General features: G+C 68.7%; 48 protein-coding genes and 1 pseudogene. 36 read left to right on the plus strand and 13 right to left on the minus strand.

Annotated features, from left to right (window positions below; all coding sequences use genetic code 11):
* Positions 1-52: 52 nt before the first annotated feature.
* Complete coding sequence (locus AC3WTE_RS18715; protein WP_492439815.1) at positions 53-1,459, minus strand: acyl-CoA synthetase; 1,407 nt, start codon at positions 1,457-1,459, stop codon at positions 53-55.
* Between the two features lie 108 nt (positions 1,460-1,567).
* On the opposite strand from AC3WTE_RS18715, the gene AC3WTE_RS18720 reads away from it, so the two are divergent.
* Complete coding sequence (locus AC3WTE_RS18720) at positions 1,568-2,302, plus strand: IclR family transcriptional regulator (protein WP_492439817.1); 735 nt, start codon at positions 1,568-1,570, stop codon at positions 2,300-2,302.
* Between the two features lie 28 nt (positions 2,303-2,330).
* On the opposite strand, the gene AC3WTE_RS18725 is transcribed toward AC3WTE_RS18720, so the two are convergent.
* Positions 2,331-3,545, minus strand: a complete 1,215-nt coding sequence (locus AC3WTE_RS18725; RefSeq protein WP_492439819.1) for a serine hydrolase domain-containing protein — start codon at positions 3,543-3,545, stop codon at positions 2,331-2,333.
* Between the two features lie 138 nt (positions 3,546-3,683).
* Here AC3WTE_RS18725 and AC3WTE_RS18730 point away from each other — a divergent pair, with 138 nt between their 5' ends.
* From AC3WTE_RS18730 to pyrF, 8 genes are all read left to right on the plus strand, one after another.
* Positions 3,684-4,988, plus strand: coding sequence for an MFS transporter (locus AC3WTE_RS18730; RefSeq protein ID WP_492439899.1), 1,305 nt, complete (start codon positions 3,684-3,686; stop codon positions 4,986-4,988).
* 98 nt (positions 4,989-5,086) lie between these two features.
* Positions 5,087-5,656, plus strand: coding sequence for a bifunctional pyr operon transcriptional regulator/uracil phosphoribosyltransferase PyrR (gene pyrR / locus AC3WTE_RS18735; RefSeq protein ID WP_492439901.1), 570 nt, complete (start codon positions 5,087-5,089; stop codon positions 5,654-5,656).
* Positions 5,653-6,597, plus strand: a complete 945-nt coding sequence (locus tag AC3WTE_RS18740) for an aspartate carbamoyltransferase catalytic subunit (RefSeq protein ID WP_492439821.1) — start codon at positions 5,653-5,655, stop codon at positions 6,595-6,597. Before pyrR ends, AC3WTE_RS18740 begins: the two co-directional genes overlap by 4 nt.
* Positions 6,594-7,889 carry a dihydroorotase gene (locus AC3WTE_RS18745; RefSeq protein ID WP_492439823.1) on the plus strand — a complete coding sequence of 432 codons (1,296 nt, stop codon included), beginning with the start codon at positions 6,594-6,596 and terminating at the stop codon, positions 7,887-7,889. The genes AC3WTE_RS18740 and AC3WTE_RS18745 overlap by 4 nt, the downstream gene beginning before the upstream one ends.
* Positions 7,886-8,389 carry a PH-like domain-containing protein gene (locus AC3WTE_RS18750; RefSeq protein ID WP_459369958.1) on the plus strand — a complete coding sequence of 168 codons (504 nt, stop codon included), beginning with the start codon at positions 7,886-7,888 and terminating at the stop codon, positions 8,387-8,389. The genes AC3WTE_RS18745 and AC3WTE_RS18750 overlap by 4 nt, the downstream gene beginning before the upstream one ends.
* Positions 8,386-9,519 carry a glutamine-hydrolyzing carbamoyl-phosphate synthase small subunit gene (gene carA, locus AC3WTE_RS18755; RefSeq protein WP_492439825.1) on the plus strand — a complete coding sequence of 378 codons (1,134 nt, stop codon included), beginning with the start codon at positions 8,386-8,388 and terminating at the stop codon, positions 9,517-9,519. Before AC3WTE_RS18750 ends, carA begins: the two co-directional genes overlap by 4 nt.
* Positions 9,519-12,860, plus strand: a complete 3,342-nt coding sequence (gene carB, locus AC3WTE_RS18760; RefSeq protein ID WP_492439827.1) for a carbamoyl-phosphate synthase large subunit — start codon at positions 9,519-9,521, stop codon at positions 12,858-12,860. The genes carA and carB overlap by 1 nt, the downstream gene beginning before the upstream one ends.
* Complete coding sequence (gene pyrF, locus AC3WTE_RS18765) at positions 12,857-13,684, plus strand: orotidine-5'-phosphate decarboxylase (RefSeq protein ID WP_492439829.1); 828 nt, start codon at positions 12,857-12,859, stop codon at positions 13,682-13,684. Before carB ends, pyrF begins: the two co-directional genes overlap by 4 nt.
* A 4-nt stretch (positions 13,685-13,688) precedes the next feature.
* Here the strand turns inward: pyrF and AC3WTE_RS18770 are convergent, their stop codons facing one another.
* Complete coding sequence (locus AC3WTE_RS18770) at positions 13,689-14,069, minus strand: hypothetical protein (RefSeq protein ID WP_492439831.1); 381 nt, start codon at positions 14,067-14,069, stop codon at positions 13,689-13,691.
* 352 nt (positions 14,070-14,421) lie between these two features.
* Positions 14,422-14,775, minus strand: coding sequence for a hypothetical protein (locus AC3WTE_RS18775; protein WP_492439833.1), 354 nt, complete (start codon positions 14,773-14,775; stop codon positions 14,422-14,424).
* An 803-nt stretch (positions 14,776-15,578) separates the two neighbouring features.
* Between AC3WTE_RS18775 and mihF the strand changes: the two genes are divergently transcribed.
* The 7 genes and pseudogenes from mihF to AC3WTE_RS18810 all read left to right on the plus strand — a co-directional run bounded on the left by mihF (position 15,579) and on the right by AC3WTE_RS18810 (position 21,294).
* Positions 15,579-15,896: an integration host factor, actinobacterial type gene (gene mihF, locus AC3WTE_RS18780; protein WP_011894593.1), complete on the plus strand. Its 318-nt coding sequence runs from the start codon at positions 15,579-15,581 to the stop codon at positions 15,894-15,896.
* A gap of 39 nt (positions 15,897-15,935) precedes the next feature.
* On the plus strand, positions 15,936-16,490 hold the full coding sequence (gene gmk, locus AC3WTE_RS18785) for a guanylate kinase (RefSeq protein ID WP_492439837.1): 555 nt from the start codon (positions 15,936-15,938) through the stop codon (positions 16,488-16,490).
* 76 nt (positions 16,491-16,566) lie between these two features.
* Positions 16,567-16,860, plus strand: a complete 294-nt coding sequence (gene rpoZ, locus AC3WTE_RS18790) for a DNA-directed RNA polymerase subunit omega (protein WP_020101623.1) — start codon at positions 16,567-16,569, stop codon at positions 16,858-16,860.
* 19 nt (positions 16,861-16,879) lie between these two features.
* Positions 16,880-18,139, plus strand: a complete 1,260-nt coding sequence (gene coaBC / locus AC3WTE_RS18795) for a bifunctional phosphopantothenoylcysteine decarboxylase/phosphopantothenate--cysteine ligase CoaBC (RefSeq protein ID WP_492439839.1) — start codon at positions 16,880-16,882, stop codon at positions 18,137-18,139.
* A gap of 112 nt (positions 18,140-18,251) precedes the next feature.
* Positions 18,252-19,460 carry a methionine adenosyltransferase gene (metK, locus tag AC3WTE_RS18800; protein ID WP_492439841.1) on the plus strand — a complete coding sequence of 403 codons (1,209 nt, stop codon included), beginning with the start codon at positions 18,252-18,254 and terminating at the stop codon, positions 19,458-19,460.
* 139 nt (positions 19,461-19,599) lie between these two features.
* Positions 19,600-20,196, plus strand: a pseudogene (locus AC3WTE_RS18805) (DAK2 domain-containing protein); the annotation flags it as partial.
* A gap of 48 nt (positions 20,197-20,244) precedes the next feature.
* Positions 20,245-21,294: a dihydroxyacetone kinase subunit DhaK gene (locus AC3WTE_RS18810; protein WP_492439903.1), complete on the plus strand. Its 1,050-nt coding sequence runs from the start codon at positions 20,245-20,247 to the stop codon at positions 21,292-21,294.
* Here AC3WTE_RS18810 and AC3WTE_RS18815 read toward each other — a convergent pair.
* The 6 genes from AC3WTE_RS18815 to AC3WTE_RS18840 form a co-directional block, all read right to left on the minus strand.
* On the minus strand, positions 21,277-22,524 hold the full coding sequence (locus AC3WTE_RS18815) for an MFS transporter (protein ID WP_492439843.1): 1,248 nt from the start codon (positions 22,522-22,524) through the stop codon (positions 21,277-21,279). The genes AC3WTE_RS18810 and AC3WTE_RS18815 overlap by 18 nt on opposite strands.
* Positions 22,525-22,537: 13 nt before the next feature.
* The gene (locus AC3WTE_RS18820; RefSeq protein ID WP_492439845.1) at positions 22,538-23,656 is read right to left on the minus strand and encodes a PLP-dependent cysteine synthase family protein; all 1,119 of its coding nucleotides are present in this window, start codon (positions 23,654-23,656) and stop codon (positions 22,538-22,540) included.
* A 95-nt stretch (positions 23,657-23,751) separates the two neighbouring features.
* Positions 23,752-24,153, minus strand: a complete 402-nt coding sequence (gene lpqS, locus AC3WTE_RS18825; protein WP_492439847.1) for a putative copper homeostasis (lipo)protein LpqS — start codon at positions 24,151-24,153, stop codon at positions 23,752-23,754.
* A 106-nt stretch (positions 24,154-24,259) separates the two neighbouring features.
* The gene (locus tag AC3WTE_RS18830) at positions 24,260-25,750 is read right to left on the minus strand and encodes a flavin-containing monooxygenase (protein WP_492439849.1); all 1,491 of its coding nucleotides are present in this window, start codon (positions 25,748-25,750) and stop codon (positions 24,260-24,262) included.
* A gap of 108 nt (positions 25,751-25,858) precedes the next feature.
* Positions 25,859-26,845, minus strand: coding sequence for an alpha/beta hydrolase (locus AC3WTE_RS18835; RefSeq protein WP_492439851.1), 987 nt, complete (start codon positions 26,843-26,845; stop codon positions 25,859-25,861).
* Between the two features lie 3 nt (positions 26,846-26,848).
* Positions 26,849-27,772: an alpha/beta hydrolase gene (locus AC3WTE_RS18840; RefSeq protein ID WP_492439853.1), complete on the minus strand. Its 924-nt coding sequence runs from the start codon at positions 27,770-27,772 to the stop codon at positions 26,849-26,851.
* Here AC3WTE_RS18840 and AC3WTE_RS18845 point away from each other — a divergent pair.
* The 7 genes from AC3WTE_RS18845 (at position 27,771) to AC3WTE_RS18875 (ending at position 35,367) form a co-directional block, all read left to right on the plus strand.
* Positions 27,771-28,499 carry a lysoplasmalogenase gene (locus AC3WTE_RS18845; RefSeq protein WP_492439855.1) on the plus strand — a complete coding sequence of 243 codons (729 nt, stop codon included), beginning with the start codon at positions 27,771-27,773 and terminating at the stop codon, positions 28,497-28,499. The two genes, AC3WTE_RS18840 and AC3WTE_RS18845, sit on opposite strands and share 2 nt — an antisense overlap.
* A 50-nt stretch (positions 28,500-28,549) precedes the next feature.
* Complete coding sequence (locus AC3WTE_RS18850; RefSeq protein ID WP_492439904.1) at positions 28,550-30,496, plus strand: primosomal protein N'; 1,947 nt, start codon at positions 28,550-28,552, stop codon at positions 30,494-30,496.
* A 68-nt stretch (positions 30,497-30,564) separates the two neighbouring features.
* The gene (gene fmt, locus AC3WTE_RS18855; RefSeq protein WP_492439857.1) at positions 30,565-31,521 is read left to right on the plus strand and encodes a methionyl-tRNA formyltransferase; all 957 of its coding nucleotides are present in this window, start codon (positions 30,565-30,567) and stop codon (positions 31,519-31,521) included.
* On the plus strand, positions 31,518-33,047 hold the full coding sequence (locus AC3WTE_RS18860; RefSeq protein ID WP_492439859.1) for an RsmB/NOP family class I SAM-dependent RNA methyltransferase: 1,530 nt from the start codon (positions 31,518-31,520) through the stop codon (positions 33,045-33,047). The genes fmt and AC3WTE_RS18860 overlap by 4 nt, the downstream gene beginning before the upstream one ends.
* A 5-nt stretch (positions 33,048-33,052) precedes the next feature.
* On the plus strand, positions 33,053-33,760 hold the full coding sequence (rpe, locus tag AC3WTE_RS18865) for a ribulose-phosphate 3-epimerase (protein ID WP_492439861.1): 708 nt from the start codon (positions 33,053-33,055) through the stop codon (positions 33,758-33,760).
* A 50-nt stretch (positions 33,761-33,810) separates the two neighbouring features.
* Entirely contained in the window at positions 33,811-34,794 is a 984-nt protein-coding gene (gene ribD / locus AC3WTE_RS18870) for a bifunctional diaminohydroxyphosphoribosylaminopyrimidine deaminase/5-amino-6-(5-phosphoribosylamino)uracil reductase RibD (protein ID WP_492439906.1), read from the plus strand.
* Between the two features lie 327 nt (positions 34,795-35,121).
* Positions 35,122-35,367 (plus strand): hypothetical protein, encoded by a 246-nt coding sequence (locus AC3WTE_RS18875; protein WP_492439863.1) that lies wholly within the window; start codon positions 35,122-35,124, stop codon positions 35,365-35,367.
* A gap of 105 nt (positions 35,368-35,472) precedes the next feature.
* Here AC3WTE_RS18875 and AC3WTE_RS18880 read toward each other — a convergent pair whose 3' ends face one another.
* Positions 35,473-37,050 carry an MFS transporter gene (locus AC3WTE_RS18880; protein WP_492439865.1) on the minus strand — a complete coding sequence of 526 codons (1,578 nt, stop codon included), beginning with the start codon at positions 37,048-37,050 and terminating at the stop codon, positions 35,473-35,475.
* Complete coding sequence (locus AC3WTE_RS18885) at positions 37,050-37,766, minus strand: LppX_LprAFG lipoprotein (protein WP_492439867.1); 717 nt, start codon at positions 37,764-37,766, stop codon at positions 37,050-37,052. Before AC3WTE_RS18885 ends, AC3WTE_RS18880 begins: the two co-directional genes overlap by 1 nt.
* A 65-nt stretch (positions 37,767-37,831) precedes the next feature.
* Here AC3WTE_RS18885 and AC3WTE_RS18890 point away from each other — a divergent pair, with 65 nt between their 5' ends.
* From AC3WTE_RS18890 to AC3WTE_RS18910, 5 genes are all read left to right on the plus strand, one after another.
* Positions 37,832-38,404, plus strand: coding sequence for a GNAT family N-acetyltransferase (locus tag AC3WTE_RS18890; protein ID WP_492439869.1), 573 nt, complete (start codon positions 37,832-37,834; stop codon positions 38,402-38,404).
* 10 nt (positions 38,405-38,414) lie between these two features.
* Positions 38,415-39,023, plus strand: coding sequence for a riboflavin synthase (locus AC3WTE_RS18895; protein ID WP_492439871.1), 609 nt, complete (start codon positions 38,415-38,417; stop codon positions 39,021-39,023).
* Positions 39,024-39,141: 118 nt separating this feature from the next.
* The gene (locus AC3WTE_RS18900; RefSeq protein ID WP_492439873.1) at positions 39,142-40,401 is read left to right on the plus strand and encodes a bifunctional 3,4-dihydroxy-2-butanone-4-phosphate synthase/GTP cyclohydrolase II; all 1,260 of its coding nucleotides are present in this window, start codon (positions 39,142-39,144) and stop codon (positions 40,399-40,401) included.
* A complete protein-coding gene (gene ribH / locus AC3WTE_RS18905; RefSeq protein WP_492439875.1) occupies positions 40,398-40,871 on the plus strand; it encodes a 6,7-dimethyl-8-ribityllumazine synthase in 474 nt (157 codons plus the stop codon). Before AC3WTE_RS18900 ends, ribH begins: the two co-directional genes overlap by 4 nt.
* Entirely contained in the window at positions 40,868-41,344 is a 477-nt protein-coding gene (locus AC3WTE_RS18910; protein ID WP_492439877.1) for a PH domain-containing protein, read from the plus strand. Before ribH ends, AC3WTE_RS18910 begins: the two co-directional genes overlap by 4 nt.
* Here the strand turns inward: AC3WTE_RS18910 and AC3WTE_RS18915 are convergent.
* A complete protein-coding gene (locus AC3WTE_RS18915; protein ID WP_492439879.1) occupies positions 41,319-41,804 on the minus strand; it encodes a GNAT family N-acetyltransferase in 486 nt (161 codons plus the stop codon). The two genes, AC3WTE_RS18910 and AC3WTE_RS18915, sit on opposite strands and share 26 nt — an antisense overlap.
* Positions 41,805-41,899: 95 nt before the next feature.
* Here AC3WTE_RS18915 and AC3WTE_RS18920 point away from each other — a divergent pair, with 95 nt between their 5' ends.
* From AC3WTE_RS18920 to AC3WTE_RS18955, 8 genes are all read left to right on the plus strand, one after another.
* Positions 41,900-42,643, plus strand: coding sequence for a hypothetical protein (locus AC3WTE_RS18920; protein WP_492439881.1), 744 nt, complete (start codon positions 41,900-41,902; stop codon positions 42,641-42,643).
* Complete coding sequence (locus AC3WTE_RS18925) at positions 42,640-44,001, plus strand: MurL-like N-terminal domain-containing (protein ID WP_492439883.1); 1,362 nt, start codon at positions 42,640-42,642, stop codon at positions 43,999-44,001. The genes AC3WTE_RS18920 and AC3WTE_RS18925 overlap by 4 nt, the downstream gene beginning before the upstream one ends.
* The gene (gene murD / locus AC3WTE_RS18930; protein WP_492439885.1) at positions 43,998-45,347 is read left to right on the plus strand and encodes a UDP-N-acetylmuramoyl-L-alanine--D-glutamate ligase; all 1,350 of its coding nucleotides are present in this window, start codon (positions 43,998-44,000) and stop codon (positions 45,345-45,347) included. The genes AC3WTE_RS18925 and murD overlap by 4 nt, the downstream gene beginning before the upstream one ends.
* 9 nt (positions 45,348-45,356) lie before the next feature.
* Positions 45,357-47,384, plus strand: a complete 2,028-nt coding sequence (uvrC, locus tag AC3WTE_RS18935; protein WP_492439887.1) for an excinuclease ABC subunit UvrC — start codon at positions 45,357-45,359, stop codon at positions 47,382-47,384.
* A gap of 52 nt (positions 47,385-47,436) precedes the next feature.
* Complete coding sequence (gene rapZ / locus AC3WTE_RS18940) at positions 47,437-48,327, plus strand: RNase adapter RapZ (RefSeq protein WP_492439908.1); 891 nt, start codon at positions 47,437-47,439, stop codon at positions 48,325-48,327.
* The gene (locus AC3WTE_RS18945; protein ID WP_492439888.1) at positions 48,324-49,406 is read left to right on the plus strand and encodes a gluconeogenesis factor YvcK family protein; all 1,083 of its coding nucleotides are present in this window, start codon (positions 48,324-48,326) and stop codon (positions 49,404-49,406) included. Before rapZ ends, AC3WTE_RS18945 begins: the two co-directional genes overlap by 4 nt.
* The gene (gene whiA / locus AC3WTE_RS18950) at positions 49,403-50,380 is read left to right on the plus strand and encodes a DNA-binding protein WhiA (RefSeq protein WP_043393046.1); all 978 of its coding nucleotides are present in this window, start codon (positions 49,403-49,405) and stop codon (positions 50,378-50,380) included. The genes AC3WTE_RS18945 and whiA overlap by 4 nt, the downstream gene beginning before the upstream one ends.
* A gap of 147 nt (positions 50,381-50,527) precedes the next feature.
* On the plus strand, positions 50,528-50,985 hold a 458-nt coding region (locus AC3WTE_RS18955; protein ID WP_492439890.1), incomplete at its 3' end, for a glyceraldehyde 3-phosphate dehydrogenase NAD-binding domain-containing protein.

Raw genomic sequence — 50,985 nt, forward strand, 5'->3', positions numbered from 1 at the left:
CTCCCCCCCCCCCCCCCCCCCCCCGAGCCCGAGGCCTGATTCGCGCGCCGGGCTAGCCGTAGTCGGCCAGCAGGGCCTTCTTCTGCACCTTGCCCATCGCGTTGCGTGGCAACGCGTCGACGAAGCGGATCTCGCGCGGGCGCTTGTGGACTGACAGCGACGACGCTACGTGGTCGATGACCGATTGCGGACTCAGGCTATCGCCGACCACGTACCCGACGATGCGCTGGCCGAGATCGGGATCCGGTACGCCGACGACTGCGGCCTCGAGGACCCCTGGGTGGGTGAGCAATGCGTGCTCGACCTCCCCGGCGCCGATCCGATAGCCGCCGGATTTGATCATGTCGACGGACTCCCGGCCCACGATCCGATGAAAACCGCCGGGATCGATGACCGCGATGTCACCGGTGCGGAACCAGCCATCCGGGGTCATGGTCTCAGCAGTCTTGGCTGGGTTGTTCAGGTAACCGTCGAACACCGTCGACCCGGCAATCTCCAACTGCCCCAGCGATTCTCCGTCATGTGGTGCCAGCTCGCCGGATTCGGTGCGGATGCGAGTCCGTACCCCGTCGACAGGCAGGCCCACCCAGCCTGGCCTGCGTTCGCCGCTGTATCGGGTGCTGAGTGTGATGATCGTTTCGGTCATCCCGTACCGCTCGACAGGGGGCGTGCCGGTAAGTGTGGTGAGCGTTTCGAACACCGGTACCGGCAATGGTGCACTGCCGGAGACCAGCAGTCGCGCCCCGGCCAGGGCTCGAGCCGAAACCGGATCGGCGCACACGCGCGACCAGACGGTGGGCACTCCGAAATAGAGCGTGCCACCGGCGGCGGCGTACAAGTCGGGCTTGGGGCGAACTGTGTGGATCAGCGGGGAGCCGATCCGCAGCGCGCCCAGGACCCCGAGCACCAGGCCGTGCACGTGGCACAGTGGAAGTCCTTGCACCAGAACGTCGTCGGCGTTCCACTCCCACGCGGCGGCAACCCCGTCGATGCCCGCGGCGATGGCGCGCCGTGACAGCACCACGCCCTTAGGGGCTCCGGTGGTGCCGGAGGTGTAGACGATCAAGGCTGCCGATGATGGGTCGGGTTCGGTCCAGGTGGTGCTGGAACGCGCGGCGGGATTGATCGCCAGAATCGGCAGCGAGGTATCGGGACGCGGCGCTCCGGCCCAGATCTCGGCGCCCGAATCGGCCAGAATGTGGCCGAGCTCGGCGGAGCCCGAATCCGGCGGCACGGGTATCGCCGGAACGCCCGCGAGCAGGCACCCGACCACCGCGATCACCGATTCGATATCGGGCGTCGCGTTGATCGCGACGGCCCGGGAGTCGCCGACTCTGTCCGCGACCGCGCCGGCTGCCTCCAACAGTTCTGCGGCGTGGAGCGAATGATCGCCAACGGTCACGGCCGGCCGGTGGGCGTCGCGATGGTTGTGGATTGCGTGAAGCAAAGGGACTGTCATTGACCAGCGCCTTCTAGATAACGGTCCATAATATGGACCGATGGACTATATTACGGACCAACGCTAGGGTGTCGATTCGCCAGGCGTCAAGTGTGAAAGGAGGGCGGGGTGAACAGCGTGCTTACCGCTCTGCGGGTATTCGAGGAGGTCGCGACCGCCCAGCCTGTCGGGTTGAGCGAGCTCACCCGTCGGCTGGGGATTCCGAAGACCACTGTGCAGCGCAATCTGAAGACCCTGGCCGAAGCCGGCTGGCTCAGGCCAACCTCCGACGGCAGCCGTTGGGAGATAACAGGTTTGGCCTACCGGCTCGGTAGTGCGGTGGCCACCCGAGACAACCTTCGGGAGGCTGCCTTGCCCGAACTGGCCGCGCTGCAATCGATCACGGGAGAGACGGTCCACCTCGCCGTGCCGGACGGAGATGAACTCGTGCTCGTCGAACGACTCGACAGCTCGCATCAGCTCCGGGCATTCCTGCCACTGGGTACCCGGTTGCCCTTACACGCCGCCGCGACGGGCAAGGCGTATCTGGCGACGCTGGACGACGCCCGGATCGCGGCGTATCTGGCCGGCGCGCCGGCCAAGGTCACCGCCAACACGATCACCGACCCCGAGTGGCTGTGGGAAGAGGTGCGCGCCACCCGGCAGCGTGGCTATGCCGTCACCGTCGAGGGTCTGCACGACGGCATATCCGCGGTCGCGGTCGCGGTACGCGGGCGTGATGGCTTGGCCCGGGCCTGCTTCAGCATCTCGGGGCCGTCGGCGCGGATGACCGCCGATCGGCTCATCGAATACGCCGCGGTCGCACTGAACGCTCAAGCGGCAATTGAGCGTTCGCTGGACTGAGGCGCAGCCGGGCTTCTGCGACCGCAGACTACAGATCCAGCGCCTGATAGGTCCGCTTCACGAATTTCGGTCGCGCCGAACGGAGTTTGGCCTGTGAGGCATTGCCGGCGACCGCTACCGCGGCATCGACGCTGAGCTCAGGCTGATTCTGGATCAGGTAGATCAGGATCAGGTTGGCGCTCGGGTCCGCCTGCCACCAGGTACCGAACGCGCCCGGCCAGCTGAACGTGCCGGGGCCGCCCGGACCGAAGAACGGCGTGGCTTTGGCCTCGTCGGTCACCAGCGACAGGTTCAGTCCGAAGCCGCGGCCGATCCAGAACGGCGCACCGAGGAAGTTCTGCGACTTCTGCTCGGCGGTCAACCGATCGGTGCGCATCGATCGCACCGATTCCTCCGACAGCACCCGCACTCCATCGACCTCGCCGCCGGCCAACAGCATCCGCGCGAAGGTCAGGTAGTCGTCGACGGTCGACCAGAGACCGCCGCCGCCGGCGCAGAACGTCGGAGGCACCACCTGCGGCGGCCCCATCTTCCCGGGCTGCAAGCGCAAGGTGTCTCCGTCGGCTGCCAGCTGATACATGGTCGCGGCACGACGCCGGCCGGAGTGCGTCACGGCGAAGCCGGTGTCGACCATGCTGAGCGGTTTGAAGATGCGCTCCGCCAACACATCCGGCAGCGGCTTGCCCTCGATGCGCGACAGGATGAAGCCCAGCACGTCGGTCGACTGGCTGTAGGTCAGGGCGTCACCGGGCTGGTGGGCGAGCGGCAGCTGCCCCAGCTCGGCCAGCCAGCGGTCCGGGTCCTGCAGCGACTGCAACTTGTTGTACGCCTTGCCCAGCGGCGCCGGCACCGTGAACCCGTAGGCCAGGCCTCCGCGGTGGGTCATGAGGTCCTCGATGGTGATGGGCCGCCGGGCGGGCACGGACCGCTCCAAAGGTCCGTCGAGGCTCGTCATCACCCGCGGGTTGGCCAGCTCGGGCACCCAGTTCGCGATGGGATCGGTCAAGGCCAGCCGGCCCTCGTCCACCAGCGTCATGGCCGCCGCGACGGTGATGGGCTTGGACATCGACGCGATGCGAAACACGGTGTCGCGCTCCATCGGCAGCTTGGCTTCCACGTCGCGGTGGCCGAGCGTGTTGACCTGCCGCACCGCGCCGTCCTGCCACACCAGCGTGACCGCGCCGGCCAGCAGGCCGGTGTCGATCGCCGCGCTGACCGATTCGGTGTTCGCGTCGAGATTCACCCCGGTCACGTTAGCCGGTGATGCGGAGGCGCTCGCGGTGCCGTCCGAGCCGGCGGGAAGGTAAATCGATCGGCAGCGGCCACTCGGTAGGCAATACTGCCTGACGTGGCTGCAGACGCGTCGACCCCGCACACACCGATGAACAAGGTGGCATTCGCCAGTTTCATCGGTACTGCGATCGAGTTCTACGACTTCTACATCTATGGGACGGCTGCGGCGCTGATCTTCCCGCAGGTGTTCTTCCCGAACCTGCCGCCCGCTATGGCGACCATCTCGTCGCTGGCGACCTTCGCGGTCGCGTTCCTGGCCCGCCCGGTCGGCGCGGCGGTTTTCGGGCATTTCGGCGACCGGCTGGGCCGCAAGAAAACTCTGGTCGCGACGCTGCTGATCATGGGTCTGTCCACGGTTGGCGTGGGGTTGGTGCCCAGCTCGGCGTCGATCGGTCTCGCGGCGCCGATCATCCTGTTGACCCTGCGCGTGTGCCAGGGCTTCGCCGTCGGCGGCGAATGGGCGGGCTCGGCACTACTGAGCGCCGAGTACGCCCCAGCCGGAAAACGCGGTACCTACGGCATGTTCACCCAGCTGGGTGCCGGGGCCGGCCTGGCCGTCAGCAACCTGGTGGTGCTGATCGCCAACGTGACGATCGGGGAGAAGAGCCCGGTGTTCCTGGACTGGGGCTGGCGGCTGCCGTTCCTGTTCAGCGCGGTGCTGCTGGCGGTGGCGCTCTACGTGCGGCTGACCATCGACGAGACCCCGGTGTTCCTCGCGGAACAGAAGCGCGGGACGGTGCCGCGGGCGCCGCTGTCGGAACTGGTGCGCCGACAGGGCAAGCAGGTGCTGCTCGGTGCCGGCTGCATGGTCGGCATCTTCACCATGAGCTTTCTCGGTGGCACGTACCTGATGAGCTACGCCAGCACCCGCATGCACCATCCGCGGACCCTGATCCTGTCCGTCGGTGTCCTCGCCGGGGTGGCCCTGATGGTGTTCTCGGCGATCTCGGCGGTGCTGTGCGATCGGTACGGCCGGCGGCCCATCATCCTGCTCGGGTTCGGGCTGGCGCTGCCATGGGCGTTCCTCGTCATGCCGTTGATCGACTCCGGGTCGCCGGTGGCGTTCGCGGTGGCCATCGCCGGCATCTTCTGCATCTTCGGGCTGGCCTACGGCCCCATCGGCGCGTTCCTGCCTGAGACGTTCGCCACGCGCTACCGCTACACCGGCGCCGGTATGGCCTTCAATCTCGCCGGCATCGTCGGCGGCGCGCTGCCGCCGGTGGTCGCCGGGCCGCTGGTCGCCGCCCTCGGGAGCTGGGCCATTGGGCTGATGATCGCCGTCTTCGTGCTGGTCAGCATCGCGTGCACGCTGGTGTTGCCCGAAACCCGGGGCGCTGAACTCGACGATGCGCAGGATGAGATGCGTGATGGTGACGCCGTGGCGGCCTGCTAAGCTACGCGGCTAGTTAGACGTCCTTTAACGACCCGTCCAGAGAGGCGGAGAAGGAGGTCAGGTAGCTCGTGGCTGTCACAGGTAACGATGCAACTGGCGTGCCCGGCGGCTCCGACCGGGAATTGCTGTCCGCCGCCGATGTCGGCCGGACCATCTCGCGCATCGCCCATCAGATCATCGAAAAGACCGCGCTCGACGCGCCGGACGCCCCGCGCGTGGTGCTGCTCGGCATTCCGACCCGCGGCGTCACCCTGGCCGCCCGGATCGCCGAGAAGGTCAAAGAATTCGCCGACGTCGACCTGCCACACGGCGCGCTCGACATCACGCTGTACCGCGACGATCTGAACTTCAAACCGCCGCGGGCGCTGGCGTCGACCTCGATTCCCGAAGGCGGCATCGACAACACGACCGTGATCCTCGTCGACGACGTCCTGTACTCCGGCCGCTCGGTCCGTTCGGCGCTGGACGCGCTGCGCGACATCGGCCGACCGCGCATGGTGCAGCTGGCGGTGCTCGTCGACCGCGGCCACCGCGAACTGCCCATCCGCGCCGACTACGTCGGCAAGAACGTCCCGACGTCGCGCAGCGAGAACGTCAAGGTGCGGCTTTTGGAGACAGATGGAACAGACTGCGTCGCTATCGCACCCTATGGAGGACCCACCAGGTGAAACATCTGCTGTCCGCCTCGGACCTGAGCCGCGATGCGGCGACGGCCATCCTCGATGACGCCGACAGGTTTCGCGAAGCGTTGCTGGGCCGCGACGTCAAGAAGCTCCCGACGTTGCGCGGCCGCACCGTCATCACCATGTTCTACGAGAACTCCACTCGTACCCGGGTGTCGTTCGAGGTGGCCGGCAAGTGGATGAGCGCCGACGTCATCAACGTCAGCGCTTCCGGGTCCTCGGTGGCCAAGGGGGAGTCGCTGCGGGATACCGCGCTGACGCTGCGCGCTGCGGGCGCCGACGCCTTGATCATCCGGCACCCGGCTTCGGGTGCGGCACAACAACTTGCGGAGTGGACGCGCGAAGAGCACGGCGGACCCAGCGTCATCAACGCGGGCGACGGCACCCATGAACACCCGACGCAGGCACTGCTCGATGCGCTGACCATCCGGCAGCGGCTCGGCGGCCTCGAGGGCCGGCGCGTGGTGATCGTCGGTGACATCCTGCACAGCCGGGTGGCCCGCTCCAACGTCTCGCTGCTGTCGACGCTGGGCGCCGAGGTGGTGCTGGTGGCGCCGGCGACACTGCTGCCGGTGGGGGTTTCGGAGTGGCCGGTGACGGTGTCGCATGACCTGGACGCCGAACTCCCGGCCGCCGACGCCGTGCTGATGCTGCGCGTGCAGGCCGAGCGGATGAACGGCGCGTTCTTCCCGTCGGCGCGCGAGTACTCGGTGCGCTACGGGCTTTCGGAGAAGCGCCTGGCCGGGTTGGGCGAGGACACGGTGGTGCTGCACCCCGGTCCGATGCTGCGCGGCATGGAGATCGCATCGTCTGTGGCGGACTCGTCGCAATCAGCTGTACTGCAACAGGTTTCGAATGGGGTGCATGTTCGCATGGCAGTGCTGTTCCAGCTTCTCGTGGGCGCCGGCCGGGAGGTGATCGCATGAGCAAGACCACGGTGATCTCCGGGGTCCGGCTGTACGGTGAGGGTGAGCCGGTCGACGTGCTGATCGCGGACGGCCAGATCGTTGAAATTGGATCGGGGATCGGTTCCGAAGCCGACGAGGTCATCGACGCCACGGGCCAGATCATGCTGCCCGGCTTCGTGGACCTGCACACCCACCTGCGCGAGCCCGGCCGCGAATACGCCGAGGACATCGAAACCGGTTCGGCGGCAGCGGCGCTCGGCGGGTACACCGCAGTCTTCGCCATGGCCAACACCGACCCGGTCGCCGATACCGTCGTGGTCACCGACCACGTCTGGCATCGCGGGCAGCAGGTCGGCCTGGTCGACGTGCACCCGGTCGGCGCGGTCACCGTCGGACTCGACGGCAAGCAACTCACCGAGATGGGCCTCATGGCCGCCGGTGCCGGGCAGGTCCGGATGTTCTCCGACGACGGCATCTGCGTGGACGATCCGCTGGTGATGCGCCGGGCCCTGGAATACGCTGCGGGACTTGGGGTCCTGATCGCTCAGCACGCCGAGGAACCTCGGCTGACCGTCGACGCCGTCGCGCACGAAGGCCCGAACGCTGCCCGGCTGGGATTGGCCGGCTGGCCGCGCTCGGCTGAAGAGTCGATCGTGGCCCGGGACGCGATCCTGGCCCGCGACGCCGGCGCCCGGGTGCACATCTGCCATGCCTCCACGGCGGGCACCGTCGAGCTGATCAAGTGGGCCAAAGCCCAGGGCATCTCGATCACCGCCGAGGTCACCCCGCACCACCTGCTGCTCGACGACAGCCGGCTGGCCGACTACGACGGCCGCAACCGGGTCAACCCGCCGCTGCGTGAGGCCAGTGACGCCGAGGCGCTGCGCCAGGCCCTGGCGGACGGGGTGATCGACTGTGTCGCAACCGATCACGCCCCGCACGCCGAGCACGAGAAGATGTGCGAGTTCGCGCACGCGCGTCCGGGCATGCTCGGCCTACAGACCGCGCTGTCGGTCGTCGTGGAGACCATGGTCGCACCGGGCCTGCTCACCTGGCGCGACGTCGCCCGCGTGATGAGTGAGGCCCCGGCCGCCATCGTCGGCCTGCCCGACCAGGGCCGCCCGCTGGCGGTCGGTGAACCCGCCAACCTGACCGTGGTGAATCCCGACGCCACCTGGACAGTGCAGGGCACCGACCTGGCCAGCCGCTCGGACAACACGCCGTACGAGTCGATGACGCTGCCCGCCACCGTCACGCTGACGATGCTGCGCGGCAAGGTCACCGCGCGGGACGGGCGCAGTCCGGCATGAACACGGGGACTCTGATCACCTACCTGGTGCTGGCCGCCGTCGTGGTGGTACTGCTCGGGTTCGCGATCCGGCAGATGCTCAAGGGCTGGATGCACCGAGTGCAGCGCCAAGCCGGCGCCGTCGGACTGCTGCCCGCACTGCCGGACACCGTAGGACCGGCGACCGTGCCCGCCACCAAGGGCATGTACATCGGCAGCACCTTCGCGCCGAGCTGGCAGGACCGAATTGCCGTGGGCTCCCTCGGATTTCGCAGCAAGGCCGTGCTGACGCGCTATCCCGAGGGGATCATGCTGCAGCTCACCGGAGGTAGTCCGATCTGGATTCCCCAGGAGTCCATCACCGCCATCCGCACCGAGCGGGCCATCGCCGGCAAGGTGCTCACCTACGACGGGATTCTGGCCATCCGGTGGAAGCTGCCGTCGGGCACTGAGATCGATACCGGATTCCGTAGCGACGACCGTCGCGAACTGGCCAAATGGGTTGAGGAGGACAGCAAGTGACCCAGACCGATCAGACTGCCGTACTCGTGCTGGAGGACGGCCGGGTGTTCACCGGAACGCCGTTCGGCGCCGTGGGCGAGACGCTGGGTGAGGCGGTGTTCTCCACCGGCATGTCCGGCTACCAGGAGACGTTGACCGATCCGAGTTACCACCGGCAGATCGTGGTGGCCACCGCCCCGCAAATCGGCAACACCGGCTGGAACGGTGAGGACAACGAGAGCCGCGACGACAAGATCTGGGTCGCCGGCTACGTCGTCCGCGACCCGTCGCCGCGCGCCTCCAACTGGCGCGCCACCGGCACCCTCGACGACGAACTGGTGCGTCAGGGCATCGTCGGTGTCGCGGGCGTCGACACCCGAGCCATCGTGCGGCACCTGCGTAACTTCGGCTCGATGAAGGCTGGCGTCTTCTCCGGTCCGGCTCTGGCCGACGTCGACACGCTGGTCGAGCGCGTGCGCAACCAGCCGTCGATGCTGGGCGCCGACCTGGCCGGCGAGGTCAGCACCGGTGACCGGTACGTCGTCGAGCCCGTTGGTGCGGAGCGCTTCTCGATTGCGGCCGTCGACCTCGGGATCAAGACCAACACCCCGCGCAACTTCGCGGCCCGCGGCATCCGCAGCCACGTGCTGCCGTCGTCGGTCACGTTCGACGAGGTGGCCGCCCTCAAGGTCGACGGCGTGTTCTTGTCCAACGGCCCGGGTGACCCGGCCACCGCCGACCACATGGTCGAGTTCACCAAGCAGGTGCTCTCGGCCGGAATCCCGTTGTTCGGCATCTGCTTCGGCAACCAGATTCTCGGCCGTGCGCTCGGTCGCTCGACCTACAAGATGACCTTCGGCCACCGCGGCATCAACATCCCGGTCGTCGAGCAGGCCACCGGCCGCATCGCGATCACCGCGCAGAACCACGGCTTCGCGCTCGAAGGGGAAGCCGGGGAAGAGTTCGACACTCCGTTCGGCCGCGCAGTGGTCAGCCACACCTGTGCCAATGACGGTGTGGTGGAGGGTGTTTCGCTGCTCGACGGACGCGCGTTCTCGGTGCAGTACCACCCCGAGGCGGCGGCCGGTCCGCACGATGCCGAGTACCTGTTCGACAAGTTCGCCAACCTGATGGCAGGGGAGGGCAAGTAATGCCACGCCGCACAGACCTCAACCACGTCCTGGTGATCGGGTCCGGACCGATCGTCATCGGCCAGGCCTGCGAGTTCGACTACTCGGGCACCCAGGCCTGCCGCGTGCTACGCGCCGAGGGCCTGCAGGTCAGCCTGGTCAACTCGAACCCGGCGACCATCATGACCGACCCGGAGTACGCCGACAACACGTATGTCGAGCCCATCACCCCGGCTTTCGTCGAGAAGGTGATCGCCCAGCAGGCCGAGCGCGGCAACAAGATCGACGCCGTGCTGGCCACCCTCGGCGGGCAGACCGCACTGAACACCGCTGTCGCGCTGCACGAGAACGGCGTACTGGAGAAGTACAACGTCGAGATGATCGGTGCCGATTTCGACGCCATTCAGCGCGGTGAAGACCGGCAGAAGTTCAAGGACATCGTCGCCAAGGTCGGTGGGGAATCGGCCCGCAGCCGGGTCTGCCACACCATGGATGAGGTCCGCGATACCGTCGCCGAGCTGGGCCTGCCCGTGGTGGTCCGGCCGTCCTTCACCATGGGTGGCCTGGGTTCCGGCATGGCCTACACCAAGGAAGACGTCGAGCGGATGGCCTCGGAGGGTCTGGCGGCCTCTCCCAGCGCCAACGTGCTGATCGAGGAATCGATCTACGGCTGGAAGGAATACGAGCTCGAGCTGATGCGCGATCACCGCGACAACGTCGTGGTGGTCTGCTCGATCGAGAACTTCGATCCGATGGGTGTGCACACCGGCGACTCGGTGACCGTCGCGCCCGCCATGACCCTGACCGACCGCGAGTACCAGAAGCTGCGTGACCTGGGCATCGCGATCCTGCGCGAGGTCGGCGTCGACACCGGTGGCTGCAACATCCAGTTCGCCATCAACCCCGCCGATGGCCGCCTGATCGTCATCGAGATGAACCCGCGCGTGTCACGGTCCAGTGCATTGGCTTCCAAGGCAACGGGTTTCCCGATCGCCAAGATCGCCGCCAAGCTGGCCATCGGCTACACGCTGGACGAGATCGTCAACGACATCACCAAGGAAACCCCGGCCTGCTTCGAGCCGACCCTGGACTACGTCGTCGTCAAGGCGCCGCGGTTCGCGTTCGAGAAGTTCCCCGGCGCCGACCAGACGCTGACCACCACCATGAAGTCGGTGGGTGAGGCGATGTCGTTGGGCCGCAACTTCATCGAGGCGCTCGGCAAGGTGATGCGGTCGCTGGAGACCAAGCGGGCCGGGTTCTGGACCGGGGACGATCCCGACAAGACGCTCGACGAGCTGCTCACCGGCCTGCGCACCGCGACCGACGGCCGGCTCTACGACATCGAACAGGCGCTGCGCCTTGGTGGTTCGGTCGAGGTCGTGGCCGAGGCATCTGGCGTGGACCCCTGGTTCGTCGACCAGATCGCCACCCTGGTGGCGCTGCGCGGCGAGCTCGTCGACGCCCCGGTGCTCGACGAGCGTCTGCTGCGCCGGGCCAAGCACAGTGGCCTTTCGGACCGCCAGATCGCCGCGCTGCGGCCGGAATTGGCGGGCGAGGCCGGCGTGCGCGCGCTGCGCGAGCGGCTCGACATCCATCCGGTGTACAAGACCGTCGACACCTGCGCCGCCGAGTTCGACGCCAAGACGCCGTACCACTACAGCAGCTACGAGCTGGACCCCGCGGCCGAGACCGAGGTGGCGCCGCAGACCGAGAAGCCCAAGGTGCTGATCCTGGGCTCGGGCCCGAACCGCATCGGCCAGGGCATCGAGTTCGACTACAGCTGCGTGCACGCGGCAACAACATTGAGCCAGGCCGGTTTCGAAACCGTCATGGTCAACTGCAACCCGGAGACCGTCTCGACGGACTACGACACCGCTGACCGGCTGTACTTCGAACCGCTCACCTTCGAGGACGTGCTCGAGGTATACCGCGCCGAGCAGGCTTCCGGGGCCGGTGGTCCGGGCGTGGTCGGCGTGATCGTGCAGCTCGGTGGCCAGACGCCGCTGGGCCTGGCCGAACGGCTCGAGAAGGCAGGGGTGCCCGTCGTCGGGACCAGCCCCAAGGCCATCGACCTGGCCGAGGACCGCGGCGAGTTCGGTGAGGTGCTGCGCTTGGCGGGGCTGCCCGCGCCGCGCTTCGGCACCGCGACGAGTTTCGAGCAGGCCCGGCGTATCGCCTCCGACATCGGCTACCCCGTGCTGGTGCGCCCGTCGTACGTGCTGGGCGGCCGCGGCATGGAGATCGTCTACGACGAGCAGACCCTGCAGGGCTACATCGAGCGCGCCACCGAGCTCTCGCCCGAGCACCCGGTGCTGGTCGACCGGTTCCTCGAAGACGCCATCGAGATCGACGTCGACGCCCTGTGCGACGGCACCGAGGTGTACATCGGCGGCGTGATGGAGCACATCGAGGAGGCCGGCATCCACTCCGGCGACTCCGCGTGCGCGCTGCCGCCGGTCACGCTGGGCCGCACCGACATTGCCGCCGTGCGCAAGGCCACCGAGGCCATCGCCCACGGCATCGGCGTGGTCGGCCTGCTCAACGTGCAGTACGCGCTCAAGGACGACGTGCTGTACGTGCTCGAGGCGAACCCGCGCGCCAGCCGCACGGTGCCCTTCGTCTCGAAGGCGACCGCGGTACCGCTGGCCAAGGCGTGTGCCCGGATCATGCTGGGCGCCACCATCTCGGAGCTGCGTGCCGAAGGCATTCTGGCCGCCGAGGGCGACGGCGCCACCGTCGCGCCCAACGCGCCGATCGCGGTCAAGGAAGCCGTGCTGCCGTTCCACCGGTTCCGCAAAGCCGATGGCTCGCAGGTGGATTCGCTGCTCGGGCCGGAGATGAAGTCCACCGGCGAGGTCATGGGTATCGACAGCGATTTCGGTACCGCCTTCGCCAAGAGCCAGACCGCGGCCTACGGCTCGCTGCCCTCGGGCGGCACCGTGTTCGTGTCGGTGGCCAACCGGGACAAGCGCTCGCTGGTGTTCCCGGTCAAGCGCCTGGCCGACCTCGGCTTCCGGGTGCTGGCCACCGAGGGCACTGCGGAAATGCTGCGCCGCAACGGCATTCCGTGCGAGGTCGTCCGGAAGAACTTCGAGGAGCCCAGCCCGGATCGGCCGGCGATGTCGGCGGTCGACGCCATCAAGGCCGGCGAGGTCGACATGGTGATCAACACGCCGTACGGCAACTCGGGTCCGCGCATCGACGGGTACGAGATTCGCTCGGCTGCCGTGTCGGCCAGCATTCCGTGCGTGACGACGGTGCAGGGCGCCTCGGCAGCGGTGCAGGGCATCGAAGCCGGCATTCGCGGTGACATCGGGGTGCGGTCGCTGCAGGAGCTGCACAGCCAGCTGGCCGAGAAGTGACCTTCGGCTCGCGGCTTCGGGCCGCCATGGCTCGGCGGGGTCCGTTGTGCCTTGGCATCGACCCGCACCCGGAGCTGTTGGCGGCGTGGGGCCTGCCGGTGTCGGCGGACGGCGTGGCGAAGTTCAGTGAGATCTGCGTCGAGGCATTCGCGGGCTTCGCGATCGTCAAGCCGCAGGTCGCGTTCTTCGAGGCCTACGGATCGGCGGGCTTCGCGGTGCTGGAGCGGACCATCGCCGGATTGCGGGACGCCGGGGTGCTGGTGCTGGCCGACGCCAAACGCGGCGACATCGGTTCCACCATGGCCGCCTATGCCCAGGCGTGGGCCGGCGACTCACCGCTGGCCGCCGATGCGGTGACAGCGTCGCCGTACCTCGGCTTCGGCTCGCTGCAGCCGCTGCTGGACGTCGCGGCCGCGGGCGGCCGCGGGGTGTTCGTGCTGGCCGCCACGTCCAACCCGGAGGGTGCTTCGGTGCAGCGCGCGGTGACCGGTGGGCGCACCGTGGCGCAGTCGATGGTCGATTCCGTCGCGTCGGTGAACAACGCTGCGGCGGTCAATGCCGCCGGCGACGGTTCGGTCGGCGTCGTCGTCGGTGCGACGCTGACGAAGGTGCCCGATCTGTCCCAGCTGGGCGGACCGGTGCTGCTGCCCGGCGTCGGCGCCCAGGGCGGACGCCCGGACGCGCTCGCCGGACTCGGAGGGGCCCGGCCCGGCACGCTGTTGCCTGCGGTGTCCCGCGAGGTGCTCCGTGCCGGACCGGACGTCGCCGCCGTGCGCGCAGCGGGGGAACGGCTGCGCGACGCGGTGGCCTATCTGGCCGGATAACCCGTCACAGCGGGATCCAGATCGGGCCCAGCCAGAAGCCCCAGGCGTTGAAGCCCTGGTCGAACACGGGGTTCACCCACTGGCCGTTGTACGCGAACGGCTGGTGGTCCCAGCGGGCGTCATCGATACCGCGGTGGTACCAGTCGCGGCCGCGGTCATCACGCCAGCCGTCGCGGTCGTGGTGCCAGTCGACGCCGCGCTGCCAGTCGCCGTCGCCACGCCCCCAGCCGCCGTCGCCGCGGTGGTCGTTGTGCGGACCCCAGCACGGTGCGCCCGGCCCGCACCACGGATCGGCACTGGCTGTCGCCAGGCCGATGCCCAGCAGCCCGGCGGCCCCGATCCCGGCTGCGAGCGTGGATGCGGTTAGCGCCCTCTTCACCTTCATAGCTGACTCCATTTCTGAGCAAAGTGGCCTTCTGCATTAGTCGCGGGCGGTGTTGTCGCCACACGCTGGTGACCATATGGCGGTCCGATGGGCACACACTTAGCTGAACTTAGGTGTGTGCTGTGTGCGCGATGACGGCGCGCAGATCGTGATGCCCGGCATCGCCTGCTCGGAGGGTCACCGGTTGTGAATATGTGTGGTGAAAGGTGGTTTCGTGGTCGTGATCAGGGCGGCGTCGCTGCTTCACCGACCACCGCGCGCCACTGACGGGCGGTTTGCCCGAGGCAACAGAACGGCCCATCACTTGACGTGATGGCCCGTTCTGTTGCCTGGCGCGGTTATCCGTTGTCGATCACAGCGGGATCCAGATGGGGCCGAGCCAGAAGCCCCAGGCGTTGTGCCCGTTGTCCCACACCGGGTTCACCCACTGGCCGTTGTAGTCGAACGGCTGGTGGTCGAAGCGGGCATCGTCGATGCCGCGGTGCTGCCAGTCGCGGCCCTGGTTGTCATGCCAGTTGTCGTCACGGCCGACGGGCGCGGCCGGTCCACGGTTGTCGCCGCGGTGGTCGTCATGCTGGCCGCACGGCGCGTTCGGCGGGCACTGGCCCGGATCGGCGTTGGCGCCGGCCAGGCCGACGCCGAACAGCCCGGCGACACCGATGCCGGCGGCCAGGGTGGATGCGGTCAACGCTCGCTTGAAGTTCATCGCTGCACTCGGTCCTCTACTTCTCGTGGGTCCTCTTCATGTCGTGGGCGTGATGCCGCCGCACTGGAGCCAAAGTTAGGACTGCCTAATGTGTGCGCACTTTGGTGTCGATAGGTGTGTGCTGTGCGTGCCGCAACAGTTTGGCCACGGTGCGCTGGCTACTGACTGTGGAACGAGTGCCTCTACGGGAAAACGTTGGGCCAGAAACGTTTTGGTAACAATCATCACCGCGGCTGATGGCAGACGTGTTCGGGGGTGCCGGTGATCGCGGCGCGGATGAGTTTGCCGGGTCCGCTCGAGGGTGCGGATCTGAGCCGGGTGGACGCGTCGGCGCAGTGCCTGCCAGGTCGTCGAACCGGCCGCAACCTGTGGATTTGGGCGGTCGAACCGCCCAAATAGGTGTCGCTGGGCCGCGAGTGCGCCACCGGTGTGCACCGACCCGCTCGCACTCGGCACCGACACGCCCGACACGCCGTGACCTGCGAAAATTTTCCTGAATGACCCCGGATGGCGGTCCGAAAATCGGGCGGGCCGACTCCCGGCAGAGCTGTCGTCGACCCGCTGAGTGCTCAAAACCGTTGATACGCAGGCATATTTGTGTCGGATGCGACGGATATTCGAGTGCGCAGAGCTTGCACTCGGCGGTCGCCGGGAGCCGCCGTTCGCACTACACGCTGGGCTTTTAGCTTCGTTACCCGGGGGGTGGGGTTAGCGCTTGTCGGGAAGCGTGGGTACGGTCGTCGTCGCTGGCTGGTTAACCCAGCCGTGAGAAGAAATTATTGACGGAGATACGGAGGAACCCCGTGGCCCTTCCCCAGTTGACCGACGAACAGCGCGCGGCAGCGTTGGAGAAGGCTGCTGCCGCACGTCGAGCACGTGCCGAGTTGAAAGACCGGCTCAAGCGCGGCGGCACCAACCTCAAGCAGGTCCTGACGGACGCCGAGACCGATGAGGTCCTCGGCAAGATGAAGGTTTCCGCTCTGCTGGAAGCCCTGCCCAAGGTCGGCAAGGTCAAGGCGCAGGAGATCATGACCGAGCTGGAGATCGCTCCGACCCGCCGTCTGCGCGGCTTGGGCGACCGTCAGCGCAAGGCCCTGCTGGAAAAGTTCGACTTTTCCTGATCTGACGCACGACTGACGAGCAGTAGGGGCCGGACGGCGATGAACCGTGTTGTTGTGTTGTCCGGCCCCTCTGCCGTGGGTAAATCCACGGTCGTGCGTTGCCTGCGCGAGCGGGTGCCCGACCTGCATTTCAGTGTTTCCGCCACGACGCGCGCAGCGCGTCCGGGTGAGGTCGACGGTGTCGACTACACGTTTGTCTCGGCCGAAGAGTTCCAGCGCCTCATCGATGAGGGCGAGCTGCTCGAATGGGCCGAAATCCATGGCGGGCTGCAGCGCTCCGGCACCCCGGCCCGACCCGTCCGGGAAGCCATCGCCGCTGGTCACCCGGTGCTTATCGAGGTCGATCTGGCCGGCGCCCGCGCCATCAAAGAATCCATGCCCGAGGTGTTGACAGTGTTCCTCGCGCCGCCCAGCTGGGCAGCGCTGGAGAGCCGGCTCGTCGGCCGCGGCACCGAGAGTGCCGAGGTGCAGGCCCGCCGCCTGGATACCGCGCGGGCCGAACTTGCCGCTCAGGACAGTTTCGATGTGACTGTTGTGAACAGTCAGTTGGAATCCGCCTGTGCAGAATTGGTATCCTTGCTGGTGGGCCGCTGAGCGGTCTGCGCAACACCCGCACAGATATCGCTGATAGCGACGCCAATCTTTACACCGAACGCCGGGAGAATCCTTCGTGAGCACCACTGTCGAGAGCATCGACTCCGACGCCGCCATCGCCTACGACACGCCGCTGGGTATCACCAACCCGCCCATCGACGAGCTGCTGGACCGGGTGTCGAGCAAGTACGCGCTGGTGATCTACGCCGCGAAGCGTGCGCGCCAGATCAACGACTACTACAACCAGCTCGGCGACGGCATCCTCGAGTACGTCGGCCCCCTGGTCGAGCCGGGCCTGCAGGAGAAGCCGCTGTCGATCGCCATGCGCGAGATCCACGGCGACCTGCTCGAGCACACCGAGGGCGAGTAAGGCCGCGTAGGCGCCGGACATGGCCGACCGCAAACGCATCGTCGTCGGAGTCGCCGGAGGTATCGCCGCCTACAAGGCGTGCACCCTGGTTCGTCAGCTGAGCGAGGCCGGTCATTCGGTCCGCGTGGTGCCGACCGAGTCGGCGCTGAAGTTCGTCGGCGCCGCCACCTTTGAAGCCCTGTCCGGCAATCCCGTGCACACGGGAGTGTTCGAGGACGTCTCCGAGGTGCCCCACGTCCGGTTCGGTCAGCAGGCCGACCTCGTCGTGGTCGCGCCGGCCACCGCCGATCTGATGGCGCGCGCGGTGGCGGGACGCGGCGATGATCTGCTGACCGCCACCCTGCTCACAGCGCGCTGTCCGGTGCTGTTCGCTCCGGCGATGCACACCGAGATGTGGATGCACCCGGCCACCGTCGACAACGTCGCCACCTTGCGGCGCCGCGGCGTCGTGGTCCTGGAACCCGCGTCCGGGCGTCTCACCGGCGCCGACAGCGGTGCCGGACGGCTGCCCGAGGCCGAAGAGATCACCACGTTCGCCCAGCTGCTCCTGGAGCGCGGTGACGCGCTGCCCCGAGACCTGGCCGGAGTCAAGGTCGTCGTCACGGCCGGAGGCACCCGCGAGGCCATCGACCCCGTCCGCTACATCGGCAACCGCAGTTCGGGCAAGCAGGGCTACGCCGTGGCCCGCGTCATGGCCCAGCGCGGTGCCGAGGTCACCCTGATCGCGGGCAATACCGCCGGCCTGGTGGACCCAGCCGGCGTCGACGTCGTGCACATCAGCTCGGCGGCGCAGCTGCGGGACGCGGTCTTCAAGTACACGCCCGACGCGCAGGTCCTCGTGATGGCCGCCGCGGTGGCCGACTTCCGTCCTACCGAGGTAGCGACCACGAAGATCAAAAAGACGCACGGTCCCGGCGAAACGAACGACGCGCCCGTCATCGAACTGACGCGGACCGACGATATCCTGGCCGGCGCGGTGCGGGCGCGCACCGACGGTCAGTTACCGAACCTGCGGGCCATCGTCGGATTCGCCGCCGAGACCGGCGATGCGAACGGCGACGTGCTGTTCCATGCGCGGGCGAAACTGCAGCGCAAAGGCTGTGACCTGCTGGTTGTCAACGCGGTGGGCGATGGCAGGGCCTTCGAGGTCGACGTCAACGACGGCTGGCTGTTGGCTGCGGACGGGGCGGAATCCGCCCTGGAGCACGGGTCCAAGACCTTGATGGCGAGTCGCATCGCCGATGCGATCACGGCCTTCCTGCACGGCAAGGACGAATGAACATCGCCTGGACCGCGGCGCGGAACGGGTTTGCTGCGCAGGGGTAGACGACAGTGGATAGCCGGGCGCGGATATTATGCGCCGGACCAAAGTTTTGGAAGGGATTTGCGACGTGAGTGAAGGTCGGCTGTTTACCAGCGAGTCAGTGACCGAAGGACATCCGGACAAGATCTGCGACGCCATCAGCGATTCGGTGCTCGACGCGCTGCTCGAGCAGGATCCCAAGTCGCGGGTCGCGGTGGAGACCCTGGTGACCACGGGTCAGGTGCACGTCGTCGGCGAGGTGACCACCAGCGCCAAGGAAGCGTTTGCCGACATCCCGCTGATCGTCCGTGACCGCATCCGTCAGATCGGCTACGACCACTCCGACAAGGGGTTCGATTACGCCACCTGTGGCGTGAACATCGGCATCGGTGCGCAGTCCCCGGACATCGCCGCCGGCGTCGACACCGCCCACGAGGCGCGCGTCGAGGGCGCCGGTGACCCGCTGGACGCCCAGGGCGCCGGCGACCAGGGCCTCATGTTCGGCTACGCCATCAACGACACTCCCGAGCTGATGCCGCTGCCCATCGCGCTGGCGCACCGGCTGTCGCGGCGCCTCACCGAGGTCCGCAAGACGGGCACCGTCGACTACCTGCGTCCCGACGGCAAGACCCAGGTCACCATCGAGTACCGCGACAACGTCCCGGTCCGCCTGGACACCGTGGTGCTGTCCACGCAGCACGCCGAGGGCGTCGACCTGGACGGCACGCTGGCCCCGGACATCCGCCGCCATGTCGTCGAGACCGTGCTGGCCGACCTGGCGCACGACACCATGGACACCTCCGACTTCCGGCTGCTGGTCAACCCGACCGGCAACTTCGTCGTCGGTGGCCCGATGGGTGACGCCGGCCTGACCGGCCGCAAGATCATCGTCGACACCTACGGCGGCTGGGCCCGCCACGGTGGCGGCGCCTTCTCGGGCAAGGACCCGTCAAAGGTCGACCGCTCGGCGGCGTACGCGATGCGCTGGGTGGCCAAGAACGTCGTCGCTGCGGGCCTGGCGGACCGCGTGGAGGTCCAGGTGGCCTACGCCATCGGCAAGGCCGCCCCGGTGGGTCTGTTCGTCGAGACCTTCGGCACCGAGCACTTCGACGTGGCCCGCATCGAGAAGGCCATCACCTCGGTCTTCGACCTGCGTCCCGGCGCCATCATCCGCGACCTGGACCTGCTGCGCCCGATCTACGCGCCGACCGCCGCGTACGGCCACTTCGGCCGCACCGACATCGAACTGCCGTGGGAGCAGCTCGACAAGGTCGACGACCTGAAGGCCTCGGTCTAAGCCTCTTCTGCACAAGCGAATGTCCCCGTACGCCATGGCGTACGGGGACATTCGCTTGTGGTCGGCAGTATCAGCCGACCGGAGATGCCAGACTCGGGGTGCGGCACACCGCTGCCGCGTCGGCGACCGGGAGGGCACGATGAGCCGAAACACCTTGGGACAGTTGGTCCGTACCTGCGTTGACACCGCGTTGACGCGCCGCGCCGAGTGGGATCGGCTTGACGCCGCCGTCGGCGACGGGGATTTCGGTAGCAGCGTGGCCCGCGGTGCCCAGGCCCTCGCCGCCCACTGGGACGCGCTGGAGCGCGGCACGGCCGAGAAGTTTCTGGGTGCGGTCGGTGCGCTGCTCCGTCGCGAAATGGGTGGCAGTTCGGGACCGTTACTTGCGGTGGCATGTGAACGCGCCGGTGCTGCGGCGGGTGACGTCGAGACGATCGACATTGCGACTGCCGCGGCGATGCTGCAGGCCGCGGCGGCGGGCGTCGCCGAGTACGGCCAGAGCGCGGTCGGTGACAAGACGCTTCTCGACGCCCTCGTCCCGGCTGCTGATGCCGTCGCGCAGGTCGCTGCGCAGGGCGGCGACACCGCAGCGGCATACCGTGCGGCGGCTGCGGCCGCCGCGAGCGGTGCCCGCGCCACCCGGGGCTACGTGGCACGGCGCGGGCGTGCGGTGTACTCGGCCGAACGCAACGTCGGCGCGCCCGATCCGGGCGCGGTGGCGGTCGCGGAGATCGCCGCCGCGGTGGCGGCCGGGGCCGGGGTCGAGGTGCCGGATCTGAGCGACCTGCAGCCCCAGCCGACCGAGCCGGTCGACACTGCCGATGCGGTCTCCTCGACGAAGAAGTTCCTCAACGATCCCGTCCACGCCGCCCTCGACAGCCTGGCAGGCCTCGCTCGCTCGGTGCCGGAACTCGTTCGGTGGGATGACGTCGAGCAGATCATCGTCCGCGCGACACCGTTACCCGCTGGACAGGTCGGATTGGTATCCGGCGGCGGTTCGGGTCACGAGCCGCTCCATGCCGGATTCGTCGGGCCGGGGATGCTGACGGCCGCGGCACCGGGTGCGGTGTTCGCGTCGCCGAGCGTCGACCAGATTCTGGCTGCCACCCGGGCCGCTGCCGCGGGCGGGGGCGTCCTGCACATCGTGAAGAACTACACCGGTGATGTGCTGAACTTCCGGCTTGCGGCCGAAGCCGCTCAGGCCGAGGGAATCGACGTGGCGAGCGTGCTGGTCGACGACGACGTCGCGGTCAGTGACTCCGCGCACACCGTCGGAAAACGTGGCACCGGGGCAACACTGTTCGTCCACAAGATCGCCGGCGCGGTCGCCGAGGCCGGCGGCACGCTGGAACAAGTACGCTCAGCGGCTGACGATGTCGTGCGGCGCAGTGCCAGTTTCGGGTTCGCACTGACGTCGTGTTCGCCGCCGGGGGCGGGTCCGATCCTGATTCTCGGCCCCGACGAAATCGAGGTGGGTGTCGGCATTCACGGCGAGCAGGGCAGGCGGAGCGATGTGGTGCGCCCCGCCGCGGACCTGGTTGCCGAGGCTGCTGACATCCTGGTCGCCAGTCTGGAACTCGGTGCCGGCAGTCGCGTGGCTGCGTTGGTCAACGGGATGGGCGGAACTCCTCTGATGGAGCTGTACATCCTGTTCAACGATCTTGCCGACGAGCTCGCGCGCCGGCACATCAGCATCGAACGAAATCTGGTCGGCAATTACGTCACCAGCCTCGACATGGCCGGTGCGTCGTTCACTCTCATGGCCTTCGATGAGCAGCTGGCCACGCTCTGGGACGCGCCCGCGCACACCGCCGCATTACGTTGGGGCTGTTAGTACCGGCTCCAGCCGGTTCGTCCGGTGTAACCGGTGCAGGGCCAGTGCCACCAGCAGGCTGATGGCCGTCAGCGACACCCAGATGAGTGCGGGCCGCCCGGCCTCACGAGCGGTCTGCATCAGCGCACCGGTGGCCAGGTTTCCCACCAGGATGCCGATACCGACGATGGTGTTGTAGAAGCCGTAGTACGTCGCGACCAGCCGGTCGCCGGCGAGCGACACCACGGTGTCCATCTCGAACGGGTAGACCGCCGCCGACCCGACCGCCAGCAGCGCCGCCGTCAGCAGCAGCGCGGCGACCGCGGCGGGAACGCCCCATCGGTCGTCGGGCACGACGATCAGCGGGACGAACGCCGCGGCCAGCACCAGCACCCCGATGGTCAGCGACTGGGCGCGGCCGTAGCGTGCGGTGAACCAGGCCGTGATGCGCAGCTGCCCACCGATGGCGACCAGGCCCGACACCGCGAACACCGCTGCCACGATAGCTGATTCGTGGTGCGGCGCGAGTACCCCGGCGTGCAGCGGCAGTGCCAGGTACACCTGGAACGTCACCACGTAGGTGCCGACCATCGCGGCGGCGAACAGCAGGAACGGCCGGTTGGACAGCACCGTACGCCAGTCGTGCAGGACCGGGGCGCGTTCGGCGACAGCATGACCGGCATGGTCCTTCGGCAGCGCGAACAACTGCGCGATGGTCAGCACCGCGAACACCGCCGCTGCCATGCCTGCGGTGACCCGGAAGTCGAGCGCCAGCAACGCCAGTCCGACGAGCGGCCCGGCCAGGATGCCGCCCTGATAGAAGACGTTGAACACCGTAAACGCCGCCACCCGGCGCTCGCCGGAGTCCTCGGCGAGGTAGGCCCGCACCGCGGGGTTGAACAGCGCGCCCGCGAAACCCGTTGCCGCCGAGGCGATGAGCAGAGTCGGTAAGGACTGCGCGACCGCCAGCAGGCCGAAGGCCGCCGTGCGTAACAGGCAACCCGCCACGATGAGCGGTTTGTAGCCGAGCCGGTCCGCCAATGTCCCACCGACGATGAACATGCCCTGCTGCGAGAAGTTCCGCACCCCGAGCACCAACCCGACGGCCCAGCCGGCCAGGCCGAGTGGACCGGCCAGATACCCGGCCAGATACGGCATCAACATGTAAAAGCCGAGGTTGATGCCGAACTGGTTGAGCATCAGCATCCGGCTGGGCCAGCCGAAGCTGCGGAACTGGGTGAGTACTGCCATCAGAGTTCCTTCCTCACCGTGACGCCGCAGCGGGCTTGCGCACCGTGCCGCAGCGGGTCCACGAATCGACCACGTGCTCAGCGGGATCGGCGATCACCGCGGGTTCGGCCGGCGGGTCGATCCCGAGCAGGTTGTGCTCTCGGCAGTAGTCGTCGTTGTAGACCGTGTCGAAATACCGTTGCGGGCCGTCGGGAAAGATCGCGGCAATGGTCGTGTCCGGCCCGTGGTGGCGGGCCGCCCACCCGGCGACCAGCGCCACCGCACCACCACTCCAACCGCTGCTGGCGTAACTGGTCGCGGCGAGCGCCCGGCATGCCCACACCGCTTCGGCGGGCGCCACCCAGTGCACTTCGGCGAACGCGCCGTAATCGACGTTCTCCGGATAGATGCTCGACCCCAGCCCGCGCATGAGCCGGCTCTGCGCGGGCTGCCCGAAGATCGTCGAACCGATGGTGTCGACGCCGATCAGCTCGAGGTGAGGGTTGAACTCACGCAACACTTTTGCCACTCCGGCCGAATGCCCGCCGGTGCCCACCGAGCACACCAGGATGTCGATGGTGCCGAGCTGTGACTGCAACTCGAGGGCGAGATCACGGTAAGCGTCGACGTTGTCGGGGTTGTTGTACTGGTCGGGGTACCAGGCGGTGGGGTCACCTGCCAGGATCTGGGTCACCCGGTCCCGGCGGGCCTGCTGCCAGCCGCCCGTCGGGTGCGGCTCGGTGACCAGGTCGATGTCGGCGCCGTAGGCCGCGAGCATCCGCAGCATCATCGGTTCCATGCCCGGATCGGTCACCAGTGTGACCGGATGGCTGTACACGGTGCCGACCAGAGCAAGTCCGAGTCCCAGTGTGCCGCTGGTGGATTCGACGATCCGTGCCCCGGGCAGCAGGTCGCCGCGGGCCCGGCCGCGCTCGACCATGTACATGGCGGGCCGGTCCTTCATGCCGCCGGGGTTGACGCCTTCGAGCTTGGCCCAGAACCCCCGGTCCCCGGTGGTGAACGGCGCAGAGATCCGCAGCACCGGAGTGCCGCCGACCATGGTGCCCGGCCGGTCGTAGCGGGCCAGCCGGCACGGCCCGGCCGCCGGGCGAGGCGATTTTCTGGGCAGGGTGAGGTTGGACGAATTGTTCATGAGTGCATCACTTTTCGCTGGAGCCGCGGTGCGGCAGCGGAATCGGACAGCGAACACCGATCGACCACGGAGCGTGGCCGATCTGCGCTGACCGATCAGCGTCGGGAGATGCAGAGCCGGGTCAGGACCACCCGCCCGGTGTGAATCGCAGCCGCGCGCCGGGGCGGACCCCGGCCGGTCTCGAGCGCCATCGCGGGCCAGCGCACCACCAGGACGCCGAGCGTCACCACCAGACCGAGAGCCAGGAGAGTGGAGCCGGAGCGGGGGAGTCCGGCGGCGGTCACCAGTTCTGGGGCCGATGGCGCCGAGCCGTCCCGCACGTGCGGGTGTTCGGGGGTCACCGACGGCAGCGTGTGTCCGGGGGCGACGATTTCGGGGGCGGCGTGCGCATGCGATGCGTCAACGGGCTTGGCGTTCAACTGGATTCCCAACCCGACACCGAGCACGGTGACGAGCAGCACGGCCGCTGCCCGCCATCGGATCGGCCGGGAAGTCACGTCCGCGACTGTACCGACGTTTCGGCGGCTATAGCCGGGGTGATGGCAACGCGTGCGGAAAAGTTACCGGGTTCAAAGAACATTCATATCGGGCCGCCGCGAACACTCAAGCGCTGAACTCGTAGTCGTCGAGGTCGAACCGGCGGCTGCGGACGTAGGCCTCCACAGTGGTGGCCGGCCGCAGGGGCACGTCGCCGTTCTTGTCGAAGTAGTAGCTGTTGGCGCTCTGGCAGCTGTCCTGCCAGAACACCTGCCGGTGGCGTTTGCGGAGCATCTCGGCGAAGTAGCGGTCGTTGGCCTCCCGCGACACTTCGATCCGGTGGGCGCCAACTCTTTCCGCGCGCTGCAGACACCGCACGATGTGGTGCACCTGGGCTTCGATCAGGGCGAAGTAGGACGAGCCCACATAGCCGTACGGGCCCATGACGGTGAAGAAGTTCGGGAAGCCGGGGATACTGACGCCTTCGTACGCCTGCAGTCGCTGCGTCTCCCAGAACTCGCCGAGGGCGTGGCCACCGGCCCCGGTGACGGGAAACGTCGGCACGCTGTCGACGTCCATCACCTTGAACCCGGTGGCCAGAATCAGCACGTCGACCTCGTGCTCCTGCCCGTCGGCGGTGCGTACCCCGGACGGTGTGATCCGCTCGATGGCTTCGGTTACCAGACTGACGTTTTCGCGGTTGTACGTCGCGAGGTAAGTGTTGTGGAAGCCGGGGCGTTTGCAACCCACTGCGTAGCGTGGGGTGAGCTTGTCGCGGATGACAGGATCGTGCACCTCGCGGCGCAGGAACGACCGGCCCATCCGGGCCGCGCCGTCGGCCAACGGGAACACGCTGTAGTACTGCGCGGACAGCGGGAACGTGAGCTCGACGTAGGCCTGGCTGGCCAGCCGCTGCAGTGCCTTGCCGCCGGGGATGCGCATGGCCCAGCGGGCCGCGGCCGGCAGGGGCACGTCCAGTTTGGGGAAGCACCAGATGGGCGTGCGCTGAAACACCGTGAGGTGGTCCACGATCGGCGCGATCTCCGGGATGACCTGCACCGCCGAGGCGCCGGTGCCGATGATCGCGACCCGCTTGCCACTCAGGTCGATGCTGCTGTCCCAGCGCGCGGTGTGCATCGTGATGCCCGCGAAATCGGCGACGCCCTCGATGTCCGGCGGCTTGGGCACCGTCAGCACGCCGCTGCCGTTGATCAGGAACCGTGCCGTGATGGTGCCGGAATCGGTCTGCACGCGCCACAGGTCGGCGTCGTCGTCGTACTCGGCGCCGGTGACGTGGGTGCCGAAGCGGATCCGGTCCCGCAACCCGTACTTGTCGACGCAATGCTCGGCGTAGGCCTTGAGTTCGTGGCCCTTGGCATAGGTCCGGGACCAGTCCGCGCTCTGCTCGAAGGAGAACTGGTAGGAGAACGACGGGATATCCACGGCGACACCGGGATAGGTGTTCCAGAACCAGGTCCCGCCGGGCCCGGAGCCGGCTTCGAGGATTTGGTAGTCACCGAGCCCGGCCCGGTCCAGCAGGATGCCGGCCCCGATCCCGGAGAAGCCAGCACCGACGATCACGGTTTGGACATCAGGCTCGACATCAGGCGTTGTCATGTGTCGTCATCTTTCCGCGAGCAGACGCAAAACTGTCGCTTTTGCGGCAAAATGACAGTTTTGCTGGGGGTACCACCCGCTTGCGGGGAGTGCTCGCGAAGAAAACCGTCAGGCGTAGAGGGCAGCCTTCAGGGCCGCCAGGCCGCGGTCGGTAGCCTCGGTCGCCACCGGCGACGCCAGCGCGAGGCTGACGAAGCCGTGCACCATGGTCGGTTCGTTGCTCAACTCGACCGGAACCCCGGCTGCGGCGAGCAGTTTCGCGTAATGCGCGCCGTCGTCGCGCAGCGGGTCGTGCTCGGCCGTGCCGATGTACGCCGGCGGCAGACCCTCCAGCGAGTCGGCATTCGCCGGGGCCAGGTCGGTCGGCAGCGTCGAGGCGTCGCTGAGGTCCATGCCGGGCAGGTACCACGACATGAAGGCCGCGGTCACGTTGCTGTTCAGCATGGGGGCGTCGGCGTTCTCGGTGAACGACGGCAGCGTGACGTCGCCTGTGGTCGCCGGGTACCAGAGCAGCTGGAACGCCAGGTCCGGGCCCGCGGCGTCGCGCGCCCGCTGCGCCATCACGGCCGAGATGTTGCCGCCGGCCGAATCGCCGGCCACCGCGAGGCGCGTCGGGTCACCACCGAGTTCAGTGGCGTTCGCGCCGACCCACTGCAGTGCGGCCCACGAATCCTCGATGCCGGCCGGGAACGGATGCTCGGGCGCCAACCGGTAGTCGACCGACACCACGATCGCGCGGGCGCCGACGGCGTGGGCGCGGGCCACATGGTCGTGGGAATCCAGATCGCCGATGGCCCAGCCGCCGCCGTGGTAGAAGACCACGACCGGCAGCGGACGCGTCTCACCGTCGATGGGCGGCCAGTAGACCCGCGCCGGAATCCGGCCCGCATCACCGCAATCGAGCACGCGGTCCTCGATCCGCAGGTTCGGCAGCATCGCGGCGGGCGGCCGCACCGCGGCGAGCTTGGCCCGGGCCACCTCGACGCCGTCGTCGATGGTGAACTCCAGCGGCACGGCGTCCAGCAGAGCTTTGAGGATCGGGTCAATGCCGGGGCGGCCTGAGGACGTCACAGCGTCGGGCTCATCCAGAGTCATGCCTCAGGCTAACGCGACTCGGAGTGCGGCGATGGCGCGGTCGGCCGCCTCCGTCGTCGCCGGCACCACACCGTGGTAGCCCAGGTAGCCGTGCACCAAGGTCTCGGCATTGTGGACCTCGACGGAAACCCCTGCCGCGGTGAGCATCTCGCCGTACCGGATGCCGTCGTCGCGCAGCGGGTCGTGGCCGGCGACGGCGATGTACGCCGGTGCCAGCCCGGCCAGGGACTCGGCGCGCGCCGGCACCAGGGCGGCCGGTGGGTTCCGTAGGTCGACACCCGTGGCATAGAGCAGCGAGAAACCGCCGACGTCGTCGCGGCCGAGCACCGGCGCGTCTGCGTTCTCGGTGAACGACGGCAGCGTCGTGTCCCAGGTCGTCGCCGGGTACCACAGCAGCTGGGCGCGCAGCGGGATACCGGCGTCACGAGCCAGTTGGGCGACCACGGCGGCGAGGTTGCCGCCGGCCGAATCACCGGCAACCGCAAGACGATTCGGGTCACCACCGATCTCGCCGGCGTTTGCGGCCACCCACTGGGTGACGGCCCAGACATCGTCGACCGCGGCGGGAAAGGGGTGCTCGGGGGCCAGGCGGTAATCCACCGACACCACCACGGCGCCGGTCCCGGCGGCATGCAACCGGGCGGTGCCGTCGTAGGTGTCGAGATCGCCGACCACCCAGCCGCCGCCGTGGAAGAACAGCACCACGGGTGCCGATGGTTCGACGTCCGCGGGCCAGTAGATCCGGACCGGCACGCGTTCGATGGCGCGGTCCTCGGCGCGGACCTCGGGGAACACGGCCTTGCGGGGCAGCTCACGGAACCGCGCCCGGGCGGCTTCGACGCCGCCGTCCATGGTCAATTGGAACGGAACCGCTTCCAGTACCTTTTCCAGAATGGGATCGAGCGGGGGACGCACAGTGTCCGACATGAGTTCACCGTACGCACCGCGCTGGCGGGTGTGGGTGGCGGCCGCTGTCGTCGCCGCCGGCTACGGCGTCTTTCTCATCGTGACGGCGCTGCGGTTGCCGCCCGGTGCGGACCTGACCGGCCAGTTCGCCCTGCAGCCCGAGATCAAGGCGCTGCCTGCGCTGCTGCTGGCGGTGGCCGCGGCCGGACACGCGATCGTGCGCGAACGCCGCTGGCTGATCGCCGCACTGGTGTTCTCGGCAGGCGGCGACTTCCTGCTGGCCATCCCCGGATGGCCGCTGGGATTCGTGTTCGGGCTGGGCTCGTTCCTGATCGCGCATCTGTGTTTCCTGGCGGCCCTGCTGCCTCTCGCCCGGCGGACCCCGGCCGCCACCGCCGGCGCCGGGGCCTTGGTGGTCATCTGTGTCGGGCTGATCGTCTGGTTCTGGCCGAGCTTGGTCGCGCAGAAGATGACCATCCCCGTCACCGTGTACATGGCGGTCCTGGTGGCCATGGTGTGCACCGCGCTGTTCGCCGACCTGCCGACCCGTTGGACCGCGCTCGGTGCACTGTGTTTCGCGGTGAGTGACGGCATGATCGGGATCAGCAAGTTCGTCCTCGGTGACGAGACGCTGGCAATACCCATCTGGTGGGCCTATGCCGCGTCGTTGCTCCTGATCACCGCCGGATTCTTCGCGGGCCGGACGGTGGCGGCCGTGTCGGCCATGTCTGGTACACCGGCTGCGTGACCGTCACCAGGGCGCAGGCCGAACACGAGCCCGTGGCCCGGGTGCTGCCGATGCTGTCGGTGCCGCACCTGGACCGCGAGTTCGACTACCTGGTGCCCGCCGACCTGTCCGACGACGCCCAGCCGGGCGTGCGTGCCAAGGTCCGGTTCAACGGCCGGCTGGTCGACGCCTTCATTCTCGAAAGACGTTCGGACACCGACCATTCCGGCAAGCTCGGCTGGCTGGATCGCGTGGTCTCGGCCGAGCGGGTACTGACCCCGGCGGTGCAGCGCCTTGCCGAAGCGGTGGCCGCCCGGTACGCGGGCAGCCGTCCCGACGTGCTGCGGCTGGCCATTCCGCCCCGGCACGCCACCGTCGAGAAGCAGGCGCCGCCGGAACTCCCGCCGCTCACCCCGCATCGGGTCGACGCCGGTGCCTGGGCGAACTACGGCCGCGGTGAGCAGTTCCTCGAGGCGCTCGGCGAGGGCCGGGCGGCCCGCGCCGTGTGGCAGGCGCTGCCAGGCGAGGACTGGGCCAGGCGGCTGTGTGAGGCCGCGGCGGTCGTCGTCAACGCCGGGCGGGGTGCGCTGCTGATCGTCCCCGACCAGCGCGACGTCGACGCCGTCCACGCCGCGGCGCTGACACTCGTCGACGAGTCCCGGGTGGTCGCACTGTCCGCGGGCCTCGGCCCGTCGCAGCGGTACCGGCGGTGGCTGTCGGTGCTGCGTGGCCAAGCCCGGCTGGTGATCGGCACGCGCAGTGCGGTGTTCGCCCCGGTCTCCGACCTCGGGCTGATCGTTGTCTGGGACGACGGTGACGACTCGCTCGCCGAACCCCGCGCACCGTACCCGCACGCCCGGGAGGTCGCGATGCTGCGGGCGCACCAATTGCGTTGCGGTGCAGTGATCGGCGGCTTCTCCCGTACCGCGGAGGCGCAGGCGCTGGTGCGGAGTAACTGGGCGCATGACCTGGTGGCCGGCCGCTCCGTCGTGCGCGCGCGGGCCCCGCGGGTCGTCGCGCTCGACGACGACGCGCACACCCACGAGCGCGACGCCGCCGCGCGCACCGCGCGGCTGCCGTCGATGGCGTTGGGGGCCGCGCGGGCGGCCCTGAGCGCCGGGCGGCCGGTACTGGTGCAGGTGCCGCGCCGCGGCTACGTTCCCGCGCTGGCGTGTGGCAAATGCCGGACCATTGCCCGGTGCCGGCACTGCACCGGCCCGCTGTCGCTGCCCGACCGGGACACCGTCGGCGCCGTCTGCCGCTGGTGCGGCCGCCAGGACATCGCGCTGCGCTGTGGCCGGTGCGGCTCGGATGCCGTGCGCGCCGTGGTGGTCGGTGCCCGGCGCACCGCGGAGGAGCTGGGCCGCGCCTTTCCCGGCGTCCCGGTGGTCACCTCCGGTGGCGACGCCGTGGTGACCGAGGTACCCGCCCGCCCGGCGGTCGTGGTGGCGACCCCGGGCGCCGAACCACGCGCCGACGGCGGCTACGGCGCGGCGCTGCTCCTGGACGGGTGGGCCCTGCTGGGCCGCCAGGATCTGCGGGCCGCCGAGGACACGCTGCGCCGGTGGATGTCAGTGTCGGCCATGGTGGTCGATCGGGCTGCCGGCGGCACGGTGGCGGTGGTCGCGGAGTCGTCGATCCCGACGGTGCAGGCGCTGGTGCGCTGGGACCCGGTCGGGCATGCCGAGTCCGAGCTCGACGGCCGAACCGAGGTCGGGCTGCCACCTGCGGTGCACCTCGCGGCCGTCGACGGCATTCCGGAGGGGGTCGACGCGCTGCTGGAGGCCGCGGCGTTGCCACCCGATGCCGAGGTGCTCGGTCCGGTCGACCTGCCGTTCGGCGCCCGCCGTCCGCCCGGTGTGGACTCAGGCTCTCCGGTACACCGGATGCTGGTGCGGGTCCCGCGCGACCGTGGGCTGGTGCTGGCGGCGGCCCTACGGCGGGCGACGGGTGTGCTCAGCGCCCGCCATGATCAGGAGCCGGTGCGCGTGCAGATCGATCCGCTGCACATCGGATGAGTGGGTTCGGTCCGATCACAAAGCCGGGCGAGCGGAGCGACGGGAAATAGGCAGTAGCCTGGTGGATCGTGCGTATCGTCTTCGCCGGAACTCCGGAACCCGCGCTGCCGTCCCTGCGCCGGCTCATCGCGTCGCCCCGCCACGAGGTGGTCGCGGTGCTGACCCGACCCGACGCGGCCTCCGGTCGGCGGGGCAAGCCGGCGCCGTCCCCGGTGGCCGAACTTGCTCTGGCAGAAGGTATTCCGGTGCTGCGGCCGGCCAAACCCAACGAGCCGGAGTTCGTCGCCGAACTCGCCGAGCTGGCACCGGACTGCTGCGCCGTCGTCGCCTACGGTGCCCTGCTGCGTGACGAACTGCTGGCCGTGCCGCGGCGGGGCTGGATCAACCTGCACTTCTCGGTGCTGCCGGCCTGGCGCGGCGCCGCCCCGGTGCAGGCTGCCATCGCCGCGGGCGACGAGGTGACGGGCGCCACGACGTTCCAGATCGAACGTGCCCTGGACTCCGGCCCGGTGTACGGCGTGCTGACCGAGGCAATACGGCCCATTGACACCGCGGGTGACCTGCTGGCCCGCTTGGCCGACGCCGGTGCCGGTCTGCTCGAGACGACGCTCGACGGTGTCGAGGACGGTGCACTGACCCCGGTGCCGCAGCCCGCCGACGGCGTGACGATCGCCCCCAAGGTCACCGTCGAAGACGCGCGCGTGCGTTGGGACCTGCCCGCACACGTGGTCGACCGCCGCATTCGCGCGGTGACGCCCAACCCGGGTGCCTGGACCGAGATCGGCGACTTGCGGGTGAAACTCGGCCCGGTGGTTCGGGTCGAGGCAGAACCGTTGGCGCCCGGCGTAATTCGCGTGGAGAAGGCAGCCGGGCGAGCGGAGCGACGGGGGACGGAGGAGGTGCTGATCGGCACCGGGAGCTCTCCGGTGCGGCTGGGCATGGTGCAACCGCCGGGGAAGAAACTGATGAATGCGGCGGACTGGGCGCGCGGCGCCCGGCTGGATGAAGGTGTGGTGGCCCGGTGAGCGAACGGAGCAGCGAGGGGCGCGGCGGACGCGACCGCGGTAAGAGTGGCGCTGATCGGGGACGGCAGGGCCGCCCGAACAACCAGGGCCGCTCGGGTGGCCGGGATCGTCAGGCCCGCCAGCCGGGCCAGTCGCAGTCCCGACCGGCCGATGCCGAACGGCGCGCCCCCCGCGGCCCGCGCCGCAAGCCGCTCGATCCGGCGCGCCAAGCCGCTTTCGACGTGCTGCGTGCCGTGTCGGAGCGCGACGCCTACGCCAACCTGGCGCTGCCGGCGATCCTGCGCGAGCGTGACATCACGGGCCGTGACGCGGCCTTCGCCACCGAGCTGACCTACGGCACCTGCCGCTGCGTCGGACTGCTCGACGCGGTGATCGAGAGTGCCGCCGGCCGGCCCACCGACCGGATCGACCCGGTGCTGCTGGACCTGCTGCGGCTCGGCGCCTACCAGTTGCTCCGCACCCGGGTCGACGCCCATGCGGCCGTCGACACCACCGTCGAGCAGGCCGGCATCGAATTCGATTCGGTGCGTGCGGGTTTCGTCAACGGCGTGCTGCGCACCATCGCGGGCAAGGATGAGGCCACCTGGGTGGCCGAGCTCGCGCCGTCGGCCGCCGCCGACCCGATCGGCCACACCGCCTTCACCCACGCCCATCCGCGCTGGGTGGCCCAGGCCTTCGCCGACGCACTCGGCGCCGACGCGGGGGAGCTGGACGCGATGCTCACCAGCGACGACGAACGCCCCGTCGTGCACCTGGCGGCCCGCCCCGGTGAGATCAGCGCCGACGAGCTGGCCGCGGCGGTCGGCGGCGAAGTCGGCCGGTACTCGCCGTACGCGGTATACCTGCCCGGCGGCGACCCCGGCCAGCTGGACCCGATCCGGGACGGCCTCGCCCAGGTGCAGGACGAGGGCAGCCAGCTGGTGGCCCGGGCGCTGACCGAGGCGCCGCTGGAGGGCAACGACACCCGGTGGCTGGACCTGTGTTCGGGTCCCGGCGGTAAGACCGCGATGCTGGCCGCCATCGCCGCGCAGTGCGGCGCCGACGTGACCGCTGTCGAACCGGCAGCGCACCGGGCGGATCTGGTCGAACGCAACACCAGCGGTATGGGTGTCGAGGTGCTGCGGGTCGACGGCCGCGAGTCGGGTCTGGAGCCCGGCTCGTTCGACCGGGTTCTGGTCGATGCGCCTTGTACCGGTCTGGGTGCACTGCGCCGTCGTCCCGAGGCGCGGTGGCGCCGGCAGCCCTCTGACGTGCCGGGTCTGGCCCGGCTACAGCGTGAATTGCTCGCTGCGGCAATCAAACTCACCAGGCCCGGCGGGGTTGTGCTGTACGCGACCTGCTCGCCACACCTGGCCGAGACGGTCGGCGTGATCGCCGACGCCCTGCGCCGTCAGCCCGTCGAGGTGATCGACACCCGGCCCTTGTTCGCACCGGCGGACCGGCTCGGGCCCGGACCATACGTGCAGTTATGGCCACATCGGCATGGCACCGATGCAATGTTCGCGGCCGCGCTCAAAGTAGTCTGACCGCCATGGCAGGTCCATCTCCCGTCGCTCCGCTCGCCCATGCCCCACTGATCGCCCCGTCCATCCTTTCGGCCGACTTCGCCCGGCTCGCCGACGAGACCGCGGCGGTGGCAGGCGCCGACTGGCTGCACGTCGACGTCATGGACAACCATTTCGTCCCGAACCTGACACTGGGTCTGCCGGTGGTCGAGAGCCTCCTGAAGGTCACCGACATCCCGATGGACTGCCATCTGATGATCGAGGACCCGAAGCGCTGGGCTCCGTCATATGCCGAGGCCGGTGCCTACAACGTCACGTTCCACGCGGAGGCGACCGACGACCCGATCGCCGTCGCCCGCGACATCCGCGCGGCCGGGGCGAAGGCGGGCCTGTCCGTCAAGCCCGGCACCCCGATCGAGCCGTACCTGGAAATCCTGCGGGAATTCGACACACTGCTGGTGATGTCGGTGGAACCCGGCTTCGGCGGCCAAAAATTCATCGCCGAGGTGCTGCCCAAGGTCACCGCGGCGCGCCGCCTGGTCGACTCCGGTGAGCTGACCCTGATCGTCGAGATCGATGGCGGCATCAACGACGAAACCATCGAGGCGGCCGCCGCGGCCGGTGTCGACTGCTTCGTCGCGGGTTCTGCGGTCTACAACACGGCCGATCCGGGTGCCGCGGTGGAGGCCTTGCGGCGTCAGGCCGCGGCTGCCTCACCGCACCTGGTGCTGTGACGCCGAAGGCGCTCGACGCCGCGGTGCTCGACGCCGCGGTGCTCGACGCGATGCGGCTGGCCATCGGCCAGGCCGATGCGGTCAAAGGCACCACCTACCCGAACCCGCCGGTCGGCGCGGTGATCCTGGACCGCCACGGCGACGTGGCCGGCGTCGGCGGGACCCAACCGGCGGGGGAGGCGCACGCCGAGGTGGTGGCACTGCGGCGGGCCGGTACCCGTGCTGCGGGCGGCACTGCCGTGGTGACGCTCGAGCCCTGCAATCACCAGGGCCGCACCGGCCCCTGCGTCGATGCGTTGCTGGACGCCGGGGTGGCGGGCGTGGTGTTCGCCGTGGCCGACCCGAATCCGGTGGCCGCGGGCGGCGCTCAGCGACTGACCGATGCCGGGGTGACGGTGTCCTCGGGCGTCCTCGCCGACGAGGTGTCCGGCGGGCCGTTGCGGGAGTGGCTGCACCGCCAGCGCACCGGCCGGCCCCATGTGACGTGGAAGTTCGCGGCCAGCGTCGACGGCCGCAGTGCCGCGGCCGACGGTACGAGCCAGTGGATCACCGGCCCCGCCGCCCGGGCCGACGTGCACCGGCACCGCGGGGTGGCCGACGCCATCGTCGTCGGGACCGGCACGGTGCTGGCCGACGACCCGTCGCTGACCGCCCGCCTGCCCGACGGCACCCTGGCGGCGCGTCAGCCGCTCCGAGTGGTGGTCGGGGCACGCGAAATCTCGTCCGAATCGAACGTCCTCAACGACGATTCCCGCACCATGGTGATCCGGACGCACGACCCGTCGGAGGTGCTCCAGGCGCTGTCGGACCGGACCGACGTGATCCTCGAGGGTGGCCCGACGCTGGCCGGGGCGTTCGTCCGGGCGGGGTTGGTGGACCGGATTCTGGCCTATCTGGCGCCGACGCTGCTGGGTGGACCGATCACGGCGATCGACGATGTCGGTGTGCCGACCATCTCGCAGGCCCGCCGCTGGCGTTTCGACGGGGTTGCCACCGTCGGTGCCGACGTGCGCCTCAGCCTGGTGCCGAACTGATTGCTCGGGGGCGTCCCAGCGAACTTTTTAGGCCGCCCGCGGCGCTCTGAACGGTGGCGAGCCGATGCTGAATCACCCGAATTGATTCCCGCAGCGTATGAGACGTGCGATTCACCGTGGCGCGCAATGTGATTGGCCTCACCGCGACCCATCTTTAGTTCTGCTAATCGTTACCAGTTCGAGATCAACGCCTCGGCATCTGCGCAGGAGGCCGGGGTTGCGCGGTCGTAAAATTAGAAGCACGGACCGGGTCACGTGGATCCGGCCGAAATATCGCGCTCACCGATGTCGTTAGAGCGAAGGTGAACACGAGCAAAGGATACGAGCATGACTGCACTGCAGGACTGGCTCAGCTTCCGTCCGGTTGAAGACGGCATCAAAGACATGATGTTCCGACGGCCCCTGCGGGCGGTCCTGAGCGTGGTCGAGGACTTCGACGACGCCGTGGATGTGGCGCTGGAACGCCTGGCGGCACACACGAACGGGTTCCACCAGGGGCCCGCGCCGGCGCCGACCCCGGCATACATCCCGGACAACGTGGTGCTGATGCGCCCGGGCCTGGAGCGGTGCTGAGCCGGGACACCTGAGCCTGCGTCGAGTGCGCGGGGCCTGCTGACTGAAATAACGGAGCCGCAGAGTCGATTGACTCTGCGGCTCCGTTGTCGTTGGGCTGATGGCCTAGGCCACCGGCGCCGGATCCACCTCCGGAGCGGTCTCCGGTTCGTCGGCCAGTTCGTGGCGGCCGGCGATCAGCAGACCCGCCAGCGCACCCACCACGCAGACGATGGCGGTGATCAGGAAGATCGAGCTGTACTGCATGGTGTAGGCAATTCTGACGTTCTTCGTGATCTGTTCCGCCGCGTCGGCAAGGCTGCCACCCTTCGCCGGCGGCAAGGCCGCCAGGTTCTGGTTGAACTTGTACAGACCCCACGCCGACAGCGCCGCCATCCCGATCAGCATGCCGATCATGCGGGAGACGACGACCGCGGCCGAGGCGATGCCGTGCTGTGCTGTCGGCACCACCCGCAGTGTCGCCGAGGTCAGCGGACCGATGACCAGACCCAGCCCCAGGCCGGCGATGATCAGGTCGGTCGGCAGCTTCGGCAACGTGATGATCGCGAGGTCATGACTGGCCTCCAGCACGTTCATGTCCCAGTGCGACACCAGCAGGTATGCGGCGGCCGCGATGACCAGGCCGGCGAACGCCACGATGCGGTCGCCCACGCGAGTGGCGATCCACCCACCGACCAGGGCGCCGACCGGCAGCGCACCCAGGAACCACGCCAGTTTGAAGACCGCGTGGGCCTGGTCGATACCGAGGACACCGCGGCTGAACAGCTCGACGTTGACCAGCGTGACCATCAGTGCCGCGCCCGCGCACAGCGACGATGCCAGACCGGCCAGGAACGGCCGGAAGTGCACGCCCACCGGATCGATGAGCTTCGTGCGGGCGATCTTCTCCCAGACGAAGAACGCGACGGCGACCACCGCGGCGGCAATCAGCAACGGCGGACCGTTTTCCGGCAACACCTGCTTGCCGTCCGGGCTGGGGTTGTACAGACCCCAGGTCGCGAGCCCGAGCGCGACGGCGAGCAGGACGCCACCGAGCACGTCGATCTTCTCCGGCGTCTCGGTCTCGGCGCGCGAGGGCAGGCTGAAGTGGATCATCACCATGGCCGCAATGGTCAGCGGCACGTTGATCCAGAAGACATCGCGCCAGTCGTTCAGCAGCCACACCACGCCGACGCCGTACAGCGGGCCGAGCACGCTGCCCAGCTCCTGCGCGGCACCGATACCGCCGAGCACCCCGGCGCGGTTGCGGGCCGCCCACAGGTCGGCGGCCAGTGCCAGCGTCACCGGCAGGAGCGCGCCACTGGCGACACCCTGGATGGTCCGGCCGATGATCAACTGGATCAGCGGTTCGATCATGTCGTTCGCCGGGGCGAACATGCCGGCCATTGCCGTGACGATCGAACCCACCGCGAACAGCGCCAGGCTGGCCTGCAGCACCAGTTTGCGGCCGAACCGGTCCGAGGCCCGGCCCAGCAGCGGCATGGCCGCGATGTAGCCCAGCAGGTACCAGGTGACCACCGGCGTGACCTGCTGGATCTTGTTGATCGGGATGCCGATGCCGTCCGGCGGGTCCTTCATCATGTCGGTCATGATCGTCACGACGACATAGGTGTCGAGCGCGCCGAGCAGGACCGCGAGGCTGCCCGCGGCGATGGCGACGTGGCGGTTGTTGCCCCCGGCCATTACTGAACGTCGGGCTTGTTGACGGTGACCGGCTTACCCCAGTCGGTCAGCGTCATCTGCAGGCTGTTGCCCGGGCTGGTCTCCAGCTGCGCCTGTGCCAACTGGTGGTTGCCGCTCTCATCGATCCAGGCGGTGCCCGGCAGCGGGTTGGTGACCTTCAGCTGCGGAGCGATCTTGTTGACCGCGTCGGCGCTGACGGTACCGGTGACCTTCACGGTCTTCACGCCGTTGATGTCCTCGCGACCGACGGCTTTGGCGTCGGTGAAGTTGTCCAGGATGTTGGCAAGACCGGTATCCGGGCGCAGGATCGCCGAGATGTCGTAGATGGCGTCGGCGGGGCCGAAGTCGGACAGGGGACCACCGGCCGACAACGAGGCGTACAGGTGGTTGTCGTAGACCACGAACGGGGCGTCCTGGACCCCCATGCCGCCCACCGACAGGTTGGCCTTGCCCTGGCCGGCGACGGCCGGGGTCAGCGTCATGTCACCGGTGAGCTTGGTCACCGTCATCTTGGCGATCTTGCCGTTGACGGTCAGGACCAGGTGCACGCTCTGCTGGCCGCGGGTGGTGTCGGCGGACTGCTTGAGCAGCGTCGCCGCGTCGGGCAGCGGGGTAGAGGGTGCCTCGGACTTCGAGCAGCCGGAGACCAGGAGCACCCCGGCCATCATGGTGGAGAGTAGGGAAACAAGCATGGCGGAGCGTTTGCGCGTCTGCATGTCCTGCATCGTAATAGGTGCGCCTGACTAACAAGTTGTCTCGATGGCCCGGTAGAACCACAGGCATGGTTGCTGAAGTCGAATTCCGGGCGGTTCCGATCGATGCCGGAGACGGCGCGGCGCTGGTCGGCGCCATGGAGGCCGAGATGGCCGAACTGTATGCCGACGTCCGCGGCGGGCTCGATCTGAACGCACCGGACATGCCCAAGGCCGGGCCTGCCGAACTCGGCCCGCCGCACGGCGTCTACCTGGCCGGATACCGCGACGGGCGGCCGGTCTGCGGAGGCGGGCTCAAGCGGCTGCCCGACGGGGCGTGCGAGATCAAGCGGATGTACGTGGCGCCGGAGGCACGCGGGCAGGGCCTGGCCCGAATCCTGTTGCGGGCTTTGGAGGACGCCGCCCGCGGGCTCGGTTACACCGTTGCCCGGCTCGATACGGGGTCACGGCAGCCATATGCCCAGCGGTTGTACGAATCGGAGGGGTACCGGCCGATCCCGAATTTCAACGGCAACCCGGTGGCGCACTACTTCGGCGAGAAGCAGCTTGGCAGGGCGAGCGAAGCGACGGGGGATGTTTCAGGGGCGAGCGAAGCGACGGGGGATGTTTCAGGGGCGAGCGAAGCGACGGGGACTGTCTAAGCTTGGCCCCATGTTCACCGGCATTGTCGAAGAGCTCGGCGAGATCGTCAGCAAGGATCAACTGGCCGACGCGGCCCGGTTCGTCATCCGTGGTCCGCTGGTCACCACCGATGCCGGCCACGGTGATTCGATCGCGGTGAACGGTGTCTGCCTGACCGTCGTCGAGGTGCTGCCCGACGGTGCGTTCTCCGCCGACGTGATGGCCGAGACCCTCAACCGGTCCAGCCTGGCCGGCGTCGAGGTCGGCGGCCGGGTGAACCTCGAGCGCGCCGCGGCGATCAACAGCCGCCTCGGCGGGCACATCGTGCAGGGCCATGTGGACGGGGTTGGCACGGTCCTCGCGCGCACACCCTCGGAGCACTGGGAGGTCGTGCGCATCGCGATGCCACCGCAGCTGGCCCGGTACGTGGTCGAGAAGGGCTCGATCACCGTCGACGGGGTATCGCTGACGGTGTCCGGCCTGGGCCGCGACGAGCAGGGCGACTGGTTCGAGATTTCTCTCATCCCAACGACGTTGCAGCTGACGACTTTGGGCCGTGCGCCGGTGGGCACCACGGTGAACCTGGAAGTCGACGTCATCGCGAAATACGTCGAGCGGCTGCTCACCCCGGCGCAGTAGCGCCCGGTCATGCCGTGTCCGCTGAGCGGACCGGCGGGAGTAAGTCGGCCTGTACCAGTGGTTCATACTGGTAGGTGATCAACATGGCCCTGATGTGGCCACGGCAAGGGTGGTGGAGATGACGAGGCTTGATTCCGTCGAGCGGGCGATTGCCGATATCGCGGCGGGCAAGGCTGTCGTCGTCATTGACGACGAAGATCGCGAGAACGAAGGCGATCTGATCTTCGCCGCGGAGAAGGCGACGCCGGAGCTGGTGGCCTTCATGGTCCGCTACACCTCGGGCTACCTGTGTGTGCCGCTCGACGGTGCCATCTGCGACCGCCTCGGCCTGCTGCCGATGTACGCGGTGAACCAGGACAAGCACGGCACCGCCTACACCGTCACCGTCGACGTGAAAAAGGGTGTGGGAACCGGCATTTCGGCTTCGGACCGGGCCAAGACCATGCAGGCGCTGTCCGATCCGGACGCCGTCGCGGATGACTTCACCAAGCCGGGACACGTAGTTCCGTTGCGCGCCAAGGACGGTGGCGTGCTGCGCCGTCCCGGTCACACCGAAGCCGCGGTCGATCTGGCCCGCCTGGCCGGTTTGCAGCCCGCCGGCGCGATCTGCGAGATCGTCAGCCAGAAGGACGAGGGCGCCATGGCCCAGACCGACGAGCTGCGCGTCTTCGCCGACGATCACGACCTGGCGCTGATCTCCATCGCCGACCTCATCGAGTGGCGCCGCAAGCACGAGAAGCACATCGAGCGGGTGGCCGAGGCCCGGATTCCGACCCGGCACGGCGAGTTCCGGGCCGTCGGCTACACGAGCATGTACGAGGACGTCGAACACGTGGCCCTGGTGCGCGGCGATGTCTCCCCGGAGAACGGTGACGACGTCCTCGTGCGCGTGCACTCCGAGTGCCTGACCGGTGACGTGTTCGGTTCGCGGCGCTGCGACTGCGGCCCCCAGCTGGATGCCGCCATGGAGATGGTGGCCAATGAGGGCCGTGGCGTGGTGCTGTACATGCGTGGGCATGAAGGCCGCGGCATCGGCCTGTTGCACAAGCTGCAGGCTTATCAGTTGCAGGATGCCGGCGCCGACACCGTCGACGCCAATCTGGAACTCGGCCTGCCCGCCGATGCCCGGGACTACGGCATCGGTGCCCAGATCCTGGTCGACCTCGGTATCCGGTCCATGCGGCTGTTGACCAACAACCCGGCCAAGCGCGTCGGTCTGGACGGCTACGGCCTGCACATCATCGAGCGGGTGCCGCTGCCCATAGGCCCCAATGCCGACAACATCCGGTATCTCATGACCAAGCGGGACCGGATGGGACACGACCTCATCGGACTCGACGATTTCGCCGGTGACGCGACAGACGGAGAAGGTAAATGAGTGGTGCCGGCGTTCCGGAAATGCCGGCGCTCGACGCGTCCGGAATCAAGCTGGCCATTGTGGCCAGCACCTGGCACACCGTCATCTGTGACGCACTGCTGGACGGCGCGCGCCGCGTGGCCACGGCCTCGGGCATTGCCGAACCGACTGTGATCCGGGTGCTCGGTGCCATCGAAATCCCGGTGGTGGCACAGGAATTGGCCAAGACGCACGACGCGGTGATCGCGCTCGGCGTGGTGATCCGGGGTGGCACACCGCATTTCGACTACGTGTGTGACGCCGTCACGCAGGGCCTGACCCGGGTGTCGCTCGACGAGTCGACCCCGGTCGCCAACGGCGTGCTGACGGTCAACACCGAAGAGCAGGCCATCGACCGCGCCGGCTTGCCCGGTTCGGCGGAAGACAAGGGCGAGCAGGCCGCATCGGCGGCGCTGGCCACCGCGCTCACCCTGCGCGACCTGCGCCGATGACCAAGGATGCCGGCAGCTGGGATCTGGAGGTCCGGCCGCAGCGGGTGAAGTACGTCGCGTACGCGGCGGCCGCCGTCATCATCGTCGTGCACATCACTGTGGGTGCGCTACTGAAACTCGGCGCCACCGGGGTGATCTTCCAGACCTCCGACCAGGTCTCCATGGCACTGCTCGGGCTCATCCTGGCCGGTGCGGTACTGCTGCCGACACGGTCCCGGCTACGGGTGGGTCCGGCCGGCATCGTCGTCCGTAACGTCCTGAGCGACAAGCTCATTGCCTGGCCCGACGTAGCCGGGGTCTCGTTCCCGCTGGGTGCGCGGTGGGCCCGGGTGGACCTGCCCGACGACGAGTACGTCCCGATCATGGCCATCCAGACCGTCGACAAGGTGCGGGCAGTCGACGCGATGGACCAGCTACGGGAACTGGTCGCGAAATACCGCCCGGATCTCAGCTCAGAGTCAAAGACATCGTGAGTTCGTCTGCCGGACCGGGGTTTTGGGAACCCTCGGCCGGTTCGGCCGTGGCGACGAACCCGAAGTCCTGGTAGACCCCGAGCGCTGCCGCATTGTCGCGGTGCACCCGCAGTGTCACGGTGTGCGCTCCCAGCTCACGTCCCCAGTCGATCGCCGCGGTCAGCAGGGTGCGCGCCACGCCACGCCCGCGCGCGACCGGATCGGTCCACAGCGAGTAGAGGTACACCGACCCGGGGCTGGCCCGATGCGCGGCGATCAGGCCCACGAGGCGGTTGTCCTGGGCGAGGGCGAACTGGGCGTGGGCCCGCAGCCGCCGGCGCCACTGCGTCCCGGTGAAGCTCAGCTCGGTGCGGTATTCGGCGTCGTCGGTCCCCGCGGAATCGGCCAGCGCGCGCAGCCGTAGCGCGGCGAACATCCGCCAGTCGGCCTCGGTGAGCCGGATCACCCCTGTCGGTGTCACGTGCGATCCGCCTTCGGCTTCTCGCCGGTCGTCATATCCGTCCCATCACGAGGCCCACCTGTCCGCGCCCTCCCATGGGATAGAATTTGCTGATAGTGACCGATTTTCGCATGCCTTCGCCGCCGCTGGACGTCGTGGCGATCGCGCCCGCCGAACTGGTCGACCGCCTTGGTGCCTACCCGACGGTGACCGTGCCGATCTACCAGGGCCGGACCGTCGACATGGCGTGGTTGTGGCAGTACCTCGCCGAAGCCGCGGACTACTTCGGGCTCGCCATGCCGTCCGAAGCTGACCTCGGCGCCGCGGTGGCTCACTTCTCGGGGCAGTTGGTGGCCGCGACCGTCACGATCGTGGACGGCGGTCGGTGCGCGGTGACGGGCACGCCTTCCCAGGTCTACGCACCCGGTCCGGTGCGCATCGGCTGGCGCGACAGTGACTGGACCGCACCGGCGGAGACGGACGAGCGGTGGCTGCGGATGGCGGCCCGGACGACCAGCCTGGGCACCGTGGACCTGCTGCAGCGCCAGCTGGCCGAACAAGGCTGCGTCGACGGCATCGAGGCCGGTACCGGCGTCACGCCGCCCGTGGCCGGCGCTCTGGTGCTCGACGTCGGTGCCGAACCGGTCGGTGTCGAGAATCCCGAGCCCGTCTCGATCCTCGATCAACTACAGACCTGCGGTGTTCTGCGTCCTGCTGTGCGCCGAGATGAAGTCCCCGTCGACGCGGTGCGTCACGCGTGGTGGATCTCGCCGCAGTACCGCACCCAGCCCGTCGCCCGGCTCGGCGACCGCGCCGTCCCCGTTGATTCCGCCTACCCGCCGTTCCTGGAGCAGCTGTGACCAAACCTTTTGTCCCACAGTCCTACAAGTCGTTTCGCATCGACGGCTTCGACGTCGAGGGCGGCGTGTTCCGCGGGCGCTACACCATGTGCGGGGCCGATTCCGCGGACGACGTCAGCTTCGCCGAGACCGTCGATTTCGGGGACAGCCTGGGCGGTGGCCGGCCCGACGACCGGCTGCTGCGCCTGCTGACGCTGACCTGCTCGCTGAGTTACTACAAGGCCGCCGCACCGCCGCAGATCGAAATCGCTTTCCCCACTTACGATTTCGAAGTGGACTATCTGCGCCAGGTGCTGGCCGGCGGCCTCGGTGAATACGCCTACCGCAACAACCTGCCCGGCGCGCTGAGCCCGGAGATCACCGGCGACCGCGCCGATGCTTCTCCCGTCGCTTCGCTCGCCCCGGAAATCTCCGAACCGCAGCCCGACACCTGGAATCCCGACGCGGCACCGCTGGTGCCGGTCGGCGGCGGCAAGGACTCGGTGGTGACCATCGAAGCCCTCACCCCGCTGCAGCCGGTGCTGTTCAACGTGAACAAATTCGACCCCATCGACCGGTGCATCGAGATCAGCGGGCTGCCGCACGTGCGCGTCATGCGGACCATCGACCGGACCCTCATCGAGGTCAACGCTGCCGGCGCCTACAACGGACACATCCCGGTCACCGCGATCAACAGCATCATCGGTTTGATCGTGGCGGACGCCAACGGCCTGGGACCTGTGGTGCTGTCCAACGAGCGTTCGTCCAACGTCGGCAACGTCGAATGGATGGGCCAGGACATCAACCATCAGTGGTCCAAGAGTGTCACCTACGAGACGTTGCTGCGCGACACCCTCGCCGCGTACGGGCTGAACCCGGACCGCTACTTCTCGCTGCTGCGCGGCCTGTCGGAGTCGCAGATCGCCGATCGGTTCGCCGCCAGCCCCCAGTATTTCCGCGCCTTCATCAGCTGTAACCGGCCCTTCGCCCTCGATGCCGGCCGGCGCGGTGCCACCTGGTGCGGCCACTGCCCGAAGTGCCAGTTCGTGTTCGTGCTGATGGCGCCGCGCCTGGGCCGCGCCGAGGTGGAGGCGATATTCGGGCGAAACCTGTTCGAGGACACCGACAGTCGCGCCGAGTTCGAGGACATCCTCGGCATCGGTGCGCACAAGCCGTTCGAATGCGTCGGGGAGTACTACGAGGCTGCCGAGGCGATGCTGACCGTTCTCGACGACGAATCGTGGGCCGGCCTGCCGCTGGTCGAGGAGTTCCGCAGCGCGCGGGCCGATTTGGAGCGCGTCGCCGGCGACCACGACGACAGTTCCGCCGTGCAGTACGTGCCCGAGCGCTATCGCGCCGCCCTGGACGACCGGCGATGACGTCCCAGCGTCCAGACCTCGCCGGTGCCGCGGTCGGGATCTGGGGTTTCGGCAAGGAGGGCCAGTCGCTGGCCCGCACCGCGGCCGCCGCGGATGCCGCGCGCATCGACGCCGTCGACGACGCGGGGCGGGGGACCCTGGATGCGCCCGGTGATATCGCCAATCTGAATCTGTGGCGCGGTGCCGAGCACCTGGCCCGCCTCGCGGAGTGCGACGTGGTGTTCCTCAGCCCTGGGATACCTTGGCATCAGCCATTTTTCGCCCAGCTGCGCGCCGCCGGTGGCACGTTGTCCAGCGCCGCCGACTGGTACCTGCGCCGGTACGCTGCCCAGACCGTCGGCGTCACCGGGACCAAGGGCAAGAGCACGACAGCGTCGTTCCTGACGCACCTGCTGCGGCGGCTCGGCGCGGACGCCGTCGTCGCGGGAAACATCGGCACCCCGCTGTCGGACCTGGAGCCGGGGCCGGGCGCCGTCGTGGTTGCCGAGCTGTCCAGCCAACAGTGCGCCCTGGTGACCGCGTCACCGCGAATCTCGGTGATCACCAATCTCTTCGAGGATCACCTGGACTGGCACGGCGACATCGACGCCTACCACAGCGCGAAAGCCAACATCTTCGCCTGCGGCGGCGAGATTCTGGTCACCACACCGCAGGTGCTCGGCGTCCTCGATCGCCTGGGTATCGCCCTGCCGCCGGTGGTGCGCACCGTCGACGCGGAAGAGGCGGCGCGCACCCAGGCTGGACTCGGAACGGGCGATTATGTGATGGCCTACGAGCACAACGTCGTCAACGGCGCCCTGGCGGCTGTTGCTGCCGCCGAGGTGATGGGCCGGCCGGTGACCGACGACGAATTTCTGGGCGCGGTAACGACATTCGAGTCCTTGCCGCACCGGCTTCAGGTGGTGCGGCGCACTCCGGGAGTGCGCTGGATCGACGACACCCTGGCCACCACGGGCGAGAGCGTGGTCGCAGCGTTGCGCTCGATGCGCCCCGATGACCGGGTGGCGCTCATCGTCGGCGGCATGGACCGTCAGCTCGACTACGACCAGATCGACGACTATCTGCTCTCCGGCGCGCGTGACGTTCACCTCATCCAGGGGCCGACCAACGGGACCTCGATCGGGCGCCGCTTCGCCGCGGCACACCCGGAGTCCGTGCACCCGGTCGACAGCCTGGGGGCGGCGGTACGGGCAGCGGCCGCGGTACCAGGCGTGACGGCCGTGCTGCTGTCGCCGGGCGCGGCCAGCTATGACCTGTTCGCCAACTACGTGGCAAAGGCCGCGGCGTTCTGCGAGTTCATCGATGCCGAGACCGGCGTCTCCGATGCTGTCAGCCAGCCGAACTAACCTGTAACAGTGCCTGATCCATCGACGTACCGGCCTGCGCCGGGAACCATCCCGCCCGAACCGGGGGTGTACCGGTTCCGGGATCCTCATGGTCGGGTCATTTACGTCGGCAAAGCCAAGAGCCTGCGCAACCGGCTGAACTCGTACTTCGCCGACCTGTCGGCGCTCGCGCCCCGCACCCGCCAGATGGTGACCACGGCCGGCAGTGTGGAGTGGACGGTCGTCACGACCGAAGTCGAAGCGCTGCAACTGGAATACAACTGGATCAAGGAATTCGATCCCCGGTTCAACATCCGGTACCGCGACGACAAGTCGTATCCGGTCCTGGCGGTGACCCTCGACGAGGAGTACCCGCGGTTGTTCGTGTACCGCGGGCCGCGACGTAAGGGCGTCCGGTACTTCGGCCCCTACTCGCACGCCTGGGCCATCCGCGAGACGCTCGATCTGCTCACCCGCGTCTTCCCGGCGCGCACCTGCTCGAACGGAGTGTTCAAGCGGCACAACCAGATCGGCCGGCCCTGCCTGCTGGGCTACATCGACAAGTGCTCGGCGCCCTGCGTCGGCCGGGTGACCGCAGCCGAGCACCGTAAGATCGTCGACGACTTCTGCGACTTCCTGGCGGGCAAGACCGACCGGCTGGCCCGGGACATGGAACAGCAGATGGCCGAGGCGGCAGCGGAATTGGAGTTCGAGCGGGCGGCGCGGCTGCGGGACAACATCTCGGCGCTAAAACGGGCGCTGGAGAAGCAGGCGGTCGTGCTCGGCGACGGCACCGACGCCGATGTGGTGGCGTTCGCCGACGACGATCTCGAAGCCGCTGTCCAGGTGTTCCACGTCCGCGGCGGCCGGGTCCGTGGCCAGCGCGGCTGGGTCATCGAGAAATCCGGTGAGCCGGGTGAATCGGGCGTGGACTACCTGGTGAGTCAGTTCCTCACGCAGTTCTACGGCGATCAGGCCGAACTGCGCGGCGCGGCGCCGACCGACGAGATCACCAACCCGGTGCCCAAAGAGGTTCTGGTTCCGGTACTTCCGGACAATGCGGATGAACTCGCCGACTGGTTGTCCGGTCTGCGTGGCTCCCGGGTGCAGCTGCGGGTGGCGCAGCGCGGCGACAAGCGTGCCCTGGCCGACACCGTGCAGCGCAACGCGCAGGATGCGCTGGCGCAGCACAAGCTCAAGCGGGCCGGCGACTTCAACGCCAGATCCGAAGCACTGCAAAGCATTCAGGATTCGCTGGAGCTCGATGACGCGCCGCTGCGCATCGAGTGCGTCGACATCAGCCACGTGCAGGGCACCGATGTGGTGGCCTCGCTGGTGGTGTTCGAGGACGGACTGCCTCGCAAATCCGACTACCGGCACTACGCCATTCGCGAGGCCGCGGGCGACGGCCGGTCCGACGACGTCGCGTCCATTGCCGAGGTGACCCGACGGCGCTTCGCGCGCCACGTGGCCGACACTCAGGTCCGCACGGACACCGATGGTGCCGACACCACCGAAACCCCGGCGCGGCCAAAGCGATTCGCGTACCCGCCCAACCTGTTCGTGGTCGACGGCGGCGGGCCCCAGGTGAATGCGGCGGCCACTGTGCTCGACGAGTTGGGCGTCACCGATGTGGCGGTCATCGGCTTGGCGAAGCGTCTGGAAGAGGTGTGGGTGCCTGAACAACCGGACCCGCTGATCATGCCGCGCAACAGCGAAGGCCTCTATCTGCTTCAGCGGGTACGTGACGAAGCCCACCGGTTCGCCATCACCTATCACCGCAGCAAGCGATCCAAGCGGATGACGGCGTCGGTGCTCGACGCGATCCCGGGCCTCGGTGAGCACCGGCGCAAAGCGTTGGTGACCCACTTCGGTTCGGTGGCGCGGCTCAAGGAGGCCGGCGTCGACGAACTGACCGCGGTCCCCGGCATCGGTGCGGCCACGGCCCAGGCGGTGGTCGACGCCCTGCGGTCGGTGGACCCCGCCGGCACCGCTGATTCCCAGCCGGTTTCGGGGGCGGCGCCGACAGATATGGGCAATGATCGGACACCAGAGTGAGCGCGCAGCAGATGAGAAGCGGGGGATGGACGAAGTCGTGACAGACGAACAGATGGACGGTGCGGCCGGTGACGCCGCCGGTGAAATCGACGTGGTTCTGGTCACGGGTCTGTCCGGCGCCGGGCGCGGCACCGCCGCCAAGGTACTCGAGGACCTCGGCTGGTACGTCGCCGACAACCTGCCACCGGAGCTGATCACCCGCATGGTCGAGCTGGGCCTGGCCGCCGGTTCGCGCATCACCAAGCTGGCCGTGGTCATGGACGTCCGGTCCCGTGGCTTCACGGGAGACCTGGACTTCGTTCGCCGCGAACTGGCGACCCGCAGCGTCTTCCCGCGAGTGCTGTTCCTGGAGGCGTCCGACGACATCCTGGTGCGCCGCTACGAGCAGAACCGGCGCAGCCACCCGCTCCAGGGCAACCAGACTCTCGCGGAAGGCATTGCTGCCGAACGCAGATTGCTGGAGTCGGTCCGCGCGACGGCCGATCTGGTCATCGACACCTCTACGCTGCCGGTACCGGCGTTGCGCGCCAGCATCGAGCGGGCTTTCGGCGAGGAGGCGGCAACCGGCACGAGCGTGACGGTCGAATCGTTCGGCTATAAATATGGTCTGCCGATGGACGCCGACACCGTCATGGATGTCCGGTTTCTGCCGAATCCGCATTGGGTCGACGAGTTGCGGCCCCACACCGGGCAGCATCCGGCGGTTCGGGACTACGTGCTGGGACAAGAAGGCGCTGCCGAGTTCGTGGACACCTACCATCGGCTGCTAGGGGTTGTGATCGACGGCTATCGCCGGGAGGGGAAGCGCTACATGACCGTGGCCATCGGCTGCACCGGCGGCAAGCACCGCAGCGTCGCGATCGCCGAAGCGCTGGCGGGCCGGCTGCGTGGCGGTGACAACCTGACCGTGCGGGTGTTGCACCGGGATCTGGGGCGCGAATGACGGCCGCTCGCGAAGAGGTCGGCGCACCTGCGCGCATCGTCGCGCTCGGCGGCGGACACGGTTTGTACGCGACGCTGTCGGCGGCGCGCCGGCTGACGCCACACGTGACGGCCGTCGTGACCGTCGCCGACGACGGTGGTTCGTCGGGCCGGCTGCGTTCCGAACTGGACATCGTGCCGCCGGGTGACCTGCGAATGGCATTGGCGGCCTTGGCATCTGACAGTCCGCACGGGCAGTTGTGGGCCACCATCATCCAGCACCGGTTCAACGGCAGCGGCGCGCTGGCCGGTCACCCGATCGGCAACCTCCTGCTCGCCGGCCTCAACGAGGTGCTGGCCGACCCGGTCGCCGCGCTCGACGAGCTCGGTCGGATCCTCGGGGTCAAGGGCCGGGTGCTGCCGATGTGTCCCATCGCGCTGCAGATCGAGGCCGACGTGTCCGGGCTCGAGGCCGATCCGCGGATGAGTCGCGTGATCCGCGGTCAGGTCGCGGTCGCCACCACACCGGGCAAGGTGCGCCGGGTCCGGCTGCTGCCGGGCGATCCGCCCGCCACCCGGCAGGCTGTCGACGCCATCATGTCGGCCGACCTCGTGGTGCTCGGTCCGGGCTCGTGGTTCAGCAGCGTGATCCCGCATGTGCTGGTGCCCCAACTGCTGGCCGCGTTGCAGGCGACAGAGGCGCGGCGGGCACTGGTGCTCAACCTCGCCGCCGAGCCGGGGGAGACGGCCGGGTTCTCGGCCGAACGGCATGTGCACGTGCTGTCTCAGCACGCCCCCGGCCTGACGGTGCACGACATCATCGTCGACGCGGCGAGTGTCCCCAGTGAACGCGAACGCGACCAACTGCGCCGGGCGGCCTCGTTTCTCGAGGCTCAGGTCGAGTTTGCTGACGTATCCCGACCTGGTACACCTTTACATGACCCGGCACGACTTGCGGCTGCGCTGGAGCGGGTGCGTCTCAATGGCAGCGCACCGGCCCGGCCCGCATACGAGCCATCCACTCCCGCCGCACGGTCGGCCGACGGATTCCGTCAGCAGCCGACCCCTGAAGGACCAAGAGGTGACGATTCGTGGCGATGACGTCGGAAGTGAAGGACGAGCTGAGCCGGCTTGTCGTCAATTCGGTGACGGCACGCCGGGCGGAGGTGGCGTCGCTGCTGCGCTTCGCCGGCGGTCTGCACATCGTGGCCGGTCGCGTCGTCGTCGAGGCCGAGGTGGACCTGGGCAGCATCGCCCGGCGGCTGCGCAAGGACATCTACGACCTGTACGGGTACAACGCCGTCGTGCACGTGCTGTCGGCCAGTGGCATCCGCAAGAGCACGCGGTACGTGGTCCGGGTCGCGCAGGACGGCGAGGCACTGGCACGGCAGACGGGGCTGCTCGATCTGCGCGGCCGGCCCGTGCGCGGCTTGCCGGCCCAGGTGGTCGGCGGCAGCGTCGGCGACGCGGAGGCGGCCTGGCGCGGCGCGTTCCTCGCGCACGGTTCGCTGACCGAGCCCGGCCGGTCTTCGGCACTGGAGGTCAGCTGCCCGGGACCGGAGGCGGCACTGGCGTTGGTGGGCGCGGCGCGTCGGCTCGGGGTGAGCGCCAAGGCCCGCGAGGTCCGCGGTAGCGACCGGGTCGTGGTGCGCGACGGCGAGGCCATCGGCGCGCTGCTGACCCGGATGGGCGCCCAGGACACCAGGCTCAACTGGGAAGAGCGGCGGATGCGCCGCGAGGTGCGTGCCACCGCCAACCGGCTGGCCAACTTCGACGACGCGAACCTGCGGCGGTCAGCCCGGGCGGCGGTTGCGGCCGCGGCCCGGGTCGAGCGGGCGCTCGACATCCTCGGCGACACGGTGCCTGATCACCTGTCGGCCGCCGGGCGGTTGCGCGTCGAGCACCGGCAGGCCTCGCTCGAGGAGCTGGGCCGGCTCGCTGATCCGCCGATGACGAAAGATGCTGTGGCAGGCCGGATTCGGCGCCTGCTGTCGATGGCCGACCGCAAGGCCAAGCAGGATGGGATTCCGGACACGGAGTCGGCCGTCACCCCGGACCTGCTCGACGACGCGTAGCGCACGTCGACCGGTGGTCACCGGACAGGGGCGTACCCGACGCGCGGAGCGCGAGTCGAGTACTGCACGCGGGGTTCCTCACCGCACTAGGCTGGCTGAGGATTCACCGCATGACCTGTCCAGGAGTACCGGCGAAGGAGCACAGCAGTGACTATTCGGATCGGCGTCAACGGTTTCGGGCGCATCGGACGTAACTTTTTCCGGGCCTTGGACGCGCAGAAAGCGGCGGGGACGAACACCGATCTGGAGATTGTGGCGGTCAATGACCTGACTTCCACCGATGTGCTGGCGCATCTGTTGAAGTTCGATTCGATCCTGGGCCGGCTGCCTCATGAGGTGCGTGCTGACGGGGACACCTTGGTGGTGGGCAGCACGAAGATCACGGCGCTGGCGGTCAAGGAGGGTCCGGCGGCGTTGCCGTGGGGGGATCTCGGTGTGGACATCGTGGTGGAGTCGACCGGGATTTTCACCGATGCGGCCAAGGCCAAGGGGCATTTGGAGGCGGGGGCCAAGAAGGTGCTCATCTCCGCGCCGGCCACCGGTGAGGACATCACCATCGTGATGGGTGTCAACGACGACAAGTACGACGGCAGCCAGAACATCAT

This window comes from Mycobacterium sp. FW102-FHT13B02 (assembly GCF_058790275.1).

Coding starts and splice junctions, on each gene's coding strand:
- AC3WTE_RS18875 (WP_492439863.1), top strand. CDS start 35,122: ATGACTGCACTGCAGGACTGGCTCAGCTTCCGTCCGGTTGAAGACGGC.
- AC3WTE_RS18890 (WP_492439869.1), top strand. CDS start 37,832: ATGGTTGCTGAAGTCGAATTCCGGGCGGTTCCGATCGATGCCGGAGAC.
- AC3WTE_RS18770 (WP_492439831.1), bottom strand. CDS start 14,069: ATGAAGGTGAAGAGGGCGCTAACCGCATCCACGCTCGCAGCCGGGATC.
- AC3WTE_RS18715 (WP_492439815.1), bottom strand. CDS start 1,459: ATGACAGTCCCTTTGCTTCACGCAATCCACAACCATCGCGACGCCCAC.
- AC3WTE_RS18880 (WP_492439865.1), bottom strand. CDS start 37,050: ATGGCCGGGGGCAACAACCGCCACGTCGCCATCGCCGCGGGCAGCCTC.
- whiA (WP_043393046.1), top strand. CDS start 49,403: ATGACGTCGGAAGTGAAGGACGAGCTGAGCCGGCTTGTCGTCAATTCG.
- AC3WTE_RS18845 (WP_492439855.1), top strand. CDS start 27,771: ATGAGTTCACCGTACGCACCGCGCTGGCGGGTGTGGGTGGCGGCCGCT.
- AC3WTE_RS18885 (WP_492439867.1), bottom strand. CDS start 37,766: ATGCAGACGCGCAAACGCTCCGCCATGCTTGTTTCCCTACTCTCCACC.
- AC3WTE_RS18945 (WP_492439888.1), top strand. CDS start 48,324: ATGACGGCCGCTCGCGAAGAGGTCGGCGCACCTGCGCGCATCGTCGCG.
- AC3WTE_RS18775 (WP_492439833.1), bottom strand. CDS start 14,775: ATGAACTTCAAGCGAGCGTTGACCGCATCCACCCTGGCCGCCGGCATC.
- AC3WTE_RS18835 (WP_492439851.1), bottom strand. CDS start 26,845: ATGACTCTGGATGAGCCCGACGCTGTGACGTCCTCAGGCCGCCCCGGC.
- AC3WTE_RS18900 (WP_492439873.1), top strand. CDS start 39,142: ATGACGAGGCTTGATTCCGTCGAGCGGGCGATTGCCGATATCGCGGCG.
- rpe (WP_492439861.1), top strand. CDS start 33,053: ATGGCAGGTCCATCTCCCGTCGCTCCGCTCGCCCATGCCCCACTGATC.
- gmk (WP_492439837.1), top strand. CDS start 15,936: ATGAACCGTGTTGTTGTGTTGTCCGGCCCCTCTGCCGTGGGTAAATCC.
- carB (WP_492439827.1), top strand. CDS start 9,519: ATGCCACGCCGCACAGACCTCAACCACGTCCTGGTGATCGGGTCCGGA.
- coaBC (WP_492439839.1), top strand. CDS start 16,880: ATGGCCGACCGCAAACGCATCGTCGTCGGAGTCGCCGGAGGTATCGCC.
- ribD (WP_492439906.1), top strand. CDS start 33,811: ATGCGGCTGGCCATCGGCCAGGCCGATGCGGTCAAAGGCACCACCTAC.
- AC3WTE_RS18910 (WP_492439877.1), top strand. CDS start 40,868: ATGACCAAGGATGCCGGCAGCTGGGATCTGGAGGTCCGGCCGCAGCGG.
- AC3WTE_RS18840 (WP_492439853.1), bottom strand. CDS start 27,772: ATGTCGGACACTGTGCGTCCCCCGCTCGATCCCATTCTGGAAAAGGTA.
- AC3WTE_RS18745 (WP_492439823.1), top strand. CDS start 6,594: ATGAGCAAGACCACGGTGATCTCCGGGGTCCGGCTGTACGGTGAGGGT.
- AC3WTE_RS18750 (WP_459369958.1), top strand. CDS start 7,886: ATGAACACGGGGACTCTGATCACCTACCTGGTGCTGGCCGCCGTCGTG.
- AC3WTE_RS18815 (WP_492439843.1), bottom strand. CDS start 22,524: ATGGCAGTACTCACCCAGTTCCGCAGCTTCGGCTGGCCCAGCCGGATG.
- AC3WTE_RS18830 (WP_492439849.1), bottom strand. CDS start 25,750: ATGACAACGCCTGATGTCGAGCCTGATGTCCAAACCGTGATCGTCGGT.
- AC3WTE_RS18895 (WP_492439871.1), top strand. CDS start 38,415: ATGTTCACCGGCATTGTCGAAGAGCTCGGCGAGATCGTCAGCAAGGAT.
- ribH (WP_492439875.1), top strand. CDS start 40,398: ATGAGTGGTGCCGGCGTTCCGGAAATGCCGGCGCTCGACGCGTCCGGA.
- AC3WTE_RS18850 (WP_492439904.1), top strand. CDS start 28,550: ATGCTGTCGGTGCCGCACCTGGACCGCGAGTTCGACTACCTGGTGCCC.
- AC3WTE_RS18730 (WP_492439899.1), top strand. CDS start 3,684: ATGAACAAGGTGGCATTCGCCAGTTTCATCGGTACTGCGATCGAGTTC.
- rapZ (WP_492439908.1), top strand. CDS start 47,437: ATGGACGGTGCGGCCGGTGACGCCGCCGGTGAAATCGACGTGGTTCTG.
- AC3WTE_RS18820 (WP_492439845.1), bottom strand. CDS start 23,656: ATGAACAATTCGTCCAACCTCACCCTGCCCAGAAAATCGCCTCGCCCG.
- murD (WP_492439885.1), top strand. CDS start 43,998: ATGACGTCCCAGCGTCCAGACCTCGCCGGTGCCGCGGTCGGGATCTGG.